51 protein-coding genes and 1 pseudogene (2 of these 52 running past the window's edge) are annotated in these 57,100 nt (G+C 68.0%); 37 read left to right on the top strand and 15 right to left on the bottom strand.

The window, feature by feature from the left end; genetic code table 11:
* Together KOR34_RS27605 and KOR34_RS22965 are read left to right on the top strand one after the other, a co-directional pair.
* Positions 1-99, top strand: partial view of a Yip1 family protein gene (locus KOR34_RS27605; protein WP_390620803.1) — the final stretch only. 720 nt of this gene lie to the left of the window's left edge; 99 of the gene's 819 nt are visible here — the last part of the coding sequence; the start codon falls outside the window, past its left edge; the stop codon is at positions 97-99.
* A 79-nt stretch (positions 100-178) separates the two neighbouring features.
* Entirely contained in the window at positions 179-2,392 is a 2,214-nt protein-coding gene (locus tag KOR34_RS22965) for a pentapeptide repeat-containing protein (RefSeq protein WP_146568462.1), read from the top strand.
* Positions 2,393-2,428: 36 nt separating this feature from the next.
* On the opposite strand, the gene KOR34_RS22960 is transcribed toward KOR34_RS22965, so the two are convergent.
* A complete protein-coding gene (locus KOR34_RS22960; RefSeq protein ID WP_197531681.1) occupies positions 2,429-3,796 on the bottom strand; it encodes an Nramp family divalent metal transporter in 1,368 nt (455 codons plus the stop codon).
* Between the two features lie 145 nt (positions 3,797-3,941).
* On the bottom strand, positions 3,942-4,715 hold the full coding sequence (locus KOR34_RS22955) for a type VI secretion system tube protein Hcp (protein WP_197531680.1): 774 nt from the start codon (positions 4,713-4,715) through the stop codon (positions 3,942-3,944).
* Between the two features lie 196 nt (positions 4,716-4,911).
* Between KOR34_RS22955 and acnA the strand changes: the two genes are divergently transcribed.
* From acnA to KOR34_RS22915, 8 genes are all read left to right on the top strand, one after another.
* Positions 4,912-7,674, top strand: a complete 2,763-nt coding sequence (gene acnA / locus KOR34_RS22950; RefSeq protein ID WP_146568460.1) for an aconitate hydratase AcnA — start codon at positions 4,912-4,914, stop codon at positions 7,672-7,674.
* Positions 7,675-7,775: 101 nt separating this feature from the next.
* Entirely contained in the window at positions 7,776-8,729 is a 954-nt protein-coding gene (locus KOR34_RS22945) for a TIGR01777 family oxidoreductase (RefSeq protein WP_146568459.1), read from the top strand.
* 152 nt (positions 8,730-8,881) lie between these two features.
* On the top strand, positions 8,882-9,619 hold the full coding sequence (locus KOR34_RS22940; RefSeq protein WP_146568458.1) for a hypothetical protein: 738 nt from the start codon (positions 8,882-8,884) through the stop codon (positions 9,617-9,619).
* 58 nt (positions 9,620-9,677) lie between these two features.
* Complete coding sequence (locus tag KOR34_RS22935) at positions 9,678-10,538, top strand: hypothetical protein (protein ID WP_146568457.1); 861 nt, start codon at positions 9,678-9,680, stop codon at positions 10,536-10,538.
* A 26-nt stretch (positions 10,539-10,564) separates the two neighbouring features.
* A complete protein-coding gene (locus KOR34_RS22930) occupies positions 10,565-11,947 on the top strand; it encodes a hypothetical protein (protein WP_146568456.1) in 1,383 nt (460 codons plus the stop codon).
* 44 nt (positions 11,948-11,991) lie between these two features.
* Positions 11,992-13,161: a sulfotransferase family protein gene (locus tag KOR34_RS22925; RefSeq protein WP_146568455.1), complete on the top strand. Its 1,170-nt coding sequence runs from the start codon at positions 11,992-11,994 to the stop codon at positions 13,159-13,161.
* A gap of 139 nt (positions 13,162-13,300) precedes the next feature.
* On the top strand, positions 13,301-14,554 hold the full coding sequence (locus tag KOR34_RS22920) for a hypothetical protein (protein ID WP_146568454.1): 1,254 nt from the start codon (positions 13,301-13,303) through the stop codon (positions 14,552-14,554).
* Between the two features lie 2 nt (positions 14,555-14,556).
* Entirely contained in the window at positions 14,557-15,582 is a 1,026-nt protein-coding gene (locus KOR34_RS22915; RefSeq protein WP_146568453.1) for a DUF1559 domain-containing protein, read from the top strand.
* 4 nt (positions 15,583-15,586) lie between these two features.
* Here the strand turns inward: KOR34_RS22915 and KOR34_RS22910 are convergent, their stop codons facing one another.
* Positions 15,587-16,195 (bottom strand): nitroreductase family protein, encoded by a 609-nt coding sequence (locus KOR34_RS22910; RefSeq protein WP_146568452.1) that lies wholly within the window; start codon positions 16,193-16,195, stop codon positions 15,587-15,589.
* A gap of 213 nt (positions 16,196-16,408) precedes the next feature.
* Between KOR34_RS22910 and KOR34_RS22905 the strand changes: the two genes are divergently transcribed.
* The 3 genes from KOR34_RS22905 to KOR34_RS22895 all read left to right on the top strand — a co-directional run bounded on the left by KOR34_RS22905 (position 16,409) and on the right by KOR34_RS22895 (position 20,049).
* On the top strand, positions 16,409-18,250 hold the full coding sequence (locus KOR34_RS22905; protein WP_146568451.1) for an outer membrane protein assembly factor BamB family protein: 1,842 nt from the start codon (positions 16,409-16,411) through the stop codon (positions 18,248-18,250).
* 134 nt (positions 18,251-18,384) lie between these two features.
* Positions 18,385-19,131, top strand: coding sequence for a dioxygenase family protein (locus tag KOR34_RS22900; RefSeq protein ID WP_146568450.1), 747 nt, complete (start codon positions 18,385-18,387; stop codon positions 19,129-19,131).
* 126 nt (positions 19,132-19,257) lie between these two features.
* A complete protein-coding gene (locus KOR34_RS22895; RefSeq protein ID WP_197531679.1) occupies positions 19,258-20,049 on the top strand; it encodes a carboxypeptidase-like regulatory domain-containing protein in 792 nt (263 codons plus the stop codon).
* A 315-nt stretch (positions 20,050-20,364) separates the two neighbouring features.
* Here KOR34_RS22895 and KOR34_RS22890 read toward each other — a convergent pair whose 3' ends face one another.
* The 7 genes from KOR34_RS22890 to flhA all read right to left on the bottom strand — a co-directional run bounded on the left by KOR34_RS22890 (position 20,365) and on the right by flhA (position 27,508).
* Complete coding sequence (locus tag KOR34_RS22890) at positions 20,365-20,772, bottom strand: PilZ domain-containing protein (protein ID WP_146568448.1); 408 nt, start codon at positions 20,770-20,772, stop codon at positions 20,365-20,367.
* Positions 20,742-21,722, bottom strand: coding sequence for an HD-GYP domain-containing protein (locus tag KOR34_RS22885; RefSeq protein WP_146568447.1), 981 nt, complete (start codon positions 21,720-21,722; stop codon positions 20,742-20,744). The genes KOR34_RS22890 and KOR34_RS22885 overlap by 31 nt, the downstream gene beginning before the upstream one ends.
* Before the next feature lie 253 nt (positions 21,723-21,975).
* Entirely contained in the window at positions 21,976-22,737 is a 762-nt protein-coding gene (locus KOR34_RS22880; RefSeq protein WP_146568526.1) for a FliA/WhiG family RNA polymerase sigma factor, read from the bottom strand.
* A gap of 202 nt (positions 22,738-22,939) precedes the next feature.
* Entirely contained in the window at positions 22,940-23,176 is a 237-nt protein-coding gene (locus KOR34_RS22875) for a hypothetical protein (protein WP_146568446.1), read from the bottom strand.
* Positions 23,177-23,342: 166 nt separating this feature from the next.
* Positions 23,343-24,191, bottom strand: a complete 849-nt coding sequence (locus KOR34_RS22870) for a MinD/ParA family ATP-binding protein (RefSeq protein ID WP_146568445.1) — start codon at positions 24,189-24,191, stop codon at positions 23,343-23,345.
* The gene (gene flhF, locus KOR34_RS22865) at positions 24,191-25,363 is read right to left on the bottom strand and encodes a flagellar biosynthesis protein FlhF (protein ID WP_146568444.1); all 1,173 of its coding nucleotides are present in this window, start codon (positions 25,361-25,363) and stop codon (positions 24,191-24,193) included. Before flhF ends, KOR34_RS22870 begins: the two co-directional genes overlap by 1 nt.
* Positions 25,364-25,423: 60 nt before the next feature.
* Positions 25,424-27,508 carry a flagellar biosynthesis protein FlhA gene (gene flhA / locus KOR34_RS22860; protein ID WP_146568443.1) on the bottom strand — a complete coding sequence of 695 codons (2,085 nt, stop codon included), beginning with the start codon at positions 27,506-27,508 and terminating at the stop codon, positions 25,424-25,426.
* Positions 27,509-27,827: 319 nt separating this feature from the next.
* Between flhA and mdh the strand changes: the two genes are divergently transcribed.
* The 11 genes and pseudogenes from mdh to KOR34_RS22805 all read left to right on the top strand — a co-directional run bounded on the left by mdh (position 27,828) and on the right by KOR34_RS22805 (position 39,299).
* A complete protein-coding gene (gene mdh, locus KOR34_RS22855; RefSeq protein WP_146568442.1) occupies positions 27,828-28,772 on the top strand; it encodes a malate dehydrogenase in 945 nt (314 codons plus the stop codon).
* 276 nt (positions 28,773-29,048) lie between these two features.
* On the top strand, positions 29,049-29,801 hold the full coding sequence (locus tag KOR34_RS22850; RefSeq protein ID WP_146568441.1) for an alpha/beta hydrolase: 753 nt from the start codon (positions 29,049-29,051) through the stop codon (positions 29,799-29,801).
* 118 nt (positions 29,802-29,919) lie between these two features.
* Positions 29,920-31,260 (top strand): dihydroorotase, encoded by a 1,341-nt coding sequence (locus KOR34_RS22845; protein WP_146568440.1) that lies wholly within the window; start codon positions 29,920-29,922, stop codon positions 31,258-31,260.
* A gap of 44 nt (positions 31,261-31,304) precedes the next feature.
* Positions 31,305-31,994, top strand: a pseudogene (locus KOR34_RS27245) (SDR family NAD(P)-dependent oxidoreductase); the annotation flags it as partial.
* A 52-nt stretch (positions 31,995-32,046) separates the two neighbouring features.
* Positions 32,047-32,922 carry a Sir2 family NAD+-dependent deacetylase gene (gene cobB / locus KOR34_RS22835; RefSeq protein ID WP_146568438.1) on the top strand — a complete coding sequence of 292 codons (876 nt, stop codon included), beginning with the start codon at positions 32,047-32,049 and terminating at the stop codon, positions 32,920-32,922.
* 2 nt (positions 32,923-32,924) lie between these two features.
* A complete protein-coding gene (gene miaE, locus KOR34_RS22830) occupies positions 32,925-33,500 on the top strand; it encodes a tRNA-(ms[2]io[6]A)-hydroxylase (RefSeq protein WP_146568437.1) in 576 nt (191 codons plus the stop codon).
* Between the two features lie 285 nt (positions 33,501-33,785).
* Complete coding sequence (locus KOR34_RS22825; protein WP_146568436.1) at positions 33,786-34,664, top strand: UDP-2,3-diacylglucosamine diphosphatase; 879 nt, start codon at positions 33,786-33,788, stop codon at positions 34,662-34,664.
* A gap of 164 nt (positions 34,665-34,828) precedes the next feature.
* Positions 34,829-36,133: a DUF3419 family protein gene (locus KOR34_RS22820; RefSeq protein ID WP_146568435.1), complete on the top strand. Its 1,305-nt coding sequence runs from the start codon at positions 34,829-34,831 to the stop codon at positions 36,131-36,133.
* The gene (locus KOR34_RS22815) at positions 36,072-36,806 is read left to right on the top strand and encodes a class I SAM-dependent methyltransferase (protein WP_146568434.1); all 735 of its coding nucleotides are present in this window, start codon (positions 36,072-36,074) and stop codon (positions 36,804-36,806) included. The genes KOR34_RS22820 and KOR34_RS22815 overlap by 62 nt, the downstream gene beginning before the upstream one ends.
* A 27-nt stretch (positions 36,807-36,833) precedes the next feature.
* Positions 36,834-37,922, top strand: a complete 1,089-nt coding sequence (locus tag KOR34_RS22810; protein WP_146568433.1) for a glycosyltransferase family protein — start codon at positions 36,834-36,836, stop codon at positions 37,920-37,922.
* 825 nt (positions 37,923-38,747) lie between these two features.
* A complete protein-coding gene (locus KOR34_RS22805) occupies positions 38,748-39,299 on the top strand; it encodes a hypothetical protein (protein WP_146568432.1) in 552 nt (183 codons plus the stop codon).
* Positions 39,300-39,534: 235 nt separating this feature from the next.
* On the opposite strand, the gene KOR34_RS22800 is transcribed toward KOR34_RS22805, so the two are convergent.
* A complete protein-coding gene (locus tag KOR34_RS22800; RefSeq protein ID WP_146568431.1) occupies positions 39,535-40,104 on the bottom strand; it encodes a GNAT family N-acetyltransferase in 570 nt (189 codons plus the stop codon).
* 196 nt (positions 40,105-40,300) lie between these two features.
* Here KOR34_RS22800 and KOR34_RS22795 point away from each other — a divergent pair, with 196 nt between their 5' ends.
* On the top strand, positions 40,301-40,894 hold the full coding sequence (locus tag KOR34_RS22795; protein ID WP_146568430.1) for an ECF-type sigma factor: 594 nt from the start codon (positions 40,301-40,303) through the stop codon (positions 40,892-40,894).
* On the opposite strand, the gene KOR34_RS22790 is transcribed toward KOR34_RS22795, so the two are convergent.
* The gene (locus tag KOR34_RS22790; protein ID WP_197531678.1) at positions 40,869-41,807 is read right to left on the bottom strand and encodes a DNA-3-methyladenine glycosylase family protein; all 939 of its coding nucleotides are present in this window, start codon (positions 41,805-41,807) and stop codon (positions 40,869-40,871) included. The genes KOR34_RS22795 and KOR34_RS22790 overlap by 26 nt on opposite strands.
* Positions 41,808-41,933: 126 nt before the next feature.
* Between KOR34_RS22790 and mtnB the strand changes: the two genes are divergently transcribed.
* The 9 genes from mtnB (at position 41,934) to KOR34_RS22745 (ending at position 50,562) form a co-directional block, all read left to right on the top strand.
* A complete protein-coding gene (gene mtnB / locus KOR34_RS22785) occupies positions 41,934-42,593 on the top strand; it encodes a methylthioribulose 1-phosphate dehydratase (RefSeq protein ID WP_146568428.1) in 660 nt (219 codons plus the stop codon).
* A gap of 227 nt (positions 42,594-42,820) precedes the next feature.
* On the top strand, positions 42,821-43,420 hold the full coding sequence (locus KOR34_RS22780; RefSeq protein WP_146568427.1) for a 1,2-dihydroxy-3-keto-5-methylthiopentene dioxygenase: 600 nt from the start codon (positions 42,821-42,823) through the stop codon (positions 43,418-43,420).
* Positions 43,420-44,163, top strand: coding sequence for an acireductone synthase (mtnC, locus tag KOR34_RS22775; protein WP_146568426.1), 744 nt, complete (start codon positions 43,420-43,422; stop codon positions 44,161-44,163). The genes KOR34_RS22780 and mtnC overlap by 1 nt, the downstream gene beginning before the upstream one ends.
* Before the next feature lie 5 nt (positions 44,164-44,168).
* The gene (locus KOR34_RS22770; RefSeq protein WP_146568425.1) at positions 44,169-44,612 is read left to right on the top strand and encodes a hypothetical protein; all 444 of its coding nucleotides are present in this window, start codon (positions 44,169-44,171) and stop codon (positions 44,610-44,612) included.
* 239 nt (positions 44,613-44,851) lie between these two features.
* Positions 44,852-45,613, top strand: a complete 762-nt coding sequence (locus KOR34_RS22765) for a hypothetical protein (protein WP_146568424.1) — start codon at positions 44,852-44,854, stop codon at positions 45,611-45,613.
* Between the two features lie 112 nt (positions 45,614-45,725).
* Entirely contained in the window at positions 45,726-46,403 is a 678-nt protein-coding gene (locus KOR34_RS22760; protein WP_146568423.1) for a class I SAM-dependent methyltransferase, read from the top strand.
* A gap of 147 nt (positions 46,404-46,550) precedes the next feature.
* Positions 46,551-47,510, top strand: coding sequence for a hypothetical protein (locus tag KOR34_RS22755; protein WP_146568422.1), 960 nt, complete (start codon positions 46,551-46,553; stop codon positions 47,508-47,510).
* A gap of 112 nt (positions 47,511-47,622) precedes the next feature.
* The gene (locus tag KOR34_RS22750) at positions 47,623-49,419 is read left to right on the top strand and encodes a sodium:solute symporter family protein (protein ID WP_146568421.1); all 1,797 of its coding nucleotides are present in this window, start codon (positions 47,623-47,625) and stop codon (positions 49,417-49,419) included.
* A 96-nt stretch (positions 49,420-49,515) separates the two neighbouring features.
* Positions 49,516-50,562 (top strand): DUF1559 family PulG-like putative transporter, encoded by a 1,047-nt coding sequence (locus KOR34_RS22745; protein WP_146568420.1) that lies wholly within the window; start codon positions 49,516-49,518, stop codon positions 50,560-50,562.
* A gap of 295 nt (positions 50,563-50,857) precedes the next feature.
* On the opposite strand, the gene KOR34_RS22740 is transcribed toward KOR34_RS22745, so the two are convergent.
* Positions 50,858-51,727, bottom strand: a complete 870-nt coding sequence (locus tag KOR34_RS22740) for a hypothetical protein (protein WP_146568419.1) — start codon at positions 51,725-51,727, stop codon at positions 50,858-50,860.
* Between the two features lie 142 nt (positions 51,728-51,869).
* Here KOR34_RS22740 and KOR34_RS22735 point away from each other — a divergent pair, with 142 nt between their 5' ends.
* The 3 genes from KOR34_RS22735 (at position 51,870) to KOR34_RS22725 (ending at position 54,224) form a co-directional block, all read left to right on the top strand.
* Positions 51,870-52,658, top strand: coding sequence for a biotin--[acetyl-CoA-carboxylase] ligase (locus tag KOR34_RS22735; RefSeq protein WP_146568418.1), 789 nt, complete (start codon positions 51,870-51,872; stop codon positions 52,656-52,658).
* Positions 52,659-52,780: 122 nt separating this feature from the next.
* Positions 52,781-53,092 (top strand): OadG family protein, encoded by a 312-nt coding sequence (locus KOR34_RS22730; protein ID WP_146568417.1) that lies wholly within the window; start codon positions 52,781-52,783, stop codon positions 53,090-53,092.
* Position 53,093: 1 nt separating this feature from the next.
* Positions 53,094-54,224, top strand: a complete 1,131-nt coding sequence (locus KOR34_RS22725; protein WP_228714744.1) for a sodium ion-translocating decarboxylase subunit beta — start codon at positions 53,094-53,096, stop codon at positions 54,222-54,224.
* 6 nt (positions 54,225-54,230) lie between these two features.
* Here the strand turns inward: KOR34_RS22725 and KOR34_RS22720 are convergent, their stop codons facing one another.
* A complete protein-coding gene (locus tag KOR34_RS22720; protein WP_228714743.1) occupies positions 54,231-55,613 on the bottom strand; it encodes a sigma-54-dependent transcriptional regulator in 1,383 nt (460 codons plus the stop codon).
* A 55-nt stretch (positions 55,614-55,668) separates the two neighbouring features.
* Positions 55,669-57,100, bottom strand: partial view of a sensor histidine kinase gene (locus KOR34_RS22715; protein ID WP_146568416.1) — the 3' portion only. It continues 254 nt past the right edge of the window; the window shows 1,432 of its 1,686 coding nt (coding positions 255-1,686); the start codon falls outside the window, past its right edge; the stop codon is at positions 55,669-55,671.

The raw sequence follows: 57,100 nt of genomic DNA, 5'->3' as shown, positions 1-57,100 counted from the left end.
CAAGCACTCGGCATCCTATCTGGGGCACTGTTGGCAATGATGTTGCTATCTGGGGCGGTCGCCCTAGCGTGGCACATCGTTGTCACCTTTCTGATCTAGCCCCTACCAACCGCTCTGGCCCCGCCACGGCCGCGTTGCTACTATCGGCCGCCCGAACCCCGAGCCGCCGGTCGCTAGCATGTTCCGCTTCGCCCCACCGCCGCAGCCCCCGCTTGCGCCGATCGCGCTGCGCGGGACCGACGCGCTGGCCGAGCACCGTCGCAACTTCCCCGATGATCCGCTCGACCTCCGCCGCGCCGACCTGACCGGGGCGTTGCTGGTGGGGGCCGACCTCCGCGGCGCCGACCTCCGCGGCGCGACCCTGGACGACGCCCGGCTGGATGGCGCCCAGTTGCACGGCGTTAAACTGAGGGACGCGTCGCTGCGGAACGCGTCGCTGGCCGGCGCGCACGGGCTGATCCCCGCCCAGCTGGCCGGGACCGACCTCACCGGCGCCGAGCTCCCCGCCGGGATCGCCACCGAACGGATGGAAGAAGCGGCCCGCTGCGGCGACGCCGCCGACTTCGCCCGCAGCATCTTCATGTGGATGGTGGGCGGCTGCGCGTTCGTGTGGCTGATGCTGATCTCCACCACCCAGCTGCAGCTGCTGACCAACGACGGCGTGGTAAACCTGCCGGTGTTCGAGGTCGACGCGCCGAGCGAGCTGTTCTTTGTGCTCGGGCCGTTCCTGGTGATCGGCGTCTACTGCTACCTGCACGTCTACCTGCAACGCATCTGGGAGACGCTCGGCGGCCTGCCGGCCGTGTTCCCCGACGGCGAGCCGATCGACCGCAAGACGCACGGCTGGATGGTCCTGGGCCTGGTCCGCTGGCAGTGGCGGCGGCTCCGCGAGCGGCCGCGGATGTTTTACTCGCAGACCCTGCTCAGCGTGCTGCTGGCCTGGGGCCTGGCGCCGATAACGGTCTACAGCGTGTGGCGGCGGTGCGCCATCCGCCACGAGTGGAACCAGTCGATCATCCAGGTCATCGCCTGCGCGGCGGTGGCGCACGTCGCGATCGGCAGCCTGCTGGCCGCCCGCGGAGCATTTACCCTCCGCACCAGTCGCCTTGCCCACGCCGCGCAGTGGGTGGTGTCGCTGGGCGTGCTCTACGGCCTGCACGCGGCGATGCAGGACACCTTCCACGGCCGGGCGGAGCTGGGCTGGTTCAACGCCAAGGTGGTGCACTACCACCCCACCGACCGCACGCCCAAGTGGGGCCGCACCAAACGCGAGCTGATGAACGAGTACCACGATCGCGCCCTCTTCCTGTCGCACGACTACCACGGCGAGCGCGACCCGGGCTTCACCCCAGAGGCCGATTCCGCGCTGGTCGACCTTACCCGGCGGTGGCGCGAAGCGTACGCCGAGTTCAGCGGACCCCTGCTCCGCGGCGCCCACCTGGAGGGCTGCTACATCGACCAGTCGGACCTCAGCTCGGCGGACCTGACCGGCAGCCGTTGGACCCGCGCGACGCTGCTCTACGCCGACCTCACGCAGGCCAACCTGCAGGGCGCAAGGTTCCATGGCGCCAACTTCAACGAGGTTTCGCTTGTCGGCGCGTCCGCCCAAAGGGCGGAGTTCACCGACGCGTCCGCCTCGGGCTTCTACGCGCTCGGCGCCGACCTCAGCGAGGCCAAGCTGCAGCGGTTCCACGCGTACGGCCCTCCGGCCGACCTCCGCAAGGCGGTGCTGGATGACGCCGACATGCACGAGTGCCAGCTCTCCAAGGCCCGGTTGCAGGGCGCCTCGCTCAAGGGCGTCGATTTGCACAGCGCTATCCTCACGCACGCCGACCTGTCCGACGCCAACCTCACAGACGCCAACCTGGCGGGCGCCGACCTCCGCGGCGCGCGTCTCAAGGGCGCCGACCTGACCGGCGCCGACCTGTCCGGGGCCCGGTTCGGCGAGCAGACCCTCCACTACAACGGCCACCGCGCGTCGCACGTCACGCTGCTGGACGACGCCAACCTGTCGGGCGCCAAGGGTCTGACCAACTCCATGCTGGCCGCCGCCACCTACAACGACGCCACCCGCTGGGACAACCGCCCCCCGGCGCTGCAGGTCGCCGACGCCGCCGCCAAGCCGGACGGCTGGGAGCCCGAGCAGCAGCAACTCCGCATGGCGAACCTCCCTCAGGCAACCTCGTCCGCCGAGCAGCACCTGCTGTTCGACCCTCCGGGCAAAGACCCCGACGAGGGCAAGCCTCTGGAGCTGTCACCGAAGCTAGACCTGCCCCAAACTCCGGTTGGCATCGCGCCCCGGGCGGACTCCTCCGACGCGGCGTCCACTGAAGTTGACTACTCGCCGGCCACCCCCGGCACGGAGTGGCCCAGCGAGGCTTGGCCCGAGTAGGGGCCGGTGTCTAGTGAAACCTGGCCGCTACGGGGATCAGCCGAGGCCGCGAACCAGGTCGACCAGCCCGTACACCACGAAGCTCACGATCGCGATGATGCTGCACCACAACGCGGCGTCGTACAGCGGCGAGGGCCGCATCGCGGGGTCCGCGTCGCGGTAGCGGAACACGATGGCGGCGTACACCACCAGCAGCAGGATGGCCGCGGTGGCGATGCCGCCCAGCACGACCATCTTGACCGGCGCCTCGTTGATCACGTAGATGCCGGCCCACAGCAGGGCGAACGCCCACGCCAGCCAGAACACCGTGCGGCGCCGCGACCGCTGGTCGCGGAAGTTGACCAGCCCGACCTGGGCGAACGCGTCGGCGTACATCCGCGTCCAGGCCGCCATGGCGCTGAACAGCGTCGAGAACAGCACCACGAACGCCCCCAGCAGGAACACCCAGTGCGCCCACGGGCCGAGGGTGTCGGTGTACATGTGGGCCAGGCTCTCGATCAGCGCGTTGCCCTGCGGGATCTTCTCTTGCGCGTTCAGCACCGCGGCGCCCAGCAGGAAGAACGCCACCGTGACCACCGTGTACGCGATCATCGAGGCGATCGCGTCGAGCGTCATCACGCGGATCCAACCCCGTGCGCGGCGGCGCCAGGCGTCAGTTTCCTCGCGAGGCCCGGCGTACGCCGCGTAGCCCTTCTCCAGCAGCCAGTAGCCGTACTGGATGATCTCGTCGCCGCCTACGCCGGTCAGGCCAAACGCGGCGAACACCACCATCGTGGCCGCCGCCGGCAGACGGAAGGAGAGCCCGCTGGCGAGATCGTCGAGCGAGATCGCGTAGTCGGTCCACTGCAGCGCCGCGACCGAGGTCAGCGTGAGCAGTGTGAACAGCACCAGCAACGCCAGCGAGCTGCGCTCGATCATCCGGTACCTCTCCAGGGACACCAGCAGCCCCACCAGCCCGGCGCTGGCCCAGCACCAAACAGCCACTTCGACCTGCGGCAGGAACAGGTTGAGCACCAGCGCCACCGCCCCCACAATGCCGGCCATCTGGGCGATCTTCAGCGGCTGCAGCAGGAACCAGCCCCAGATGGTCCAGTGAGCGCCGGCCGGCTTGGGGCCGGGCAGACGGTTGATCGACTCCAGCGGCGTGCGGCCCGATAGGATCGTGTGCCGCCCGAACTCCAGCTGCAGCGCGACCTTCACCAAACAGCTCAAGATGATCACCCACAGCACGATGAAACCCGCCGTGGCGCCGAGCGTCGTGGTGGCGATCAGCTCGCCCGACCCGACAATCGACGCCGACAGCACAAACCCCGGCCCGCAATAGGCCAGCTGCCCCAGCAGCGACTCGGGCGGCTCGCGGACCTTGTCGGGCGTCAGGGCGTACGGGTCACCATCTATGGGCATAGGGCGCGGGCTTCCAGAACAGGAACTGGACGAACGAGGCCCCTAGCTTGGCTGATCGCAACGCGAAAAGCTAGCTCGCATCGGCATTCCTACGGCAGTGGGTCGCGCCCACTCCCCAACGTGCGCCTTGCTTGCCCTCCGGACGCTACCGATGACGGCGAATGATCTCGTGGATCCCAAGCAGCGCGACCACGCAGAGCGCCGCAGCGGCCGGCTCGGGCGCCGCCGTGGGACTGAACAGGTTGCTGCCGGTGTAGTTGTCACGCCAGATGGTGAAGTCGGCCGCGTCGACGCGGCCGTCGGCGTTGCCGTCGGCGCCTCCGCCGAGGTTGAGCATCTGAGCGCCGTAGGTGTCGCGCCACTTGGCGTAGTCGTCGGCGTCGACGTCTGAGTCACCATCGTAATCGCCAGCCAGCGGGGCGAGCGCACTAGCGCTGTTGGTGCTGAAGTCCCAGATCATCTCATTCCCGGTGGGGACCTGCAGGATACGGACCTCGGGGGCCAGGATCTCGCCGACCACACGCCCGACGCCGGAGGCGTCGTGCGTGACCGCGAGGTCGGCCAGCCGGGCGTCGGTCAGCTCGTACTGGTAGATCTCGGCGCCGTCTGGCGAGGTCGTTTCGACTTCGACCATCGAGAAATCTGTGCCCCGCACCAGCGCGTCCAGCAGGACCGGCAACGACTGGTCCGCCAGCATGGAGAACCGGTTGGACATCGTCGCGGCGGTTCGCGTGCCGCCCGCGACCACGTGGAGCGAGAAGCCTGTAAGGTCTGACCAGCCCCGGCGGCCGGTATCCTTGCTCTCGCCATCGACCCCGTCGAACTTGATGTAGGCGGCCGCCTGGCAACGCTCCGCGTCCAGGGCGGCGGAAACCACCAATACCAACGCCGCCAACACAATCGTCTGGTTGCGTCTCATCGCGCTCCTCCTGCTGCTTTCGGGTGGGTTTTCGGGGGGCGAGGCGTCGGCCGCCGCGGCGTCGACGCTCCGGCAGTCTACCGGATTGCGGCGGCCCTCGCCGGCAGGCGCCACTCCACGGTCCGCCTGCATTCCTGTATTATCACAATCCCGGCGGCTAGCCCGACAAGAAAACCTCCCACCCCCCTACCCCGCTATGGCCACCAACGACCCCTTCGGCGCTCTCGACACGTTTGAAACCGGCAACGGCCCGGCCCAGTTCTACCGGCTTGGCAAGCTGGAGGAGGCCGGCCTGACCAAGGTCGCCAAGCTGCCGTACTCGATCCGCGTGCTGCTGGAGAGCGTGCTGCGGAACTGCGACGACTACGTCGTCACGCAGGACGACGTGAAGAGCCTGGCCGCCTGGTGCGACAGCAAGGGGGCCAAGGCCGTGGAGGTCCCCTTCAAGCCGGCCCGCGTGGTGCTGCAGGACTTCACCGGCGTGCCGTGCGTGGTCGACCTGGCCGCGATGCGGAGCGGCATGCAGCGTCTGGGCGGCGACCCCAACAAGATCAACCCGCTGGTGCCGGTGGACCTGGTGATCGACCACTCGGTGCAGGTCGACCACTTCCTGGGCGACGGCGCTCTGGACCTCAACATCGAGCTGGAGTTTGAACGCAACCGCGAGCGGTACGAGTTCCTCCGCTGGGGGCAGAAGGCCTTCGACAACTTCCGCGTGGTGCCGCCCGGCACCGGCATCGTGCACCAGGTGAACCTCGAGTACCTGGCCAAGTGCGTGTTCGTCAAGGACGGCGTGGCGTACCCCGACTCGCTGGTCGGCACCGACAGCCACACCACCATGATCGACGGCCTCGGCGTGGTGGGCTGGGGCGTGGGCGGCATCGAGGCCGAGGGCGTGATGCTCGGGCAGCCGATCTACATGCTGATGCCCGAGGTGGTCGGCATGAAGCTGACCGGCAAGCTGCCGGCCGGCGCCACCGCCACCGACCTGGTGCTGACCGTCACCGAGATCCTCCGCAAGGAGAAGGTGGTCGGCAAGTTTGTCGAGTTCTTCGGCGAGGGCGTCAGCAGCATGTCGCTTGCCGACCGCGCGACCATCGCCAACATGTCGCCCGAGTACGGCGCCACGATGGGCTTCTTCCCAGTCGACGACGTCACGCTCGGCTACCTCCGCCAGACCGGCCGCACCGACGATGAGATCGCCCTGGCCGAGGCCTACTGCAAGGCGAACGACCTGTTCCGCACCGACGACGCGCCCGCGCCCGAGTTCACCAAGACGGTCGAGCTGGACCTCTCGACCGTCGAGCCGAGCCTGGCCGGCCCCAAGCGCCCGCAGGACCGCATCGCGCTGTCGGACATGAAGCCGCAGTGGGAGAAGGACCTGGCGGAGGTGTACGAGAAGTCGCCCAACGGAGCGCCAGCCAGCCGCTGGGAGGGCGAGGGGGGCGGCACGCCCGACCCCGCCGGCGCCGCGCAGGCCGAGGTGGCGATCGCCGACCCCGGCTTCGACGGCGTGAACGTCGAATTCGAGGGCTGCACGTTCCCGCTGAAGCACGGCAGCGTCGCGATCGCGGCGATCACCAGCTGCACCAACACGTCCAACCCCAGCGTCATGGTGGCGGCCGGACTGGTCGCCAAGAAGGCCGCCGCGCTCGGCCTGCAGGCCAAGCCGTGGGTCAAGACCTCCATCGCCCCGGGCAGCCGCGTGGTGACCGACTACTACGCCAAGAGCGGCCTGGACAAGGAGCTCGGCAAGATCGGCTTCTACACGGTCGGCTACGGCTGCACCACCTGCATCGGCAACAGCGGGCCGCTGCCCGCGCCCATCAGCGAAGCGGTCCGCCAGCACGACCTGGTGGTCAGCGGCGTGCTGTCCGGCAACCGCAACTTCGAGGGCCGCATCAACCCGGACGTGAAAGCCAACTACCTGGCCAGCCCACCGCTGGTGGTGGCCTACGCCCTGGCCGGCAACACGGGCATAGACCTGACCAGCGAGCCGCTGGGCGAGGGCGAAAACGGCCAGCCGGTCTACCTGAAGGATGTCTGGCCCACGCACGAGGAGGTGCAGGAGGTCGTCAAGAGCTGCGTGCTGCCCGAGATGTTCCAGGACCAGTACGGCGATGTCTGGAACAAGAACCCGAAGTGGAACGCCATCGCCACCAGCGAGGGCGACCTCTACGAGTGGGACGACGCCAGCACCTACATCCAGGAGCCGCCGTTCCTGTCGAGCATCACGCCGGAGGTCAAGCCGATCGAGCCGATCGCCGGCGCCCGCTGCCTGGCGCTGATGGGCGACTCGGTCACCACCGACCACATCTCGCCCGCGGGCGCGATCGCCAAGGACTCGCCGGCCGGCAGGTTCCTGGTTGGATCGGGCGTGGACCCCAAGGACTTCAACAGCTACGGAAGCCGCCGTGGCAACGACCGCGTCATGACCCGCGGCACGTTCGCCAACATCCGCATCCGCAACCAGCTGGCCCCGGGCACCGAGGGCGGCGTCACCCGCTACCTGGGCGACGGCTCCGGCGAGGTGATGTCCATCTACGACGCCAGCATGAAGTACCAGGAGTCGGGCACGCCACTGGTGGTGCTGGCGGGCGCCGAATACGGCACCGGCAGCTCCCGCGACTGGGCCGCCAAGGGCACCTACCTGCTGGGCGTTCGGGCCGTGCTGGCCGCCAGCTTCGAGCGGATCCACCGCAGCAACCTGGTGATGATGGGCGTGCTGCCGCTGGAGTTCAAGAACGGCGAGACCTGGCAGTCGCTCGGCCTGACCGGCGAGGAGACCTTCGACATCGCCGGCCTGGACGACAACCTCAAGCCGCTGCAGGACGTTACGGTCAAGGCGGGCGACAAGTCGTTCACCATGAAGCTCCGCATCGACACCCCGGTCGAGATGGACTACTACCGCCACGGCGGCATCCTGGCCTACGTGCTGCGGAAGCTGCTGAAGGACTAGTTGGCGGCTGGAAGGCGCCAGTCTTTCAGTTCACCGGTATTGCACAGCGCCACCCGCGGCTTACGCCGCGGGTGGCGCTTGCATTTGATTACTCCCGCCCCATGAAGCTCATCCTCCCAGGCGGTAGCGGACAGGTAGGCACGGTGCTCGCCCGAGCGCTCACCGCGGGCGGGCATGAGGTGGTGGTGCTGAGCCGCCGCCCCACGCCGGCGGATTGGCGGGTGGCGCCGTGGGACGGGCAGACCGTGGGCGATTGGGCCGCCGAGCTCGACGGCGCTGGCGCAGTGATCAACCTGGCGGGGCGCAGCGTCAACTGCCGGTACAACGCCGAGCACCGACGGGAGATACTGCACTCGCGGCTCGACTCGACCCGCACGATAGGTCAGGCGATTGGGCAGAGCAGTAGCCCGCCGCGGGTCTGGCTGCAGGCCAGCACCGCGACCATCTACGCTCACCGCTACGACGCCCCGAACGACGAGGCAATCGGCATCCTAGGCGGCGACGAGCCCGGCGCGCCGGACACCTGGCGGTTCAGCATCGACGTGGCCAAGCGGTGGGAAGCGGCGGCCGAGTCGTTCGAGCTGCCCTCTACGCGGCTGGTGCTGATGCGGTCGGCCATCACGATGAGCCCCGACCGCGGGGGCGCGTTCGACGTGCTGCTCGGCCTCGTCCGCAGGGGCCTGGGCGGAACCAACGGCGACGGGCGGCAGTACGTCTCGTGGGTGCACGAGGACGACTTCGTCCGCGCGATCAACTGGCTGATGGAGCACGACGAGCTGTCTGGCGCCGTGAACATCGCGTCGCCCCACCCGCTCCCCAACGCCGAGTTCATGCGCGACCTGCGGCGGGCGTGGGGCGCGCGGGTTGGTCTGCCGAGCACCAACTGGATGCTCGAGGTCGGGGCCGTCTTCCTCCGGACCGAAACCGAGCTGGTGCTCAAGAGCCGCCGCGTCACGCCCGGGCGGCTGCTCGAATCGGGCTTTACATTCCGCTTCCCGGATTGGTCCCAAGCGGCCAACGACCTGTGCCGGCGGTGGCGGGCAGGCAACCAGTGACCCAATGCCCACGGCGCCCGCCGAGGTTCGGCTCCCCCCTTTCCTGATACGAAACGCTACGCGGAAACCGCATGCGTTGCGGTTCCCTGGCCGGCGTGGAGGCCGCCGAGTACGATGGAGGCTCGCACCGCCCTCAACTGTGAGCCTCCCCCATGCCGCGTTTGCGTCGTTGTCTGTTGTCGCTCGTGCTGCTGCTTAGCCCTGCTCTCGCGACCGCCGAGAACCCGGCTGTATGGACAATCGATGCGTCCGTGCCGCAGGGGACCACCTCGTACTCATGGACCTCGCCAACAGCTGTCGACCTCGACTTCACGAACTACTTCTTCGAGTACGAGATCACCAAGGCGAACGCGGTGACCATCATCCTGCCGATCAACATCCTTCCGCAGATCGGCGAACTCACAACCGACTCGGGAGTCGCGCCGGTGCCCTACGTGCTGATGGATGAGCACATCAACGAGACCTTCAACAACGGCCTGTTCACCTTTATGGCGGACATGCGGATCGAGATCGACGCCAGCGGCTTCGGCCATGCAAACATGACCAACATCTCGATGCCCGGCATCCTAACCAGCTTCGACTTCGCCGCAACGGTGACGGTCGAGGGGCTGCCCAATGGCGACTTCGATCTCGACTTCGACGTCGACGCCGACGACTACACCCGCTGGCGCAACGAGTACGGCAACACCGGCGAGCCGGGCGTGGGCGAATGGCACGCCGACGGCAACCTGGACGGCGTCGTGGACGCGGCCGACTACACCCTGTGGCGTGACAACCTGGGGACCGACTTCCGCCCCGATCCCGCAGTGACCGCCGCGCCCGAGCCGGCGGCGATCGCCGCGTTGGCGCTGATCGCGGCCGCGGCCGCTGGGCGGCGAACCCGCGGGTAGCCCGGCGCGGACAGCTGGGCTTCGCCGCCGGGACGCGATTCAGTACCCTGCAGGCGAAATGCTCCGATTCGACTCCTCCCAACAGCCGCGTCCCCGCAACTACCTCGCCCGCCGCGAGCAGGTGCGGCTGCTGACCATGGTCACCGCGCTGGCCCTGGTCGGGTTGATGGCGTGGCAGGTGCGGTCCGAGCGGTCCCGGGCGATCCTGGCCCATCTGTTTGGGGGCCCACCGCCGCACGCCGCTCTCCCGGCCGCCACGCAGGCCAAGGAACGGGCGGCCGAGTCCGACATCCCACCGGAAGAGTCGCGGCAGTGGCTCAACGTGGTGCAGCTCGACAGCATCCTCGACAACGCCGTGTTCCGCGACGCGGAAACCGACGCCTGGTTCGCCGTGCTCGGGCAACTGAAGGCCCACGAAGCGCCGCTCGCCGACGGCCCGGCCACCACGGTTACCTACACGCAGCTCGCCAAGCAGCCACAGGCGTACCGCGGCCGCACGGTCCGAGTGCGGGGCACGATCCAGCGGGTCGAGCCACAAACGCCCGCGGAGAACGAGCTCGGCATCGACCGCTTGTACCGCGTGATCTTCCGCCCCGAAGGTGACGAGGTGTGGCCGATCGCCGCCTATACGCTGACGCCGCCCGACGGGATTGAGCTTGGCGCCGATGTCCGTCGACCAGGGTCGGTTGTAGGCGTGTTCTTCAAGAATCTCTCGTACCAGTCTCAGGCCGGAGCGGGGACCATGCCGATCGTGCTGGCCCAGACCGTGCAGCCGGCGCCCAAACCGGTCGCGGTAGAGTCCCGACCGCCGGCGCCGATCGGTCAGCGGGACCTAATGTCGATGGCGGCCATCGCCGCCGGTATTGCGGCCCTGATCGTCATGGTGGTGCTGCGTCAGGCGAAGAAACCGGCCGCGTAGCCCGCCGACTGCGGTAGAATAAAGGCGTGCCCCGACCGCTGCTCACCCTGCTGATCCTCGCCGCCTGGCCGGCGTCTGCTGCGCGGGCGACTGACGATCCGATGTCCGCGGTGCTGGACGCGGTGGGCTGGACCAGTGAACGGCGTGCGGGGCTAGCGTCCGACCAGCCCCTGACCGCGACCGATACACGCGACCTGCTGCTGCTGGCCGATCGGCTCCAGCGCTTCGCGCCACAGATCCGAGCAGACACTGCTGCGGCGGGCAAGCAACCGCTCGACCCGGTCGAAATGCAGGTCCAGGTGATCAGCACCGAGCAGCTGCAGTCGGGCGATGGCGCCACGGCCACTCCCTACCTCCGCGTCACCGCCAACGAAGGCGATCGACCGCTAACGCTGCTCGCCAACGACGTGCCCGACGCCTGGCTGGCGCCCGGCGTTCTACCACAGCAGGCGGAGGTTGTCGGGCTGCGGATCCGTGACGGCGCCGTCGTGGCGATCGCCTGGCGCTGGCTGCCCGAAGTCGCCAGATACCCGCACGTCAATTTCGGCGAGTCGGTGCTCGCGTCGCTCGGGGTCGACGTCGGCTCGCTTGATCGGTTCGTCGACGGCGGGCGGCTGCAGGCGGTTGAGTCGGCGCCGTTCTACGCAACACTGGCCGCTATGCGCCAGATCGGCCCCCATCAGCTGGTGCGCTTCGCCCGCGGTAACCTGCCGACCTTCGCCGCGCAGTGGACCGACGACCCCGCGGCCCCGCCGCGCGAGCGGGCCCTGGCCCGCGAGGTCATGACTATTGCCGAAGAAGGCCGCTACCCGATCGCCCCCTTGTTCAACGACGCCCTCAACCAGCGTGGCGAGCTGTACCTGCTGGAAGGCGTCGCGCGGCGGGCGGTGGCGATCGAAACGGCCGCCGGCGCCGGCGCACGGAGCGTTTCCGCCGAGCATGGCGTGGACCGCTACTACGAGATCGAGCTTTTTACAGACGACTCACGCAACCTGCCGGTTGTGTTCTGCGCGCTGGAGTTGCCGCCGGGCTTTCCGCTGGGCGACAAGATCGAGGTGCCCGTGCGGGCGGCCGGGTTCTCGCTCAAGCGGTGGGGCTACCACACCCGGCGACAGAGCCCCGACGGCGGGGACAAACCGCAGCTGGCGCCGCTGCTGATCGGCCGGGCGCCGATCGTGCTGTCGGCGCCCGCCGACGCGGGGGCTGCGTGGGGCGTGATTGTCGGCTTGTCGTTCGCGGCGGCGGTTGCGGCTGTGTGGGTGGTGGTGTGGCGCGTCAACCGCAGCGACGCGGCGTTCGAGCGCGCCGTGCGGGAGCGGGCCGCGGTTCCGGCCGATCAGCTCTCAAGGCTCGGTGAATTGGACGGGCTATCAACCGACGCAGCCGACCGTCAGAATGAGGGGCCCTAGCCACGCCGACGCTACCGGCAGGCCGAGTGAGACCCCATCGACTCATGCCCGACCCCCAGCCAAGCACCAAGCCCGCCGAAGAAAAGCTGACCAGCGAGAAGCTGAACAGCTACCCCTGGTGGGCGCTGCGCATCTGGAGCGGGATGCGGGTGAGCGACTTCTGGTCGATGCTCAAATCGCACGGCTTCCGCGTTGACGCGCAGCGGATCGGCATGGCGCTGGCCATCGGACAGATGACGCCGTGGAACTCGGCGATGTATGGGCTGCAGCAGCTGATCTACAAGCGACGGATCCGCGAGACCACCATCGACCAGCCGCCCGTGTTCATCATCGGCCACTGGCGGAGCGGCACCACGCACCTGCACGAGCTGTTGTTCCGCGACACTCAGTTCGGTTCCGCGTCCACCTACCAGTGCTTCGCCCCGTGGCACTTCCTGATCAGCGAGGCGGTGCTCGGACGGCTGCTGGGCGTGCTGCTGCCCTCCAAGCGGCCGATGGACAACATGGCGACCGGCATGGCCCGGCCGCAGGAGGACGAGTTCGGTCTGGCGGTGATGGGCGCCCCGTCCACTTACTTCCGCATGGGGTTTCCAAACGACCCGGTCGAACACCTCGACACGCTCACCATGCGTGACGTTTCGCACGAGGACCGGCGGAAGTTCATCGAGGCGATCACCTTCTTCTACCGCGCGCTGACCCTCAAGCACGGCAAGCGGCTGCTGCTGAAGTCGCCCACGCACACCGGACGCATCGAGTTCCTCTCGACCATGTTCCCAGGCGCGAAGTTTGTGCACATCAGCCGGCACCCCTACGCGCTCTTCCCATCGATGCAGCGCACCTGGCGAGCGTTGTACGACGCCCAGGGCTTTCAGGTCCGCAAGGAGTACGGCCCCGAGTTCGACGAACTGGTGCACCGCACCTACGAGGCCCTGTACGACCACTACGACGAGCAGGCCGACGCGCTGCCGGCCGACCAGTACTGTGAGGTGCGCTACGAAGAGCTGGCCGCCGACCCGCTGGGGGTGGTGCAGTCGATCTACGAATCGCTTAACCTGGAGGGCTACGAAGCGATGCGGCCCGCCCTGGAAGAGTACGTTTCGTCGCTGAAGGACTACCAGCCCAACCGGCTAAAGACCCCCGAACACGCCCAGGACGAGATCGATCGCCGCTGGTCGTGGTACTTCCAGCGGTTCGGCTACGAGCCCACCTGCTAAGCCCCCTCGGCGGGCGCCCTTGCCCGCTCCCGTGTAGAATTACCGGCGCCCCGCAACCGCCAGCGTGTTTAACCCCGGGGTGGCTGCGCGCCGTCCCCGCCTGAAGAGTCTGCACCCTAGATTTCCCGTGAGGCTGATTGTGCGAACCGCTGTACGCTGCTGCTGCATTGCCCTGCTGGCTTTTCCTCTGGTGTCGACCCGCGCGACAGCCGACGTGCTCGTCACCCGCACCTTCGAGGGCCGGGTCGTCCGCATGGACGAGCTGACCGGTGAGGTGACGCCCGGCTGGGAGATCGACGCCACGATGCTGGGCGGCCTGCTGTCGGGCGTCGCGGTGAGCGACGCCGGGGTGGTGTACATCACCAGCGGCTTCACGGGGTCAATCCTGCAGTTCGACCTGGCGACCGGAGCGCCGATCAACGGGGGCTACTTCGCCCAGCTGCCGGACAACCCGCCGGCCGAAGAAGGGGGCGAACCGATCGCCGCGTCACCGGGAACGATCAAGATCGGCCCCGATGGGATGCTCTACGTTGGCGACAACGCCGGCACGCGCGTGCACCGCTACAACCCGGCCGATGGCTCGCTGGTCGACACCCCGGTCGATGGGCTGATCGGCGTCGGCGGCCTCGGCTTCCGAGCCGACGGCACGCTGCTGTCCACCAGCTTCTTCCCCGAACAGGATCAGGTCCCCGATCAGAACGCGGTGTACGTCGGCGCGGGTACGCCCCCGACAAAGCTTGTCGATGAGTCGGCGAGCACGCTGTTCGGTCCCAACGGCATGCTGGTCAACGATGACGACAGCTTCATGATCGCCGACCTCTTTAGCAACCGTATTGTGAGCTTTACGGCCGACGGGACCTACGCGGGCGACTTTGCCGCGATCCCGTTCCCCGACAGCGTCGACCTGAACAACCTCCCCACCGGCTCGTTCGGTCCGGTGAACTTTGGGTCCGACCTGGTGCGCACCCCGGAAGGCGATGTGTTGGCCGTCACGCTCGGCATCTCCAGCGTGTTCCAAGGCGCCGATCAGAACTACGGTGAGCTGCTCCGCTACGACGCCGCCGGAGATCTGGTCGAGCGAATGGCGATCGGCCAGTCGCCGCTTGGCGCGATGACGCTGGTCCCCGGACTGGTGGACGTCGCAGGCGACTACAACCGTGACGGCCTCGTGGACGAGGCCGACTACGCCGCCTGGCGCGCCGCCTACGGCCGCCGGGTCACTCCGTTCAGCAACGCCGACGGCAACGGCGACGGCCTCATCGACGCGGCCGACTACACCCTGTGGCGGGACAACGCCGCGGCGGGCGTCGCCTTGAGTGCAGCGCCCGAGCCCGCCGCGTTCGTCCTGCTGGCCGCCGCCGTGGCCGGCGCCGCCCTCCCCCGCCGCCGGTAGCCATGCCGACCACCGCCGCCCGATCGACGAAGCTGCGCTGCCACACCGGCGACCGGTCTGGCTTCACGCTGGTCGAGCTGCTGGTGGTGATCGCGATTGTAGGCGTGCTAATCGCGTTGCTGCTGCCGGCGGTACAGATTGCCCGCGAAGCGGCCCGCCGTGGCTCGTGCGCCAACAACCTCCGTCAGACCTGCCTGGCCGCCCAGAACCACCTGCAAGCCAATGGCGGCCTGCCGGCGGGCTCGGTCGCCAAGCCCCCGCCCGAAGACCTGGCGATCCGCGAGTGGACGTTCTTCCGCTGGTCGGCGCTGGCGCAGCTGCTGCCGCACATGGAGGGCGACTCGCTCTATCGGTCGCTCGACCTCACGCGCCCGCTGTACAAGAACCTGGGCGGCGAGGTAACGGACGAGAACGTGGCCGCCGTGCGGCAGGTAGTGCCCGAGTTCCTCTGCCCGTCCGACAGCCGGCTGCGGCTGCACCCCGACTTCGGGCCCACTAATTACGCGGCCAACACCGGCACGGGCGGCGCAAGCGGCTCGCCCCGCGTGACCGACGGCCCCTTCGCGGTCAACTCGAGCACCCGCCCCGCCGAGATTACCGACGGCCTCAGCAAGACCGTGCTGTTCGCCGAGAGCGTGCTGGGGGTCCCCGACTCGACTTCCCGAGACCCGCGGACCGACTACAAGTTCGTGTTCCGCGCGCCGCTGACCGAATCGATGTGCGCCGCCAGCGGGCAGTGGAACTTCAGCGACCCGCGCGGCTTCTCTTGGGCGAACGGCGAGTTCCGCTGCGGCCTGTACAACCACCACGACACGCCCAACTCGCCAACGCACGACTGCGTGTCGGTGCTGCTGGGGGGGTCGCACTCGCAGCGTTACACGCCCTACGGCTGGCGGGCCGCGCGCAGCCTGCACCCCAGCGGCGTCAACGCCGCCATGGCCGACGGCAGCGTCCGCTACGTGAACGACGCTATCGACTTGGCGGTATGGCAGGCGATGGCGACCATCCAGGGCGGCGAGGTCGAGTAGTCGCTCAGGCGAACCGGTCGGTTACCACGACCTCTTCCTTCGGAAGCTGCCCGCCGCGGGGCCGGGCGGGCTGCGCCGCCTTGCCGATCACCAGCATCATGCCGATCACGTGACCCTCGGGCAGGTTGATCAGCTCGGCCACCTTCTCCGGGTCGAACCCGATCATAGGGCAGCTGTCGTACCCCATGCTCTTGGCCGCCAGCATCAGCGTCTGGGCCGCGATGCCACAGCTGCGCATGACCTCGTCACGCTGCGTCTGCTCGCCGCGCGACTGGTAGAACTCGCGGATCATCGGCACGATCTGCTGCTGAGCCGACTCCGGCGCATTCCGCCAGTACCGCCCCGGGTCTTCGTCCCAACTGCGGAGGTCACCACAAAGCAGAAGGGTCAGCTGCGCCTCTTCGACCTGGGCCTGGTCCCAGGCGGCGGCGCGAACCTTCTTTTTCAGCTCGGGGTCCCGCACCACAACAAACCGCCAGTTCTGGATATTGAACGAGGTGGGTGACAGCAGCGCCAGGTCCAGCAGACGCTGCACGTCCGCTGCGGGCATCTCGAAACCGGCGTCGTAGTGCTTGACCGAGCGGCGTTGTTCGATCGCGGACAGGGTGTCCATTGGGGGTGTTCCTTGCTGGGAGAAACGGCGGGGGTTGGGGTGGCGCCGCAGATTATAGACGCGTCCCCCCCGCTGGAAACCGCCTCCACCAGGGGAGGCGGCGCCGGATAGTGCGGAACCTGGCGTCTGGCCGTACAATGAACTGCCTCGTCGGCGTTGGACGCCACGGCCCCCACCCGCCCGATTCCCCCACGACTCAAGGACGCGTCGCGTATGTCGTCAGCGAACGAGAACCCCCTGCGTCTGCGCGTGCCGGTGTTGCTGGTGCTAGTGATGTGGGCCAGCGCCATCTTGCCGACGCGGTTGACGCAGTTCAGCATGACCACCGTGTGGTTTTTGATGGTTGGTCTGGGCGGCGCAATGCTCGCGTACGCCGGATGGTGGCTCGCGTTCAGCCGGGTCACGGTGGCGGACCGCGTCAGCGGCGTGCTCCTGATGATCGGGGCGCTGGTGGCGGGAGTGCAGTTCACGTTCCACCACACGGCCGGCCAGTTCATGCCGATGCTGGTGCTGCTGTTGCCGGGGGTGTTCACCGCAGTCACGTTCGGGATGCTGCTGTCCAAGTCGCTCCCTTGGGGTATGGCGAGGTGGGTCGTGGCCGCGTGGATGCTGATGGCGGTGGTGGTTTGGTCCGGCGTCCGCGTCGACGGCAGCGACGGGAGGATGGCCCTCCAACTGTCCTGGCGGGGCCTGCCCACCGCCGAAGAGGTTTTCCTGGCGCAGCGAGGCCAGCAAGAAGGCGTTAGCGGCGTCAGCCTGGAGGAGTCGCAAGGAACGGTCACGCTCGCCGAGGGCGACTGGCCGTGCTTCCGCGGCCCGCAGCAGGACGCCGTGTACCACGGCCCCCCCTTCCCCACCGACTGGAACCTGCACGCCCCCAAGCAGCTGTGGCGGCGGCGGGTCGGACCCGGCTGGTCGTCATTCGCCGTGATCGGAGACCGGCTCTACACCCAAGAGCAACGCGGCGAGCAGGAGGCGACCGTCTGCTACAACGGCAACACGGGCGACGAGGCGTGGGCCGCCACGACAGACGCGCGTTTCTACAAGGTGGAGTCGGGCGTCGGCCCGCTAGCGACCCCCAGCTTCTACGAAGGCGCCATCTTCTCGTGCGGCGCGGCGGGCGCGGTGATGCGTCTGGACGCCGCGACCGGCGCCGTGGGCTGGCGCCGACAGCTGACCACGGACCTTCCCCGCGACACACCGCCCGAATGGGGCTTCGCAAGCAGCCTGCTGCTGGTCCCACACGACGGGGCCGCGTTGGCGATCGTCTACGTCGGCAACCCCGACCCAACCGGCGAGTCGTCAGACGCCGCCAGCCAGGCCGTCATCGCCTACCACAGCGACACCGGCGAGCCAGCCTGGACGGCGGGCGTCGGCAATCACGCGTACTGCACGCCGGTATTGGCAAGTCTGGGCGGCGTCGACCAGGTGCTGTGCGCGTCGAACGCCGGCCTCGAGTCGCTCGCCCCCGCCACGGGCGAGCGGCTGTGGTTCTACGAGTGGCCTACCGGCGAGTTCCCGCGCATCGCCCAGCCGATCATCGTCGACGACGAAACGGTCGTGCTGGCTTCGGGCTACGGGTTCGGCGCCCACGGCATCCAGGTCAGCCAGGATACCGGCGAATGGAAGACCGACACCCTGTGGCAGAGCCGCAACCTGCGCCCGTACTTCAATGACTGCGTGCATCACGACGGTTATGTCTACGGCTTCGACGACAAGTTCTTCACCTGCCTGGACGTCCGCACCGGCAAGCTTGCTTGGCCGAAGCGGACCCGCCGGCAAACACAGTTTGGATGCGGCCAGGTCGTGCTCGCGGAGCGGTCCGGCGCGCTGCTGGTGATGACCGAACACACGGGCGAGTTGGTGCTGCTTGCGCCGAGACCCGACGGGCCCCAGGAGCTGAGCCGCATGAAGGTCCTCGAGGGCAAGACCTGGAACCATCCGGTGCTCGCCCACGGACGGCTGTACGTGCGCAACGGGGTGGAGGCCGCCTGCTACCAGCTGCCGGCGCTCGACATCGCGACGCGTTCGACCGGCGATGGTGTATCGCGGTAGAATCCAGGGGCTGCGATGCGTTTCGCAACTGGAACCCGTACCGCCCAGCCCCGCGGCCGCGGCGCCTGCCGTGTCGGGCGGGGTTTAGTCACCGCACGCGTCGCCCCCACTACCCTCACGAACAGGATTCGATGATGGACCGAAGCTGCCTTGGGCCCTCACGGCGAACGTTTCTTCAGAACACGGCCCGGCTGGCGGCCGCTTCGGCGGGCCTGTCGGCGCTATCTAGCGAGGCGCTGGCCGACCTTGTCGCGACGCCACGGATGACCGAGGGCCCGTTCTACCCGGACCGCCTGCCGCTAGACACCGACAACGACCTGTTGATCGTAAACGACGCGATCGACCACGCGGTCGGTCAGATCACCCACCTGTCCGGCCGGGCGCTGAGCGCCGCGGGCGAGCCGCTCCGCAATGCGGTGATCGAGATCTGGCAGGTCGATAACCACGGCGTCTACCTGCACTCCGGTTCCGACGGCGCGGGCAATCGCGACAAGAGCTTCCAGGGCTACGGCCGGTTCCTGACCGACGCCAAGGGGCGGTACTACTTCCGCACCATCAAGCCGGTCCCCTACCCCGGACGCACGCCGCACATCCACGTAGCGGTCAGCCAGAATGGCCGCCGCGTGCTGACCTCGCAATTCTTCGTCAAGGGCGAGGCGCAGAACCAGCGGGACGGCATCCTCCGCGGACTAACCGAGGCGCAACGCGACCGCGTAGTCGTCGACTTCCGGCCGATCGAGGGCTCGAAGCTCGGCGAGTTGTCAGCCGAGTGTGACCTGGTGCTCGGGCACACGCCGGCCGAGAACGAGGAGGGCAAGTTCCCCGGCGTTGTGGCCCGGCCAGAATACGGCAGTGGGCGGGGCTCACGACGCCAACCCTGACGCACGCCGCTGCCGCTAGCGTCGCTCGGGTCGCTGCTCTCTGTCCAGCAGGGTATGGCGGTTACAATCGCCGGGACCGGGCCTCTCGCCCGCATCCCCCCGCGCACCGAAGGAGCGACGATTGTCATGGCGCACGCACACCCCTTCCGAGTCCTGGCGGCGGTCGCCGTTTCACTCATTGTCGCCCGGGCCGCGTTAGGTGTGGATGTCCACGGCCGGGTCGTTGACGATCACGACCATCCGGTCGCCGGCATGCAGGTGCTTCTTTGGTCGGTCCCCGATCGGGCCAACTTTGAGAGCAGTACGGACTGGCATTCTGCGTACTGCCAACACCGCAAAGAGTCGAAAGACTCCGTCCTATCGGCGACCAAGACCGACGACGCCGGCAGGTACCGCTTCGATGGCGTGCCCGCGCAGACTTACCTGATTCAGGCGAACCCCTGGGGCGACGCCTTCGAGTCGTCCGCGGCCAAGCCGGACACAGCGCCCAAGCTGCTCGCGACCATGGCCACCTGGGTCGACGCCACGGACGTTCGGCAGGAGCACCAAGCTAACGTCAGGGTGAGCGCCGGTCGGCGATTCCGTATCCAACTTGTCGACTCGGATTCAGGGAAACCTCTGGACTTCGACCAGCCATTCGCTGTTGAGTATGTTCCGCAGTACGGCGAAGAGCGGGTCGCCATGAGGCGCCAGTCGGCGCAGGTCAGTCAACAAGGTTGCGTAGAGTTACGCGCCCCCGCGGATGCGGTGAGGCTACGCTTGTCGCCGCCGCAGCCGATCGACCCCCACCGGACGTGGGGAGGTATTCTTGCGCCCGTCGATATTCCCTTAGAGTCGTCTGCAGAGTCGCAGCCGACCCCCGTGCGGGTAGCGGACGCGGTGGGCTGGCGACACCAGATCGGCTCGCCGCGCCAGTGATACATGCGCCACTAATTGCCACGGCTACCAACCGAGCAGCTCCCACCGCTGGCGCATCCGTCCAACGGGTACGGCGTCGGCGGCCGCAGGCAGTCGGGGCACAGGTGGCAGCCGCTGGCGGCTAGGCAACCGCCCGCAACCAGCAAGATCGCGGCGAGTTGCTTAAGCGGGTTCTTCATCCCGGATCCCCCTCCCTGGAGCTTCGACCGGCGCAAACGACCTCTTCCGTCCTGCAAATGGCTATCGGCAGTCGTACGGGCCCGCCTGTGTGGGCAAGACCCACATTGCAGCGATTGCCGCCCCTCGGTGCGCCGCCTAACCCAACCCCTCGGGCGGGGTGAACTCGCTGTCCACGAACGCGGCGCCGCAGCGGTAGCTGCTCTCGCCGACCCGCCGGCAGCGGCGGATGTCGACCTGCGCCTTCTTGGGCCCGGGCAGGACCAGCCAGTACTTGTGGCCTGGGAACAGCTGGACCGGCGAGAAGAAGCCAATGCCGTTCCGCGACACATCGTTCACGTACACGCCGTGGGTCTTGCCGTCCAGGAGCAGGATCGATCGGCGGCCGTAGGTGTAGCGTCCGTACGTCCGCCGCGAGTCAAAACGCGTCGGCGTGGTCGCGTTGTTCTGCCAGGACCGCCGGTCCTGCGCGGGGACCTCGGCGTAGAGTTCGGCCGCGGTCCACAGCGTGTCGATCACGCTCTGCTCATCACCTGCGTCCAGCATCGGACCATCTCCGTGTCAAACGCGCCGCCCGACTCGTCACGCAGCTTGCGGAACGCCTCCTCGGCGGTCAGCCTGCCGCCGCCGGGGGCGTCGGAAGTTAGTTCGTCGAACGTGTCCACTACCTTCACCAGCATGGCCCACGGGCAGATCTCGCTCTGGTCGATTCCGACCGGGAACCCGCTGCCGTCCAGGGACTCGTGGTGCTGGTACACCACGAGCAGCTGGCGCTGGTCGAGGTCGCTGTCGTCGAGCAGCTCCTCGAATCCGCGCTGCGGGTGCGAGAAGTGCTGTTCTTGCCGTTCTTCCTTGCTGAGCTTCACCTGCTCCTTGCCGCCGTCGCACCTCTGACCAAGGTCGTGCAGCATGGCCGCCACGGCCAGCCGGCGCAGGTCGTCTTGGTCGTCGAATCCCCGGGCGATGCCTAACAGCACGCTGTAGCAACAGACATTCGCCGCGTGCACCAGCCAGCGTGAACCGAACCGCGGGGCGTGGAACATCTCAACCGGGCAGACCTTCCCCGCGTGCAGCAGGTCGTAGACGTCCTCGGCGATCCGCTTGCACACCTCGATCAGCCGCACGGGCTTCAGCAGCCGCTGAACGGTCTCGACCTCGTTGGTGCGGGCGGCCAGCAGCAACGAGAACCGTTCGGCCTGCGACAGCCTCGTGTCGGACAGCACCGCCGAGGTCTTGCCGAGCAGCCGCTCGCCAAGCGTGACGAACTCGCGTTCGGGCACCAGCACCCGGCCCGCGCCGCCGTCGACAAGCCGAGCAAGCGCATCGTCGGACAGCTTGTGCCCGCGGTTGCAGAGCAGCTCGGGCGTGCGGGCGCCGTCCGCCAAGCAGTAGTACGACGCCAGCGCCTTGTCCGACATGCGCAGCAGCCCCGACGACAGCGCGAGGTAGCCGTCGGGTGTGCTGGTTGGGGTTGGCGTGGGGGCGAGCGTGGCCATGCTGCGTGCTCCTGGCGTCAGGATTATCTACCTGGAGCATAGAACACAGCGGGTAACCGAAGCATCTGAAGCGACCGGATTGTGGGCTTCGCTGCCACCAGCAGTTCGGCTGTTGCGGGTGGCGCTAGCTGGCGTCATTCGGCCGCCGTCGCGGCCGGCGCATCTGCTCCAACCCCAACAAGAACACGCCCCCTGCCGCAAAGCAGGGGGCGTGTGGTTGTCCGAATAGGTTGATCGCTTGGCGGGGCTGCCGCTAGCCCGCGGCGCCGAACTCGGGGCGGCGGCGGCCCAGCTGGCCCTGCAGCCGCTGCACGATGGCCGAGTGCATCTGGCTGACGCGGCTCTCGGAGAGGTCGAGCGTGGCGCCGATCTCCTTCATCGTGAGCTCCTCGTAGTAGTAGAGGATGATGATCAGCCGCTCGTTGCGGTTGAGGCCCTTGGTGACCAGCCGCATCAGGTCCGACTTCTGCACGCGGCGGGTGGGGTCCTCGCCCTTCTTGTCCTCGAGGATGTCGATCTCGCGGACGTCCTTGTAGCTGTCGGTCTCGTACCACTTCTTGTTGAGGCTGATCAGGTTGACCGCGTTGGCCTCCTGGATCATCTTCTCGAGCTCCTGGACCGACAGGCCCATGTGCTCGGCGAGCTCGATCTCGGTTGGGGATCGGCCGTGCTTGGCCTCGAGCTTCTTGACCGCCTCGTTGAGCTTGCTGGCCTTGCTGCGGACCAAGCGGGGCACCCAGTCCATGCTGCGGAGCTCGTCCAGCATGGCGCCGCGGATGCGGGGGACGCAGTAGGTCTCGAACTTGACGCCGCGGTCCAGGTCGAACGCGTTGATAGCGTCCATCAGGCCGAACACGCCGGCGGAGATCAGGTCGTCCAGCTCAACGCCGTCCGGCAGGCGGCTCCAGATCCGCTCGCCGTTGTACTTGACCAGCGGCAGGTACTCCTCGACGAGCTGGTTGCGGAGCGGTTTGCTGTCGGGGTTGGCCTTGTATTCTTTCCAGACCACGAGCATCTCGGCTCGGCGGGCCTCCTTGGCGGCCTGGCGTGCGTCGATGGCGTCTTGGTCTTGTGCGTTGGCGAACGTGGTTGCCATGCAATCCTCCATGATGAGCTATCCGCGCCGCGCTCCGTGCGGCCGCGGGCGTCGGCGGCAAGCCGACGCGTCTGGTTGTATCACCGCCGGCCGCGGCCGTAGGTGCTAGAGTCGATGCCTGTCACGCGGCCTCGGCGGGGTCCGCCTCGGCCAGTTGCTTCTCGAGTTGAGTCTTGACCGACTCGTCCACGACCGTCTCTGCGATCGCGCCGATCACGGCGCCCACCGCAGCAAATGCCGCCAGGCTCGCCACTCCCTGGAGGATCGTCCCATCGATCCCGGCCCCGTGCACGGCGCCACGCAGCAGCGCGACAATCATGCCAAGGCACCCCAGGTATCCGGCGTAGTCCCGCGCCATGAATCCGATCTCTGGTGGCGTCAAACTCGATCCAGTCGAGCCAGATTAACGCGCCCGGGCGCGGTAATGGCTCTTCAAGCTCTATCGGCTCGAGGACTGTCGTGGCTTGAGGCTTCATGGCAATTCGCTGCGGAAACTGTTTGAATCGTTTGCTTCTGCGTGGCGCCTACGCGGCGCGGGCCGCGGCGGGCCGGGCCGCCAGCTGCTGGGTCCACGCCTGGGCGTGCCGCAGCGACGCGCCACGAGCGTCGGCCGCCAGCCGCGGGTCGTCCGGCGACCACCCAACCAGCGGCATCTCACCGCCCAGGAACCGCCGGCAGGTTTCGTCCACGCGACGGTGCACAGACTGTGCGGTCGCCAGGTCGCCGGCCCGCGTCACGAGCAGGCCGATCGGAGTATCAATGCCCTCGCCACGGGCCAGCTTCGTGACGGCGTACGCGTCCAGCACCGCCAGCTTGTCGGGCGTGGAGACCAGCACCGCTTGCGTCGCGCGGCGCCACAGCGGCTCGGTCCACGGCTTGACCCCCACGCCAACATCCAGCACCACGTGCTCGCCCGCGGCGGTGAGTCCGTCCAGGTCCTCCAGCCAGCGGCGGACCGCCTCGGCGTTGGCGTCGGGCTGGGCGGCGGGCGCCCAGGCGCCGGGCACCAGCGACAGCCCCGCCTCAAGGTGGATCCGAGCGTCGGAAGTGCGGCATCCGCCCGACAGCACGTCGGCCAGGTCGCGTCGGCCGTCGATCGGGGCCTGCGCGACGTGCGCCAGGTCGGCCTGGCGGAGGTTGGCGTCAATCAGCAGCGTCGGTTCTCCCCGCGCGGCGAGCGCGCGTGCCAGCAGCAGCGAGGCCGTTGTCACGCCAACGCCGCCCTTGGCGCCCGCCACCACCACCAGCCGCCCGCGGCGGCCGCCTGTTGCGGCCGGGCCGTCCACCGGCTGCCCGGCGGCGACGCGGGCCGCGCGCACCAACTGGCGCAACGCGACCGCCTGATCCTGGGAGAGCCTGTTCTGGCTGTTCATCAAGCGGCGACCTCGAACAGGCGGTGGGCGAGGCTGCTCGAATCGGCGACCTGGATGTCGTCGGGCACGTTCTGACCGTCGGTCAGGTAGCTGATCGGCAGGCCGTGCGACTGTGTCACGGGCAGCAGGTGCCCCAGGCTGGTGGCCTCGTCGAGCTTGGTGTAGATCATCGAGGTCACGCCGGCCGGCGCGAACCGCTCGGCGGTGACCGCCAGGTTCCGCTCGCCCGACGTGCAGCTGAGCACCAGGCAGACCTCATCCGGCTGGGCCTCGCCGAGCATCGACTTGAGCTCTTGAATCTTTACATCGTCGCGCGGGCTGCGGCCGGCGGTGTCGACCAGCACCAGGTCGAGGTCCGCCAGGCGGGCGATCGCCTCGCGCATCTCGCGCGGCGTACTGACTACCTCCATCGGCAGGTCGATGATATCGGCGTAGGTGCGCAGCTGCTCGACCGCCGCTACCCGGTAGGTGTCGACCGTCACGAGCCCAACGCGGCGGTGCTCGCGGAGGCGGAAGTTGGCGGCCAGCTTGGCGATGGTGGTAGTCTTACCGACGCCCGTGGGCCCGACTAACGCCACGACCCTCCGCGCGTCCTCGGCGAGCCGGATGCCGCCGGTGACGGGCAGGCTCTCGGCGATAAGCCGCTCCAGGCGCCCCCGCAGTTCTTGGTAGTCGTGCGCGTGGGAATCGGGGGCGCCGCGGCGGGCCTGCTCCAGCAGCTTCCGGCAGGTGGCCTCGTCGATCCCGGCCTCGATCATGTCGGTGAACGCGTGGAAGCACGCGTCCGGCATCCCGCCGCCGTCGGGCGAACCCGGTTCCGCGTAGAGTTGCTTGACCCGCGCGCCGAGGTCGTCTAACTCGGTCGACGACTGCAACCGCACCGCCTCGCGGTACCGCGCCCGGTAGTCGGTTCCTAGCAGCGACGGCGCAGGTTCGGCCGCCGGTTCAGATAACTGGTCCGGCTCGCGGTCAGAGGTTTGCTCGGCAAACCGGCTCGGCACGTGGACCGTGGCGGAAGCGGCGACCTCGACCATCTTGCTCTGCAAAAAACGCCCCAGCAGCCCGCGGCGGACGTCACGCGTGTGCAGCACCGCCGCATCGGGCCCCAGGTCCGCCCGGATCAGGTCGAGCGCGTCCCGCATGTTCTTGGCGCGGTAGGTCTTGATGGACATGTCTGTGTGCAGGTGAAGTAGGGGGCGTGCAGCGATCGGTCGTGGTGGCGGGGTCTGTCGCTACGCGCTGGAAACCAGCCCGTGGGTGACGATGTTCGTGTCGCGTGTGACCTCGTTGAAACTCAGCACCACCAGCTGCGGCAGGTGCGACTCGGTCATCTGCTTCAGCGCGGCGCGGATCTGCGGGCTCACCAGCACGATGGGCGAGTGGCCCTGCACGGTTAGCTTCTGCAGCTCGCCGCGGAGGCTCTCCACCAGCCCCTCGATCTGCTGCGGCGCCATGCGGATGAACAACCCGCGTTCGTTGTGCTCGAAGCCGCCGCGGATCGCGTCCTCCAGTGTCGGGTCGACGGCGACCACGTGCAGCTGGTTCTCTCGGTCGCGGTACCGGGTGCAGATGTGCCGCGCCAATCGGTGCCGGACAAACTCGGTCAGCAGCACCGGGTCCTTGGTCTTGGCGCCGTTGTCGCCGAGCGCCTCGAGGATGGTCGAGAGCTGCCTGATTGAAACCTGCTCCCTCAGCAGGTGCTGCAGCACGGTCTGCACTTCCGCCAGGGTCATCACCCCGGGGATCAGCTCGTCAACAACGGTGGGCGAGGTTGCTTTGAGCTCGTCGATAAGGTGTTTGGTGGCGTCGCGGGTCAGGATCTCGTCGGCGTGCCGTCGGCAGATCTCGGTGAGGTGCGTAGCGAGCACCGCGCCGGGCTCGACCACGGTCCAGCCGAGCATCTCGGCCTCGTCCTGGCGGCCGGGCGAGATCCACTTGGCGTCGGTGCCGAAGGCCGGGTCCTTCGTGTCGACGCCCTCGACCTGGCCGGTGGTGAGGCCCGAGTCGATGGCCAGCAGGCTGCCGGGCTCGACCTCGTCGGTGGCGATCGGCATGTCGGCGATCTTGATGCGGTACTGGTTCTGCTCCAGCCGCATGTTGTCGCGGATGCGGACCTTCGGCATGATCACGCCGATGTCGGCGGCCACGTTCTGCCGCACCCGCTGCACGCGGTCCAGCAGGTCGCCGCCGCGGTTGGGGTCGGCCAGTCGGATGAGCCCCACGCCCAGCTCGAGCTCCATCGGGTCGACCGCCAGGTAGTCCTCGACGCGCTCTTCCTTGGGCGCGGCGGCCTCCTTAGCTTCGGCCTGCTCCTTGGCCTTGTCGACCTCGACCGTCTTGCGGCTGAGAACGTGCGCGAGCCCCAGGCACGACAGGCCGAGGGCCGCCACCGGGATGCGGGGCATCGGCGTAAAGATCAGCACGCCGAGGAACGCGCCGGTGACCATCAACGCCTGCGGCCGCGAGAACAGCTGCCCCAGGAACTCCTGCGGAAGGTTAGATTTTTGCGAGCTGCGGGTGACCAGCAGCGCGGCCGCCAGCGAGATCAGGAACGCCGGCACCTGGCTCACCAGGCCGTCGCCGATGGTCAGACGCGTGAAGAGCGAGCCGGCCTCGGCCAGCGACATGCCCTCCTGCGCGACGCCGATGATTAGGCCGCCCAGCACGTTGACCACGGTGATGATGATGCCGGCCACGGCGTCGCCGCGGACGAACTTGCTGGCGCCGTCCATGGCGCCGAAGAAGTCGGCCTGCTCGGTGATCTCCTCTCGGCGGGCCTTGGCCTGCCGCTCGTCGATGATGCCGGCGTTCAGGTCGGCGTCGATCGCCATCTGCTTGCCGGGCATGCCGTCGAGCGCGAACCGCGCCGCCACTTCACTGATGCGGGTGGCGCCTTTGGTGATCACCACGAACTGGATGATGATGATGATCGAGAAGATGATCAGGCCCACCACAATCCGGTCGCCGCCGGCGACGAAGTCGCTGAACGCCATGATCACGTCGCCGGCCGCGTGCTCCTTAAGGCGCGGCGCGCCCGTCAGTATGAGCCGCGTTGTCGCGACGTTGAGCACCAGCCGGGCGAGCGTGGTCGCGAGCAGCAGCGACGGGAAGATGCTGAATTCCAGCGGCGTGCGGACGTAGATGGTCGTCAGCAGCACGATGACCGACACCGTGATGTTGGCCGCCAGGAGGACGTCCATCAACGCGGGCGGGAGCGGCGCCATGATCACCAGCACGCTGGCGATAATGGCTACCGGCAGGATCAGGTCTTGGGCACGGCGGAGCCATCCTTGGTCCGCTGCGGCGCCACTGGCCATAGTTCAAAACTCCAAGCTCTCCGCGTCGCCATCCGTGGCGGCGCCTATCCAGTGGAAGAGGGCGGGACGTTACCCAACCGCGTCGGGGGTGTCCAGAGCAGGCCTTAACAATGGGTCCGGCGCGGCCCGGCGTCGGGACGCGCCGCTAGCACGGCCGGCGATAGCGGACCGCCCTAGCCAGAATGCCCGTGCAGGAGCGGATCCGCTCCGGATGTCAAGCACTTGAAGCCGCCGGCGCCTCGCGGGATACTCGACTGCTGAAACCAATGACAGCGTCGTCGACAGGCGCGTCTTCACCTTGCAATAACGAGGCCCCCCGATGAAACGAGCGAAGATCACCATTGTTGGCGCTGGCAATGTAGGCGCCACCTGTGCCCACTGGTGCGCCGCCGCCGAGTTGGGGGACATCGTGCTGTTGGACATCCCTGGCGACTTCGCCGACATGCCCCGTGGAAAGGCGTTGGACCTGATGCAGGCGTCGCCGATCTTCGGCTTCGACTCCAACGTGGTGGGCACCAACGACTACGCCGACACCGCCGGCAGCGACGTCGTGGTCATCACGGCCGGCATCCCCCGCAAGCCCGGCATGAGCCGCGACGACCTGCTGGCCACCAACGCCAAGATCATGACCAGCGTGTGCGAGCAGGTGAAAGCCACCAGCCCCGACGCCGTGGTAATCGTGGTCAGCAACCCTCTGGACGCCATGGTCCAGCAGGCGCAGAAGGTCACCGGCTTCCCCCACCAGCGGGTCATCGGTCAGGCGGGCGTGCTCGACACGGCCCGCTACCGCACGTTCCTCGCCATGGAGCTGGGCGTCAGCGTGGAGGACATCTCGGCCCTTTTGATGGGCGGCCACGGCGACACCATGGTGCCGATGCCCAGCTGCACCTCGGTCGGCGGCATCCCGGTCACGCAGCTGATCGACCCGAAGCGGCTAGACGAGATCGTCGACCGCGCCCGCAAGGGCGGCGCCGAGATCGTTGGACTCTTGAAGACCGGCAGCGCCTACTACGCCCCGGCCGGCGCCACCGCCCAGATGGTCGAGGCCATCATCCGCGACAAGAAGCGGCTCATCCCCTGCGCCGCCTACTGCGACAAGGAGTACGGTGTCGGCGGCTTCTACGTCGGGGTGCCGGTAGTCTTGGGCACTGGCGGGGTTGAGAAGATTGTCGAGCTCGAACTCACCGACACCGAGAAGGCCGCTTTCCAGAAGAGCGTCGACGCGGTCAAAGAGCTCGTCGAAACGATGGCCACCCTCGTGTAGGCAGCTAGCGGCGCCAGCACGGCTGGCGCCGCCTGGTGTGCTTGCGTATCCCGCGGCCCGCGTTTCCGTTGACACCCTCAGCGGACTGATTTATTGTCGCCCTTCGCGGTTGCTGAAACCGGTCGACGACGCCCTCGTGGCTGTCGTCGGCCGCACCGAGCGTACCCCACCGAGGTGACCATGACCCCGCCACAATAGCCGGCGCCGCGTCCTCCCCGCCCGCCGACCCTCCGCGGCCGGCCCCTCCCCCGCAACGCGACGACAGACCCACAACGCATGAACCGACTCACCACCATGCCTTCTCTGCCCGCCATCAAGCTTGCGTTCACCGCCACGACGCAGCGTCCCGCCGAGGACCGGGTCCAGCTGTACGAGCCGGTTGGCGAGGAATCGCCGATCGCGACCTTCGTCCCCCAGAACTACGAACGCAACTACGCCTACCCGCTGGTCGTGTGGCTGCACGGCCAGGACCAGAACGAGTGCGACCTGCCGCACGTGATGCGGCACGTCAGCACCCGCAACTACCTGGCGGTCGCCCCCCGGGGCGCCGAGCCGAGCGACGAGGTGGAGGGCGGCTACGCCTGGTCCGACACGCCGGACGGCGTCGAGGCCGCCACCGAGCGTGCGTTCGACGCGATCGAGCAAGTTACCTCGCGCTTCAAGGTCCACGACGGCCGCGTCTTCCTGGCGGGCGTCGGCGCCGGCGGCACGCTAGCCGCGCGGCTCGCGCTGCGTCACCCCGGCTCGTTCGCAGGGGTCGCGACCTTCGACGGCGCCCTGCCGACCGGCAACGCCCCGCTGGGCCGCGTCAACGAGCTGCGCACGCTCCCCATCCTGCTGGCCGGCAGCCGCGAGAGCGAGTCGTACCCCGAGGAGCAGCTCTGCTCCGACCTGCGGCTCTTACACTCCGCCGGCGCGACCGTGAGCGTCCGCCAGTACCCCGGCGGCGACGACCTCACCACCGCCATGCTGGCCGACTTCGACCGCTGGATGATGGAGATCGTTTGCGGGGCTGCGGCCAACGTGTAGCCGCGGAGCCGCTCCGCAGGCGGCTGTCGCTGCTTCCGTCCGGCGAGCACCGCGCACTGCCGCGGGTAGCACGTCCGGGCATCGGGCCTTATCGTGAGGGCTTTCCCGCCCTCTAGCTATGGACGCCCGCAACGTGAAGACCCTCATCAAGAACGCCCAGGTCGTCCTGCCCGACGAGGTCGCGCAGGTGGATGTCGTGATTGAGGGCGCGCGGATCGCCGACATCGCGCCCGCCGCGCAGCTGGCGGTCGACGAGACCATCGACGCCGCCGGCCTGCATCTGTTGCCGGGCGTGATCGACGACCAGGTGCACTTCCGCGAGCCGGGGCTGACCCACAAGGAGGACCTGGAGCACGCCAGCCGGGCGTGCGCCAAAGGCGGCGTCACCACGTTCCTGGAGATGCCGAACACCAACCCGAACACCATCACGGTCGACCGGCTGCACGAGAAGCTCGAGCTCGCCAGCGGCAAGTGCCGCGTCAACTACGGCTTCTACATCGGCGCCACGCCGGACAATGTCGCGGAGTTGCAGGCCGCCGAGCGGACGCCGGGGATCAAGATCTTTATCGGTTCCAGCACCGGCAACCTGCTGGTCGACGAGCAGGCGGCGCTCGAGCGGATCTTCGCCGAGACCACCCTGCCGGCCACCGCGCACTGCGAGGACGAGACCACCGTCCGCGCCAATGCCGAGAAGTACGCCGGCACGTCCGACGTCGCGGACCACTCACGGATCCGCGACCACCGCGCCGCGCTGATCGCAACCAAGCGGGCGATTGACCTCGCCAAGCGTCACAACCACCGCTTCCACGTGCTGCACGTGTCCACCGGCGACGAGACCGACCTGCTGGCCGACCACGGCGGCCTGATCACCGGCGAGGCCTGCCCCCACCACCTGTTCTTCAACACCGGCGACTACGAGCGGCTCGGCACGCTGGTGCAGATGAACCCCTCGCTCAAGACCGCCGAGGACAACGAGCGGATCTGGCAGGCGCTCCTCGACGGCCGGCTGCAGATGATCGCCACCGACCACGCCCCGCACCAACTCAAAGAAAAACAACAGCCCTACCCGCAGTCGCCGTCGGGCCTGCCGGCGGTCGAGAACTCGCTGGCGCTGTTGCTCAACCAGGTCAACCAGGGCCGGTGCAGCCTGCAGCAGGTCGCCCACTGGATGTGCGACGCGCCGGCCCGCGTGTGGGACATCGTCGGCAAGGGCCGGATCGCCACCGGCTACGACGCCGACCTGGTGCTGGTCGACCTCAACAAGACCGCAGTCATCCTTAACGAGGACCAGCTCACCAAGTGCGGCTGGAGCCCCTGGGACGGCGAGTCGCTGACCGGCTGGCCGGTCCGCACCTGGGTAATGGGGCAACAGGTGTTCTGCGACGGGAAAGTAGATGACTCGGTCCGCGGCCGCGAGGCGACCTACGACCACTCGCGGGGCGGCTACTGGGCCGGGTAAGATAGGGCGTTTGTTCACCGGCCGCCCAGTCCCCTCCGCACAACATGCCCCGCTCCGATTCCCAGTCCGACGGCCCAGCCCCCACTGGCTACGCCGTGGTGACTGGCGCCTCGTCCGGCATCGGGCGGGCGATCTCCGAGCACCTGCAGAGCGCTGGGTGGCAGGTCGCACGCGTCGACTGCAACCCGGGCAGCGGTCCCGCGGCGGACTCGACGCGGTTGCTTGACGTGTCGCAGCAGGAGGCGTGGCTCTCTCTCGAGTCGGATCTCCGCGAGCGCTGGCCGCGGATCGACCTGCTGGTCAACTGCGCCGGCGTGCTGGTTGGCGGCGATCTGGTGGACTGCCCGCTGGAAGCGGTCACCCGGGTGGCGGATGTCAACGTGAAGGGAGTCCTGATCGGCTGCCGGGTGCTGGGGACCTGGCTGATCGAGAGCGGCCCGCAGCGGCCCGCCGGGCTGCGGCCGCGGGCGGGGATTATCAACGTGTCGTCGATCTTCGCCGCCGTGTGCCCGCCCGGCTTCGCCGCCTACAACGCGTCCAAGGCCGCGGTGCTGGCGTTGTCGGAGTCGTTGCGGGGAGAGCTGGCGCCGCACGGGCTCAACGTCACGGTAGCGGCGCCCGGCGTGGTCCGCACGCCGCTGTTCCGCACCTGCTGGTTCGCCACCGACGCGTACCGCTCGGCGGCCGGTCGGTTCTACGAGCTGGCTCAGCTCGAACCCGGCCAGGTGGCGGCCGCCGCCCTGGCCGCGGCTGAGCGGGGCAAGCTGCTGTGCGTTGTAGGAGGCCGTGCACGCAGGCTGTGGCTGCTCAAGCGTCTGTTCCCCTGCGCCGTCCAGCGCTACGCGGCGCGTCGGTCGCGGCGGGAGCTCGGTTCGCCTTCACCGCCCGCGGAATTCGCGGCGTCGACGCCGCCACCAACCGAGCGGGACACGACCCAAGTGGGCTAGGATGCCGATCAACCCTCACGAGTTTCAATCGATTGTCGTGCTGACCGGCGCAGGCGTGTCGGCCGAGTCCGGCATCGCTACGTTCCGCGACAGCGGCGGCTTGTGGGAGCAGCACCGAGTCGAGGAGGTGGCGTCGCCAGCCGGATTCCGCCGTGACCCCGAGTTGGTGCACCGCTTCTACAACCTGCGGCGTCGGCAGTTGATTGCTGAGGCGCGACCCAACCCGGCGCACGCCGCACTGGCTCGGTTCCAGCGCGACTTCCCCGGCGAGCTGCTGCTCGTCACGCAGAACGTCGATCACCTGCACGAGGAGGCCGGCGCGACGCGTGTCGTGCACATGCACGGCGAGCTGCTCAAGCAACGCTGCACGCGGTCGGGCCAGGTGAGCGACTGCCGCGAGGATCTCTCCACCGGGTCGCTCTGCCGATGCTGCCAGACACCGGCCCCGCTGCGTCCGCACATCGTGTGGTTCGGTGAGACGCCGCTCGAGATGGAGCTCATCGACCGCGCGCTGGCAAGCTGCGACTTGTTTGTAGCAATCGGGACCTCCGGCCACGTCTACCCGGCGGCAGGCTTTGTCGACGCCGCCCGAGCAGCGGGCGCCAAGACCGTGGCGCTCAATCTCGAGCCCTCCGCCAACAGCCATTGCTTTGACCTCCAAGAACTAGGCCCCGCGTCCGAAGTCGTGCCGGCCTTCTTCACCCCCAACGCCTGACCATGCTGCACCTCAAATCCGAGACCGACGAACGCTGGCTCCGCCAGGTGGACGAGTCGCTCGAGCTGATCCTGATCGACCACGCGCACTGCGAGAAGAAGGCGGCCGGCACGGCGCTCAACCTGATCTTCGCCTACGTGGAGAACCAGAACCTCTGCCGCGAGATGACCGAGATCGTCAACGAGGAGCTCGAGCACTTCCACATGGTGGTCGAGCTGCTGGAGAAACGCGGCACGCCGCTGCGGCGGCTCAAGCCGAGCGCGTACGGACGCAAGCTGAACGACCTGGTCCGCAAGCAGGAGCCCCAGCGGGCGGTCGACCGCCTGCTGGTGGCGGGGCTGATCGAGGCCCGCAGCTGCGAGCGGTTCCAGGCCCTCGCCAAGCGGGTGCGGGAGCCTGAACTGGCGGAGTTCTACCAGAGCCTGTTCGAGTCGGAGGCCCGGCACCACACGACCTACACCCGCCTGGCCAAAGACTTTGCGCCCGATGCGGAAGTGATGGCCCGACTGGACGAATTGGCCGGGATCGAGGCCCAAATCTTGGCCGAGGGGGAATCGGCCCCAAGAATGCACAGCTGACGCACGAAGAGGTTTTTTGTAGAGTGGACTGCCGGCGGGCGGCTCCGCCTTCACCGAATCTGAACCAGATTTTAACCCCCACCGCACTCAGACCTCGCCCAACCCTCATATTTTTCGACGATACTGCCCGACAGGCAGATCCCCGAGTGGGTCGGCCTGGGCCCGGCCGTCAGGGAACGCCGCGGGCCCTGGGACTACCGTCGGAAGCGCGCCCAGCGGGCGCCGACTCGTGTGAGGAGATGGCGTCGTTTGTCTAGCCTGAAGAACCTTTCCGAGGAGAGACACATGTCCGATTGCCAGGGATGGAACGGGCGGGTGGTGCGGACGCTCTTTGTGAGCGATGTTCACCTGGGCTGCCGGCACTCGCAGGCCGAGCCCTTCTTGGAGATGCTCGAGCAGTTCGAGCCCCGCGAGCTGTACATCGTCGGCGACTTCATCGACGGCTGGAAACTCAAGCGCCGGTGGCGGTGGCTGCCGGTCTACGACCGGATCCTGCAGCGGCTGATGGACCTCCGCCGCCGCGGCGCCCAGATCTACTACACGCCCGGCAACCACGACGAGTTCCTCCGCGGCTTCCTCGCCAATTTCGGCGTTGTGGAGATCAAGGACCGTTTTGTCCACCGCACGGCGGACGGGCGGCGGTTCCTGGTGATGCACGGCGACCAGTTCGACACCATCGAGCAGAACGCTCAGTGGCTGTCGTGGACCGCCTCGTTCGCGTACGACGTGCTGCTCTCGACCAACTGGCTGGTCAACCGTCTCCGGGGCAAGAAGGCCGACCCCTACGCCTTCTGCGGCATGGTTAAACGCCGCGTCAAGCGGCTGGTGCGGCACGTCAGCGAGTTCGAGGACCAGCTGGTCGAGTCGGCCCGCGACGCCGACTGCGACGGCATCATCTGCGGGCACATCCACGCCCCGCGGATCGTCGACGTCGATGGCCTGGCGTACTGCAACACGGGCGACTGGGTCGAGAACTGCTCGGCGCTAGTCGAGTACGAGGACGGCGGCTTCCACCTGCTCCGCCGCGACGGCAGCGTCATCGACGAGCTGCCCGCGGTCGGCGCCGCCCGCAGCAACCCGCAGGCCGCGCAACCCGCGGCGGGCGCCGGTTGTGAGGACGACGAGGCCCAGCCGGCCACGGCCGCGCTGCTCGCGGGAAAATAGGAGGGCTGGGCGGGCTGACGCGCCGCCGGGCTCTTGATTCGCACGCGCGACTCCGGTCCAATCGACGGATTACAAGGACGGCCCCCGGCTTTCCTTCTGGACCCCCGCCCGGCGGCAGCGGACTGAGCCTGCTGGGCGCGCCTATCCGACGATAGAGAGCCCCTATGCTCGCGACTCACGTCAGCCGCGCAATCTTCAAGCTCTGCCACGGCAACCAACTGGTCTACAACACCTGCTGGGAAGACCCCCGGCTGGACCGCGTCGCGTTGGAGCTCGGCCCCGGCGACCGGCTGATGGTGATCACCTCGGCGGGCTGCAACGCACTGGACTACGCCCTCGACGAGCCGGAGCGGATCGACACGGTCGACATCAACCCGCGTCAGAACGCCCTGTTGGAGCTCAAGAAGGCCGGGATCAAGAACCTGGAGCACGGCGAGTTCTTCGAGCTGTTCGGCCGCGGCAAGGCGGCGGACTGGGACCGCCTGTACAACCGCCTGCGGCAGGACCTGCCGGCCGAGGCGGCGAAGTACTGGGACAAGAATGGCAAGTTCTTCCTCGGCGCCGGGCGGCGTGACAGCTTCTACTTCCGCGGCTCCGCCGGCATGTTCGCGTGGGGCATCAACGACCTTTACATCGACCGCTGGGTGAAGATCCGCCCGGCGATCGAGCGGATGCTGGCCGCCGACACCATCGAGGAGCAGCGGGAGGTCTACACCAAGGAGGTCAAGCCGGCATTCTGGGGGCCCTGGATCAAATGGTTCCTGCGACGCGACACCACGCTCTCGCTGCTGGGCGTGCCCCGCGCGCAGCGGACGCAGCTGGAGCGTCACTACCCCGGCGGCATCGTCAAGTTTATCGAGGACCAGCTGGACCACGTGTTCGGCGAGCTGCCGCTCAAGGACAACTACTTCTGGCGCGTGTACCTAACCGGCGAGTACACGCCCGAGTGCTGCCCCAACTACCTCAAGGAGGAGCACTTCGCCCGCCTGAAGGACGGCCTGGCCGACCGCGTGCACACGCACGACAACTCGATCATGGACCACCTGCTGGAGGTCGGCCGCAAGTACTCGCACTTCGTGCTGCTGGACCACATGGACTGGATGGCCGAGCACCTGCAGGACGTGCTGCAGAAGCAGTGGCAGACCATGGTGGACTGCGCCGACGACGGCGCCCGCTTCCTGTGGCGCGGGGCGGCGGTGATCTGCGACTTCGTCGACCCGATCGAGGTCCAGGTGAACGGCCAGACGCGTCGGCTGGGGGAGCTGCTGCAGTACAACCGCGAGCTGGCCGACGAGCTGCACGTCAAAGACCGCGTCAACACCTACGCCAGCTTCTCCATCGCCACGCTGCACAAGGGCGGCGCGCCCTCGTCCTCAACCCCGAACTCCAACGACCACTCCGCGGACGATGACAGCCCTCAGCCAGCTCAAGACCCTGTATCACCTGACTCTCTCGCCCATACGCGGTGAGACCCATCAGGAGCGGCTCGACAGCTTCTACGCCGGCCAGGCCGAGGACTACGACGAGTTCCGCAAGCGGATGCTGCACGGCCGCGACGAGCTCTTCGCCGAGCTCCCCACCGAGCCGGGGGCTTCGTGGGTGGACATGGGGTCGGGCACCGGCATGAACGCCGAGCGTTTCGGCGACCGCCTGCAGAACTTCGGCCAGGTGACCCTGGCCGACCTCTCCGAGTCGCTGCTGGAGGTGGCCGACAATCGGATCGCCTCGCGCGGGTGGCGTAACGTGCGGACCCTGCACGCCGACATCACCCGGCTGGACGTGCCCGACGACTCGACCGACCTGGTCACCTTCACCTACTCGCTGACCATGGTGCCCGACTGGTTCGCCGCCGTCCGCGAGGCCTACCGGATCCTCAAGCCGGGCGGCGTGATCGGCGTGGCCGACTTCTACACGGGCCGCAAATTCCCGGCGGAGGGGCTCAAGCGGCACTCGTGGTTCACGCGTTCGCTGTGGCCGGTCTGGTTCGCCCTGGACAACGTGCACCCCAGCCCCGACCATGTGCCGTACCTGATGTCGCTGTTCGAAACGGTCAGCATCGACGAGGATTACGGCAAGCTCCCGTGGGTGCCCATCATCAAGCCCCCGTACTACCGATTCGTCGGCCGCAAGGCGGCCGGCTAGCCCCCGCCCCGGACCCCTCCGCCTGACGTGGCCACCATCTTCTACAGCGTGATGGGCGAAGGCCGCGGGCACGCGGCCCGCGCGCGGTCGATGGTCGAACGCCTCCGCTCGCGCCACCGGCTGGTGCTGTACAGCTCATTCGACGCGCTGGAGTTCCTCCGCGGCGCCTACCAGCACGACCCCGACGTCGAGGTCCGCGAGACCGAGGGCATCAAGTTCCACTACTCGGAGGGCAAGCTCGACCTGCTGAAGACCATCTCCAGCGGGCTGACCACATGGTGGAACATGCGGTCCACGGTCAACCGACTGGTCAAGGACTTCCACCGCGACACTCCCGACCTGGTGGTCTGCGACTTCGAGCCGACGCTGGCCCGCGCGGCGCACAAGTGCAAGGTCCCTGTGCTGAGCCTCGACCACCAGCACTTCATGATCGCCTACGACCTGAGCTCATTGCCGCTGGAGCTGCAGCGCTGGGCCTGGGCGATGGGCTGGTCGGTCTGGGCGTTCGGCATCGAGCAGCAGCGGACGGTCATCTCCGCGTTCTACAAGCCGCCACTCCTGCCCGCCTGGTCGGACGCCACGCAGGTCGGGCCGCTGCTGCGTCCGGCGGTCGCCCAACGCGAGCCTGAACAGGGCCAGCACGTGCTGTCCTACCTGCGTCGCGCAACGCCGCCTCGCGTGCTGGAGGACCTGAAGGCCGTGCCGACCGAGGTCCGCGTGTACGGCCTGGGCGAACGCCCGCCCGACGGCAACCTCCGCTTCCTGCCGGTCAGCGAGACCAGCTTCCTCGACAACCTGGCGGGCTGCGACTGCGTGATCGCCGCGGCCGGCAACCAGCTGCTGGGCGAGGCGCTCCACTTCGGCAAGCCGGTGCTCGCGCTGCCCGAGCGCAAGCACCACGAGCAGCGGATCAACGCCTGCTTCCTCAAGCAGCTCGGCGGCGGCGACTGGCGGCTGCTCGAAGAAGTCAACCGCGAGGACCTGCTCGCCTTCTGGGCCGAGCGCGACGCCTACCGGCAGAACCTCGCCCAGGCCGACGCCAACTACGACGGCACCGCCGACGCCGCCCAGGCGATCGAGAACATGCTGGCGGAGTATCGGGTGGATGAGGGCTAGCGATTTCGTCTCAAATCGAGGCGGTGGAGCGTTCGACGATAGGCGCCCGGAGATTGGCGTCTCAGGGAACGCGCAGGACGATGTTGCCGGTGCAGGCTATGGATGCATCGATAATGAGCATCAAAGCTGGTGGAACTCCTTTCCACATAGCCGGGGATGGAGAGCAGAGGAATCAGGTTCCGTAGTTGGCTCCAGGCAATAGGAGCACCAGGCAAACGGTGTCAAGAATCTTCATGTGCATAGCAGCCAGTGTCATATTCCCTAATGGCACTGTCCTTTTTCGCTAGAATTGCTGGCGGAGACTTCGAAGATCAAGCGAGCATAGTCGAAGCCTTAATACTCCATGGAGGAATCTCGGCAGGGACCTTGGTATGGGTGTGGACAGGGAAGCGTTAGCTGCGCCGTGTGCCACTGCCAGCTCGCCTGGCAGTGCGAAGTGGGTACCTGGTTCGCACTGCCGGACAAGCCGGACAGCGGCACGCGTCTATCGTCGCTAGCAATCGGAACCTCCTTTGCCGAATTCTACACCGGCGTGATACTCATGCGCACCGCGTAACACCGACAGTCGTTCGCACCGCGGCTGGCCAGCAGTTAGGCTCATTTGAACGATTGTCGGCGGGCGAAGCCCATGACGCATTGCGGCGTCGACGTACGCTTGCGGCTCAAACGCCTCTTGTCGCAAGCGACACCGACAACCGCCCGGTTGATATCTGTCAGCAGGCAAGCGCTCGCGCGGGCTGCTGTCGCTGCCACCCGGTGAGGCTACGATGCCTCGTGAATTTCAGCCACTCCGAAACTTCAGACCACCAAGATGCCGAGTAATGCATGCTCCAAGAAACCAGTGAACAAGAAGATTCGCAGCCAACGCCCATGTCATTCCAGTTCCGGGTCCGGACGCTGTTCGTCGTGACGCTTCTTGTGGCGATCCCACTGGTCGGCTTCGTGATCTGGGACCGCGCCATGGATCGCCTCTTCGACGGACTCATCAAGGGAGAACCCGGCTACGTCACAACACAGGAGGACTGGCCCAGGCCACTAAGTCAGTTGCTTGAGTCTGCCCAAGCCAGCGACGTTGAGTTGGGGGAAATACGGGTATACTGCGTCGCCAACGGCCTTTCGAGTGAGTACGCCTGGCGAATGGAGGAAACCGAGGGCCTCCTAGAATTGCTGGTCAAGGACCTCAGCCTGTCTGACCACACGCCCAAAGCTGAAGAAAGGTTTCGGGCGCAGGATCACTTGCCTGATTGGTGGGACCCCGAGGAGCGCGCCAACACGCGGTACTACGCCGCCAATGTCGGGGGCGTAGGAGAGCAATTCCTGGTCTTCCATGACCCTCGGAACGAGTCAATCTACGTCCACTACTACGACAACTGGTAGCCGGGGCCATTGCCACGCTCGCGTGGCAATGCCTTGAACGCACACGCATGCCCACGCAAGCGTGGAGCATGGCACCGTGTAGCCGATGGAGCACCGAAAGTCGGTCGGCCTGCGGGTAGGCACAATCGAGCGATTGTCGGTGGGCGAAGCCCATGAGGCATTGCGGTGTCGACGTACGCTTGCGGCTCATTCGCCGCTTGTCGCAAGCGCCCCCCAGAAGCCAAACGGGGTGGCTTCAATACGCCGGCCCGCGGAGGTCGATCGGGCCCTTGGGCCATCCCTCCTTCGATGGGTAGCGCATCACAACCGAGTCGGCAAAGGGGTTGGCGTTGGGGTCGTCGCCCAGGGAGTTGACCACCCGGTTGGCAATAGTCACCGCGCCCAGACGCTCGTAGAACAGGCGGACCGCCTCGCTGGTCTGGAACAGCGCGAAGGGGAACACGCCCCGGTCGACCAGTCCCAGGGCGGCCTTCACAACACGCCCGCCAAGGCCCTCGCCGCGCCGGTCGGGGCAGCTACAGACCTTGCCGAGGCCTAGGATCGTCAGCTCGCCCCCCGCGGCGCCAACGGTGCGGGGCTCGATCACCGCGTTGGCGATTATCTGTTCGCCGTCCCGCACCACGAACGCGCGCGGCGCTTGCTCGGCCGGGCCGCGGTAGCCTGCGGACAGCTGCTGGAGCTGCCGCTCACGGTAAGCGGCGTCCTTGTCGGGCTTCGGCCAGGTGCGGGCGATCAGCTCGGCGATCGCCTGCCTGTCGGGCGCAGTGAGGCTCGCGAGCGGGATGCTGTGGTCGGTCAGCGGCATTGGAGCGGTTTTACGGGCGGGAACGGGGGCCTCTCGGTCAAGCCTACCGCGCGGTTCCGAGCAGGCAAACGACGCTTTTTGCAGGCCGGGTGGCGGGTTTTCCCCGCTCCTGGTGATCTGCAGTAACACCAAGGACCGCGCCGCGTATCAGTAGTGACGCCTCAGATACGCCCCAAGCCCCGGAGACCCCCCCGACATGTACGCCCTGCCCTGCTCCGACAACCTGACCGACGTGCCCGAAATCAATCACGCCGACCGGGTTGCGTCCCGCAACCGCGGCGGGCGGATGGCCCCCTCGCGGTCGATGCTCCGCGCCAGCTACGCCGAGCTCCACCGCCTGGCCGCCGACCTGGTGCGCCAGCGGCGTTCGGGGCGGGCGATCGACCCGCGGACCTTGGTCAACGAGGCGGCCCGGCACACGCTCGGCGCCAGCGGGCTGCAGGACCTGGCGGACCCGGACGGCTACCTCGCGTTCCTGGCCAACGCTTTGCACGGCATGCTGGACGAGCTGGTCGAGGAGTGCATCGCCCAACACTGCGAGGCACCGCTCGTGTGGCTCAACCTGCCAGGAGTAGCGGGCGGCGCCGACCTGGTCGGTCTGCTGGCGGCGTTGCGCCGGCTGGAGCAACGCAGCGGCCGCCACGCCCAGATCGCCGTGCTGCGGATGTTTGGAGGGCTGAGCGACGCAGAGATCGCCGCCGAGCTGGCCATCAGCGAGACGCGGGCCCGCGTCGGCTGGTCGCGCGTCCGCGACTGGATGATCATCACTTGTTCAGCACCGCGGCGGTAAAGTTTGCGCCGGTCGTGGCGGGGTCCCAGGTCCAGGCGTCGCCGTAGCGGCGTTCGTAGTCGCGCCAGATCTCGAACCAGTAGGCCAGGAACTGATACGGCGCGAGCGGGTCGTACCGCTCGTGGATCAGCGGGTCCAGCAGCTTGTCGTTCTTGGGCCGCTCGACGCCGGTCACGTGGCAGTAGTGCCGGTAGGTCTCGGTGTCGATCGGCAGGTGGTCGTAGTGGCCCAGCAGCTGCAGCATGTTGGCGGCGGCGTACGGGCCGAAACCTTCGAGTCTGAGAAGCGCCTCGCGCAGCTCGGCCGTCTCGCGGGCGGGCGACTCAAACCAGTCGGGGTCGACCGCCCCCCGCTCAAACGCCCGGGCCAGGTTGATGATCCGCGCCGCGCGGTAGCCGACGCGGCAGCTCTGCTTGAGCCGCGACGGCGTCAGACGCGCCAGTTGGGCCGGCGTGGGGAACGCGCCGCGGCCCACCTTCGCCGTCAGGTGGCGGTTCATGCTCATCGTGTTCCGCCACGTGACGTTGCAGCCGGTGATGGTCTTTACCAGGTCCTCGAACAGCGTCGGCGAGCGGAACATTCGGCCGAACCCCCGCCGCCGCGCCGCCGGGTTCAGCCGGTTCCAGGCTGCGAGGTCCTCGTCCGGACGCAGCATCCGCACCAGCGCGGCCCGCACGGCGGCCTGATCGGCGCGGGGCAGCTTCGTGTCACAGGCGACCCGCAGCGGCGCGCCGCGGCCCCCGGGCTGCGTCACCCCGACGCCGACGATCCGCCCGCCCAGCGTCAGCGGGCGGAGCAGCTTCTGCTGGTCGGGCAGCCACAGGTTGGGGGCTAGCAGGAAGTAGCCGTACGAGCAGACCGCCCGCTTTAGCTCGAAGTCGGCCGGCACGCGGATGGTCAGGTTCGAGGGCATGGCGGGAGCGTGGTGCGGGTGGGGAGCGGTTGGTTCTACCAGATGCACGCCGCTCGCACACAGGCAACGGCCCTGCTCCATGGTGCAACCCTTTTCGGGCTTTCGGGGCAGGGATAAACTAGCGGGATGCTCAGCTCAGCCTCCTCGCCCACGCTTACCGGCGCCGCGCTCGACGCGGCCCTCGACGACCTCTCGGCTACCGGCGCCGACTTCCACCGCCGCGGGTGGTCGCTGGGGACCAGCAGTAACTACAGCGTGCTGGTCGGCCGCGACCCGCTGGAGTTGATGGTCACCGTCAGCGGCAAGGACAAGGGCCGCCTGGGCCGCGGCGACTACGTCCGCGTCGGCGCCGACGGCAGGCCGGTCGAAGCCGGCGCGCCGCCCTCGTCGGCGGAAACCATGCTGCACGTCGTGCTGGCCCGGCAGCCGGGCGTGGGAGCGGTGCTGCACACGCACTCGCCCGCCGCGACGCTGCTGTCGGACCACTACGCGGGGCAGAGCGTGCTGCGGCTGGAAGGCTACGAGATGCTCAAGGGCCTGTCGGGGCACAGCACCCACCAGGCGACCGAGCTGACCCCCATCTTCGAGAACACGCAGGACATCCCGTCGCTCGCGTTGAAGGTCGAGGAACGGCTGAACGACGCCGACCACCCGCTGCAGCACGGCTTCCTGATCCGCAAGCACGGCCTGTACGCCTGGGGCGCCGACATCGCCGAGGCCCGCCGCCACATCGAGGTGTTCGAGTTCCTCATGGAGTGCGAGCTCCGCAAGCTGAGCCTGGCCTAGCCGCTTGCAAGCGGAGCACTAACCCGTAGCCCCCGGCTCCGCCGGGGGATCGCGCAACAGCAAGTCAACCAGCACGTTCATCCCCCGGCAGAGCCGGGGACTACGATCAACCAGCAAGGCGCCCGTGAAATTGGGGACTGGCTCGCAACCGGGAAAGCCCGACCCTCTCATCGGACCGATCCCAGCGTGCCTGTCCCCCTATTTCACCAACCGGAAGGCTCACTAACATGGCGACCGTAACCGTCTCGGACGACAACCGCCGCATTGAGGACCCCGACGCCATCCGCGAGTTCCTCGCGCCGTTCGGCATCTGGTACGAGAAGTGGGACGTCGAGGGCCGCCTGGGCGACTCGCCGACCGACGAAGAGATCCTGGCCGAGTACCAGCCGGAGATCGACCGGCTGAGCGAGCGGGGCGGCTTCGTCACGGCCGACGTGATCAACGTGAAGCCCGACACGCCGAACCTGGACGCCATGCTCGCCAAGTTCGACAAGGAGCACACCCACAGCGAGGACGAGGTGCGGTTCACGGTGGCCGGCCGCGGCGTGTTCTGGATCAGCCCGGACGCCGCAATCAACGGCGTCGACGGCCCGGTGTTCTCGGTGGAGGTCACCACCGGCGACCTGATCAACGTGCCGGCCGGCACCAAGCACTGGTTCCACCTGTGCGACAACCGCCAGATCCGCTGCATCCGCCTGTTCCAGGACCCCAGCGGCTGGACGCCCGAGTACATCGCCGACGGCGTGCACACCAAGCACCAGCCGGTCTGCTGGGGCGGCAGCTACCTGCCCAAGGCCGAGGGCCTCAAAGGTGCGGTGGAGCTGTGATGCAGGTCGAAGCGCAGGGCGTGCTGCTGGACGTCGAGGGGACCACCTCGTCCGTCAAGTTCGTGTACGACGTGATGTTCCCCTTCGCGCGGCGCGAGCTGGCCGCCTACCTCCAGCAGTCGTGGGACGACCCCTCTTGCCAGGCCGCCTGCGAGCAAGTCGCCGGCGACGCAGGCCAGCCGTCGCTGGCCGCATGGGCCGACGCCGAGGACCGCGCCCCGCGCGACCTGGTTGAGGAGGAAGCCACCCGCCTGATGGACGCCGACCAAAAGGCGACCGGCCTCAAGCAGCTGCAGGGCCTGATCTGGAAGAGCGGCTTCGAGTCCGGCGAGATGGTCGCTCACGTGTACCCCGACGTGCCGCCCGCGCTCGATCGGTGGCGGGCCGCCGGCGCCGACCTGCGGATCTACTCCTCCGGCAGCATCCAGGCGCAGCAGCTGTTCTTCGGCCACACCCAGCAGGGCGACCTGCTGCCGCTGTTCTCCGGCCACTACGACACCACCACCGGCCCCAAACGCGAGGCCGCCAGCTACGCGGCCATCGCCGCCGACTGGCGCCTGCCGCCCGCGTCGATCCTGTTCCTGAGCGACATCACCGCCGAACTCGACGCCGCCCGCGAAGCGGGCATGCAGACGGGCCTGTTGATTCGTCCCGACAACGCGCCCGTCGAGCCGGGGCACGGGCACACGGAGGTGGCTAGCTTTGCTGAGATCCTGATCGACTTTAAGAACCCTAGCAGCTAGCCCTGGTGAATCACCGTCAGCAGGTCGGCAAGTCCTTCTCTCGCGCCAACAGTCTGCGTCCGCTGCACGCCACCTTGCGGAGCTACTACGCCGCCAGCACCGCGTTGGGACTTTCGATTGGCGGATCGATCCTACTCGCCACGGCCGGATCATTGTTCGATGGGCAGTGGAACATGGATGAGATCGGCGCCACGGCCCTGGGGATCGGCTTCCTTCTGCTCGGAGTCATGTCGCTGACGCTCCTGCTGGCGGACTGCTTACGCAGGTGGTCGCTGTCGTCGATCTCGCGCTCAAGATTGAGAGGCCGACTGCGATCGCAACCGCGTGCTCACCGCTACCAAGCCGATCCGCGGCAGCTAAAAGGTACGGTAATAGGCGCCCTTTTTTTCTGCGCCTGTTTCCTGTTTGCTCTGGTAGTGCGGCTGGCGGGAATCGCCCCTGGCTGGTGAATAACGTTGGGTTCTTACGGGGCGTTTATCGTTATTCAGCCCATTAAACTCACCAGGCCGCCTCCGGCGTGGACAAGACCCGAAGTGGCTAGCTTTGCTGAGATCGAAGTCACCTCCGCCAAACGGCGCCCGAACGTACCCCCAGCTCTCCGAGCCGGGAGAACCAACGTGACGATGGGGAGAACCCTCGGTACATTGGAGCGTGTCCACCTCGCTGGGGCAGAGAATCTGCGACGCCGATGCCAGACCTCAGCAAGAGCAACCCCGCCGAAGAGCCGACGCTCCTATCGAGCAAGCTCGCCGGGTGGCCATTCTGGCGGCAGCTCGCGCGGCAGTACCACGCGTGCTACTTCACATCGCTCGGCACGACGCTCTCCAACGCCTCGCTCCCGCTGTTGATTGCCGTTGTCGGAGCTTGGCTGTCGGTTGGCTTGATCTTCTTTGAAGAGCAGTTTCCCGCCTGGGCGTCCAACTATGCTTCCGGGTTTTGGAGGCGGTTCGCGCCGTTTGGTTGGGGCTCACTCGGTTACCTCCTGTACATCCCCCTCGCCGCGCCGCTCGCGCCGCCGCGGCAGACGTGTGGTCGCTACACCCTTCGCACCCTGCTAGCGACCACAACGGTGCTGTGCGTCGTCGTCGGGGGCTCCGCGTTTGCGTACCGTCAGTCACAATGGGTAGAAGGCCGGCGAGCAATGGTTCAGAGCATGCTGCAGCCCTACGGGAAGGTGTTTGCCGTGGAATATTGGCCACTCGTCGGCGACATGAAAGAGCTCCGCATCTCGAACCTCGACGACGCAGGGGCGAGCTACCTCGCCGAGTGTGCCGAGGCCCAGAAGCTGCTTGTGCTTGACCTCGATTCGCCCAACATTTCGGATCAGGGGCTCGATCAACTAGCGGGTCTTCCTCACATACAAGAACTCATTGTGATCGGTGCGGACCTCTCGCAAGAGTCGCTGTCTCGTTTCAAGAGCGCGCACCCTGACTGCCGAATAGTCCACTGAAACGTGGCAGACCGAAGCTCTCCCCGCCTAGTAGTGGCGTATCCGAGAGCGATCGCCGCACCGGCGTAACCGACTTCCCCCAGTATTCATCTCACTAGCCTAGCGGGTGATAATGGCCGCGTTCGACAAGACCCACGCCGCCGACTACGACAACCGCTTCGCCGCGCTGCGGCCGTTGGTGGACGCGTTGCACCTCTTGATCAGCGCGGAGCTGGCCGACCTGCCGGCCGGCGCCCGCGTGCTGTGCGTCGGCGCGGGGACCGGGGCGGACCTGCTGGCGCTCGCCGCGCGGTTCCCCGGCTGGCGATTCACGGCGGTCGACCCGTCGGGGCCGATGCTGGAGGTCTGCCGCCGCAAGGCGGAAGAGAGCGGCGTGGCGGACCGCTGCGAATTCCACACCGGCTACCTCGACTCGCTGCCGCCCGGCGAACCCTTCGACGCGGCCACGTCGATCCTGGTGTCGCAGTTCATGCTCGACCCGCAGCAGCGGACCGGCTTCTTCAGCGCAATCGCCGCGCGGCTCCGCCCCGGCGCACGGCTCGCGACGGCGGACCTGGCGGCCGAAGAGTCTGCCGCCGGCGAGCAGCTGCTGGCCCACTGGATGCAGGCGATGCGGTGGGCGGGCATGAACGAGGAGCAGCTCGCCGGCCTGCGGGACGCGTACAACAACGCGGTCGCCGTGCTGCCGCCCACCGGAGTCGCCGGTCTGATCGAGGCCGGCGGGTTCGACTCGCCCTGCCAGTTCTTCCAGGCGGGCATGATCCACGGCTGGCTGGCGGCACGCCGTTGAGCCTGGCCCGCCGTTGGGTCTCAACCGGCGGCCTGCTCGCACGCCACGACGCGGAGGGTCGTCCCACGATTGGGAACCTTTTCGTAGCGTACCGCGTCGAAACCAGAACCGTCTGCAGTTCCCCCAATTCATCCCAATCGGTGGTCTATGAAGGCCTTCTCACTCGTGACCGCGGTATTCTTCGCGATCGGCGCTCTGGCGGCCCACGCTGAGGACACCGCCACGCAGGCTGACAGCTTGTTGCAGCGGGTTGAAGAGGACTTCCGCGCCGCGTTCCCGGACCTGGCGGACGAGCTCCGGTTTGAGTACCCGCAGCACTACCCCAGCACGCTGGTGGTGGACTACCGAACTCGGAAGTTCACGGTCTACGGGCGATCAATGACGGGTGAAGTCTCAGAGCAGCCGCACGAAGCGGTGGGGCCAACGCACGTCGGATTCAGGCTTCAGATAAGTGTGCAGGATGACAGCGTCGTCAACCAAGCGATGATGCCACAGTCGCTGCGCGAGCCCTACTGGGTCACCGACCTGTCCGAACGCCACCCCGCCGGGACCGGCAAGCAGCTCTTCTGCCGATTGTCCCGTGGCGGCCGGTTGGACCAAGACGTGCTTGGGCGGCTCACTACCTTTCAGATCAACCTCGGCGAGGGCGAGCACGATCGGCTTCAACCGGCGCCCAGCGAACCCGCCGGGGCCGGCCCCCGCAGGTCGGCGCCACGCGGTCAGCTAGGGGCGCCGCTCGGCTACCCGCTGACGATCGAAGGCGTCCTGGTCACCGGCGGCAAGGTCGAGTCGAACACGCTGCTGGTCGACAACGTCAACGGCCAACGCCTGGCGGAGCCGGTGTCGGTTGTGGTGAGCTGCTCCTACGTGGAGGACCACAACCTGCGTCGCGGGCGGATCGCGCTGCCCGCCAAGACGCGGTGCGTGCTCCGCGGTTACGAGGAGTTCACGATGATCGGCGTCCCGCCGGCCGTGCACCAACTCGCCGATCAGCTCGGCTGGGAAGAACGGCCGCTGAGCCCTACGCCGTGGCAGTGGCGGACTACCTTCGTGGCGCTCGACGTGGTTGCGCCGGCGGGGCTGGAGATCGAGCGCCCGACGGACTGAGTCGCTGCGTGCTGGGCCGCCACGCGGTTCCCGCCGTGCAACCCGGCCGCCGGCGCCCTACAATGCCCGCGGCGCCGCAGGCGTCATCGCCCGACGCCCCGCAGGAACCGCCATGCAGCTGGAGTTCATCGACCTCGCCATCATCGCCGCGGTGATCGCGGTCAGCGTGCTGGTCGGCCTGTGGTCCAGCCGCCGCGCCGGGGACAACCCGGCCGAGTACTTCCTGTCGGGCCGCGGCATGTCGGGGTGGCTGCTCGGGGTGTCGCTGGTCGCCACCACGTTCGCCGCCGACACGCCCGGCCTGGTCACCGAGCTGGTCCGCACCCACGGCGTGGCGGGCAACTGGGTCTGGTGGGCGTTCCTGCTGACCGGGATGCTCACGGTGTTCCTGTTCGCGCGGATGTGGCGCCGCACCGGCGTCACGACCGACCTGGAGTTCTACGAGCTCCGCTACCACGGCGAGCCGGCCCGCCTGCTGCGGATGTTCCGCGCGGCGTACCTGGGCGTGGTGTTCAACGTGATCGTGATGGCGGTGGTGTCGGTCGCGGCGATCAAGATCGGGCACGTGATGCTCGGGCTGTCGCCCGCCGCCGTGCTGCTGTGCGGCGGGCTGACGGCGCTGGTGCTGAGCACGCTGGGCGGGCTGCGGGCGGTGGTGTGGACCGACTGCCTGCTGTTCGGCGTGGCGATGGCCGGCTCGGTCGCGGCCGCGTACTTCGCGGTCCAGCGTCCGGAGGTCGGCGGGCTGGCGGGCCTGCTCGACCACCCGGCGGTGGCCGCCAAGCAGGCGATGCTGCCCGGCTGGGACTGGAGCACCACCGAGTCGCGAAACTTCCTGATGACGGTGCTGCTGATGCCGCTGCTGGTGCAGTGGTGGAGCGTGTGGTACCCGAGCGCCGAGCCGGGCGGCGGCGGCTACCTGGCCCAGCGGATGCTGGCCGCCAAGGACGAGGACAACGCGCTGGGCGCGGTGATGCTGTTCAACGTGGCCCACTACGCTCTGCGGCCCTGGCCGTGGATCCTGGTGGCGCTGGCGTCGCTGGTGGTGTACCCGGAGCTGGCGGACCTGGAGCGGGCGTTCCCGCAGCTCGGCGAGTCGAAGCTGGGGCACGACCTGGCCTACCCCGCCATGCTGACCAGCGCGCCCGCCGGCTGGCGGGGTCTGATCCTGGCGTCGCTGCTGTCGGCCTACGTGTCGACCATCTCGACGCAATTGAACTGGGGGTCGTCGTACATCACGAACGACTTCTACAAGCCGCTGCTGGGCAATCGGGCGACCGACGCCCAGTTGGTGCTGGTGGGCCGCGTCGCGACGGTGGCGATCATGCTGCTCTCCAGCGGGCTGGCGCTCTACCTGCAGACCGCCAAGCAGGGGTTCGACCTGCTGCTGAGCGTCGGCGCGGGCACGGGCCTGGTGTTTGTGCTGCGGTGGTACTGGTGGCGGATCAACGCGGTGAGCGAGATCGTGGCGATGATCGCGTCGGTGGCGGTGGCGGCGTTGTTCCAGTTTGTTGACTTCGGGCTGGAAGACTGGCAGGTGCTGGGGCTGAGCGTCGGCGCTACGACGCTCATCTGGCTGGCGGCCACGCTCCTCACGCGTCCAGAGCCCGAGGCCACGCTGCTTTCGTTCTGCCGGCTGGTCCACCCCCGCGGCCCCGGCTGGCGGTCGGTCTACACACGGGCCGAGCAGCAGGGCAGCCCGATCACGACGTACCCGCAAGACTCCATCCCGCTCGGGCTGCTGCGGATGGCGCTAGGGACCGCGGCGATCTACGCCGCGTTGTTCGCCGTTGGCGCTGGGTTGTACGGGCAGTCGGGCCCGGCGGTTGTGATGGCAGCTGTCGCAACTTTGACGGGGCTCGCCTTGTCGGCCACGTTTCGAAGGAAACAGCCCACAGCCAATCGGTAGCCTCCGCGTTGGACGCTGGCCAATCTTGCCGACTTCAGAGAACCTCCGCGTGATCCGTTAACTGCGCGCGTCTAAGGAGCAAACGGACCGTGGCCGATGCACCAACCCAACGCACCCCACCGCCGCTTGACCGCCCCGCCCGCCAGCGGTCCGGAGGGCGTTACGCTGCTCGAGCTGCTGGTGGTGCTCGGGCTGATCGCGATGCTCGCGGCGCTGCTGCTGCCGGCGATCCAGGCCAGCCGCGAGTCGGTGCGGCAGACGCAGTGCAAGAACAACCTCCGCCAGACCATCCAGGCAGTGCAGGCCGTGCACGCCGCCGAGGGGGCCCTGCCCTCGCTGTACGTCGGGACCAGCCTGCCCTACCCGCTGCGGGAGTGGGACCTGTTCCACCTGCACTCGTGGCGGACGCCGCTGCTGCCGCACCTGGACGAGGCGCCGCTGCACGACAAGATCGACTGGCAGTCGCTGGCCACGTCGGCCGCCAACGCCGAGGTGGCCCAGTCGGCCGTGCCCAGCTTTGTCTGCCCCTCCGGCGGCTCGCCTGCCCGGCTGGGCTGGGGACGCAAGCACGATCGGCTCGGCGTCGCGTGGGAGGACCTTTCCGACGACGACCGTTACCACGTCGTTCGGGCGGACTACGACGCGATGGCCGGCATCCAGGTGCTGCCCGACCCGCTGCCAGAGGATGCCGACGCCGAGTCCACACAGTTCGTGCGGTGGGGCGTGTGGGGCTGGCCCGCGTTCGAGACCCCCACCACCTCCGGCACGAGGCTGCTGCGGTACCGCCGCGGCCGCTTCCGCGATGTCACCGACGGGCTGTCGCACACGCTGGCCGTGGTCGAGCGGGGCGGCAAGCCGGTGGAGTTCCTGCACGGCAAGCCTCACATCACCAAAGACAACCCCAACGCCGACTACCCCGGCCAGGTTGGCTGGTCGGCCAGCAACTCGTTCGCGTGGTCCATCAACGGCCACGGCGTGGGTGTGAATCACTCGAACGCGACCGGCGTGTACGCGCTGCACCCCGGCGGCGCCAACGTGGCGTTGGCCGATGGCTCGGTGCGGCTGCTGGCCGACTCGACCGACTTCCAGTCGCTTGTCGCCCTGTTCGGCCGCTCTGACGGCGGCCTACCCGCCAGCGAGTGAGAAGCCGTTAGGCCGGGCACAGAGTCCCTAATGCCGAGGCTTTTCGCTAGAAACCGGCCACCCTGCGCGGTCCAATGGGACTGCTTGGTGAGCTTTCAGGCCGCCCACGGGTCGGCGACTTTTGTCCCTATCGGCGCATAGCAGAGGACAAAATTCGGTTGAGTTGCAACCGGCCAGTATCTCCAAGCCCTGTTACAACAAGGGGTTGTAGAATCGCGGGCATGAGATCCGGGGCGACTTTTGTCCCTAAGAATCGTGTTCGTATTTGGGGACAAAAGTCGCGGCTGGTTCTACGCTACTCGTCCTTCAGAACCGAGCGCTCGCCACCGGTGCGGGGGCCGGTTTCTAGCAGCGACGGCGCGTCGAACCCGTCGGACGAGGACCCGCCGGCCGAAGGCCGCGGCTCGGGCGGGGGGCCGCTGTCGCCGGTCGAGCGGGGCACGGGGATCGCCTCGACCTGCTCGGGCTCGGTTGTCGGCGGGGGTCCGAGCGAGGGCCGCCGCGGGGCGCTCGCTTCGGCGGTGGCCGCCTGCATCACGGCGTGCAGTTGACGGAACTCCTCGAGGTCAGCGACCGCCGCGAACTGCGGGTCGGCGGCGACCGAATCCATCCGGCGGAGCACCTTGCCGGTCTTGGCCGGGTCGGCGAGCTCGGCGGGCGTGAGGGCGAAGTACTTCTGCCAGCCGGCGCCGCCGTCAAACTCGTCGAGCTTGTTGATCAGCGCGTCGTAGGCGGTGTTGAGCTGGCTGCCGGCGTCGGGGCGGGCCACGGTGGGCTCGTACACCGGCGCCAGGTTGTAGCTCTCGGTGGGCGTGGGCGCGTACTGATCGTCGCGCGGCGCGGGGTCGTACTCGCCGGCGGGAGTGGGAGTCGCCGGCCCCTGCACGCGCGGGGACGTCGTGCCCTGCACGCGGACCGAGAACCCGGGCCAGCCGTAGCGGCCGTAGAACGAGCCGGGGTAGTAGCCCGGGCGCCGCTCGAAGGAATAGTACGGCGTGCGGACCGACACACCGCCGCTCGGGCTCACGCCAACCCCGTACGCGGGTGCGGCCATCATCCGGGCGCGGCGGCGGTAGAAGCGCTGGGCGTCGGCCTCCGACGCGAACGCAAAGAGAACAGCGCCCAGCAGCAGCAGGCGGGGGAGCGGGGAGCGGGTAAACAGCATGATTGGCCTCGTTTTACGGGCAATTCCGGCGGTGGGTGCGTCCCGTATTGTAGGTCGCCTTTGCCGGTTAGGGCAAATCGCCCCCCACCGCGGGGAGTCGCGGGCGTAGGCGCCCGCTGGCCGGTGGGCTACCATCCGCGGCATGCCGGACGCCGCGCAGAACACGCTCGACCTGCCTCAGGTGCTGGATCGGACCACCGTTGGGCACGTCCATTACCTGCCGGAAACCGATTCTACTAACGAAGTTGCGCTCGCCCGGGCGGCTCAGATCCCGGACGACACCTCGGAACTGGTGCTCACCAGCCGCCAGCTCCGCGGCAAGGGACGCGGGGAAAACCGTTGGTGGGCCGGCGAAGGGGCGCTGACATTCTCGCTGATCACGCCGCGGCTGCCGCTGCCGACCGAGCACACGCCGCGGCTGTCGCTGGCCGCCGGGCTGGCGATCTGTCAGGCGGTGGAGCAGTCGGTCCCGACGGGCGAGACGCGGCTCAAGTGGCCCAACGATGTCTACCTCAACGGGCGGAAGGCGGCCGGGATCCTGATCGAGTCGCCCGGCGTGGCGGTTGGCCGGTTCGTGGTGGGCGTGGGGATCAACGTGAATAACCGCTTTGCCGACGCCCCGCCGGAGGTCCAGCAGCGGGCGGTCAGCCTGGCGGACGCCGCCGGCGGGCCGCTGGACCTGACAGGCGTGCTGATCGACTGCCTGCGGCAGTTCGACGCGTGCCTGGCAATGCTGCTGGCGGGCGACCCACAGCTGGCCGGCCTGTGGCGGGCGTGGTCGCTGCTGGACGGACGCCGGGTGCGGCTGGCCCTGCCGGCCGAGGTGGTCGAGGGGGTCTGCCGGGGCATCGCCGAGGACGGCGCGCTCTTGATCGAGCAGCCCGGGGGCGACCGGGCCTGCTACGGCGGCGTGGTGGAGTGGTTCGAGTGACCGCAGCCGCGGGCCCCGGGGCGGATTCAAAGAAGCAGGCGCTCCCACTATCCTAGGGGCTCCGGGGACCCAGGCCCGACCGGCCGACGCCCCCGCTCACCCCTTCTGCACAGGCTGACTGAATGACTCTGCTGCTTCCGATACTGGCTCAGTCGAGCGGCTGGCAAGGCGTTGCCGACGGCAACGGGCTGGCGATCTCGATCACAGGCATGCTGATCGTGTTTGTCGCGCTAACGGCGATCACGCTGTTTATCGCGGCTCTGCCCAAGGTGCTGGCGGCAATCGAGCCGTGGTTCCCCGAGTCGGCGGGGCACCACCACGGCGCTGCGCCGTCGGCGCCCGCCTCCGCCCCCGCGTCGGCCGCGGACGACGGCGCCGTCATCGCGGCGATCGGCTTCGCCGTCCACTCCCGCTCGCAGGGAGGGAAGCCGTAACGTGGAGATCCTCTACAAGTTCCTCGAGACCACCGCGTTCGCCCAGCTTACGTTCGGCAACGCGGTGATGATCCTGATCGGCCTGGTGTTCATCGCGCTGGCGATCATCAAGGACTACGAACCGCTGCTGCTATTGCCGATCGGCTTCGGCGCGATCGTCGGCAACGTGCCGTCGGACCCGAGCATGGGCCTGAGCGTGTACGACGAGGGCAGCGTGCTGAGCTACATCTACTTTGGCGTGAGCCAGGGCATCTTCCCGCCGCTGATCTTCCTGGGCATCGGCGCGATGACCGACTTCTCCACCATGCTGTCCAACCCCAAGCTGGTGCTGCTGGGCGCGGCGGCGCAGATGGGCATCTTCCTGACGCTGCTGGGCGCCATGTGGCTGGGGTTCTCCCCGGAGCAGTCCGGCGCGATCGGCATCATCGGCGGCGCCGACGGCCCGACCGCCATCTTCCTGGCGGCCAAGCTCGCGCCCGAGCTGCTGGGCGCGATCGCGATCGCCGCGTACAGCTACATGGCGCTGGTGCCGGTGATCCAGCCGCCGATCATGAAGCTGCTGACCACCCGCCAGGAGCGGCTGATCCGGATGAAGGCGCCGCGGCACGTGTCGAAGCGGGAGCGGATCATCTTCCCGATCGCGGCGTTCCTGATCTGCACGTTCATCGCGCCGGGCGCGCTGGTGCTGATCGGCATGCTGTTCCTCGGCAACCTGCTGAAGGAGAGCACGGTCACCGAGCGGCTGGCCAACACGGCCCGCACCGCAATGATCGACATCGTCACAATCCTGCTGGGCTTCTCGGTCGGCGCTAGCACCAAGGCGCAGAACTTCCTGACCGAGCAGTCGCTGCAGATCTTCGGGCTGGGGGCGTTGTCGTTCGCGATCGCCACGGCCAGCGGCGTGCTGTTCGCCAAGTTCATGAACCTGTTCCTGACCCACAAGATCAACCCGCTGGTCGGCGCCGCCGGCGTGTCGGCGGTGCCGGACTCGGCCCGGGTGGTGCAGATGGTCGGCCAGAAAGAGGACCCGCACAACTTCCTGCTGATGCACGCCATGGCGCCCAACGTGGCGGGCGTGATCGGCTCGGCCGTGGCGGCCGGCGTGCTGTGGTCGGTGCTGACGGGCGGCTAGAGCGGATTAAGCCACGTTCTTCGCGGCGCCCTCGCTGTTGAGCTTGTTGTACAGCGTCTTGAGGCTGATGCCGAGCTCGTCGGCGGCCTTGGGCTTGCTTCCGTCGTGCCGCTCGAGCGACTCGTGGATGGCCTCCATCTCCATGTCGCGGAGGGTCATCGGCCCGCGGCTCTTGGCCGCCGAGGTGAGCTGCCGCTTGCCGAAGTGCCGCGGCAGGTGCTCGGCGTAGATCGGGCCCTCGTCGCACAGGATCGTGGCGTGCTCGATCACGTTGGCCAGCTCGCGGACGTTGCCCGGCCAGACGTGCGAGGTGAGGGCCTCGATGGCGTCGTCGCTGAGCTGCTGCTCGATCGGCTTGGCGCCGGGGCGGAACCGCTTGAGCAGGTGCACGGCCAGCTCGGGGATGTCGTCGGTCCGCTCGCGGAGCGGCGGCAGGTAGATCTCGAACGTGTTGATGCGGTACATCAGGTCTTCGCGGAACTCTCCGTCGGCGACCATCTCCTCGATGTTGCGGTGCGTTGCGCAGACCACCCGCACGTTGATCGACACGGACTTATTCTCGCCGACGCGGCGGATCTCGCGGCTCTCAAGCACGCGGAGCAGCTTGGCCTGCATCGCCTTGGGGAGCTCGCCGATCTCGTCGAGGAAGATCGTGCCGCCGTTGGCGACCTCGAACAGACCGACGCGGTGCTCGTCGGCGCCGGTGAACGCGCCCTTGGCGTGGCCGAACAGCTCACTCTCGATGAGGGTCTCCGGCAGGGCGCCGCAGTTGATCGCCACGAACGGCGCGGCGGCGCGGTCGCTCTGGTCGTGCACGGCGCGGGCCACCAGCTCCTTGCCGGCGCCGGTCTCGCCGCGGATCAGCACGGTCGACTCGGTCGGCGCGACCCGGCCGATCAGCCGCCGCACCTGCTCCATCGGCTTCGAGTCGCCAATTAGACGTGGCGCGCCCTCGATGCTCTCCAGCCGACGCTTGACCGCGTGGTACTGCTTGGTGAGCTTCCGCTTGTCGCTGACGCGGCGCAGCAGGGCCTCGATCTCGACCAGCTTACACGGCTTGGTCAGGTAGTCGAACGCGCCGTACCGCAGCGCGGCGATGGCGCTCTCGGTGGTGCTCTTGCCGGTCAGCACCACGGCCTCGGTGTCGGGCGACTGCTCCTTGAGCTTTGCGATCACGTCGATGCCGGTCAGGCCGGGCATGTCCAGGTCGACGATGATGCAGTCGTAGTTGTTCTTCTCGATCGCCGCGACCGCGGTCTCGCCGTCGGGGCAGACCGTGACCGTGTGGCCCATGCGGGGCAGCTCGAGCTTCATCAGCTCCTGGAGCGACCGCTCGTCGTCGGCGAACAGCAGGGACAGGCCTTCGGTACTCTGATTGGGGTCGGGCATTGTGCTGGCGTGTATCGTTTCGGTCGGTTGGTGACTCAGGTTTAGCGCGTCGGCCTTAAGCGGCCGCGGACATCGGTTCGCGGGGGAGCGTAACGGTGAACTTGCTGCCGGCGCCGGGGCCGTCGCTGGCGGCCTCGATCTTGCCGCCGTGCTCCTCGACGATGCGGTAGGTGATCGACAGCCCCAGGCCGGTCCCCTGCCCGCTCCGGCGGCGGGTGAAGAACGGCTCGAACAGGTGCTTGATGACCTCGTCGCTCATCCCGCAGCCGTCGTCGGTCACGACCACGCGCGCCCCGCCGGCGTGCGGCTCGACGCCCACCGTGACGCGGCCGCCGGGGTCGAGGCTGTCGAGCCCATTGGTCACGAGGTTGAGGATCACCTGCTTCATCTCCTGCGGGTTGACGTCCGCGACCACGGGCGGGCCCTCCTGCAGCAGCACGTGCTTGTTGTGGTACTTGCCCAGGTGCTGGACCATCTCGATGACGCCGGCAACCAGCTCGCGCATCTCGGTGGCGTGCCGCTGGGAGTCGCCGGTCTGCGAGAAGTCGAGCAGCTTCTCGGTGATCTGCTTGCAGCGGAACGCCTCGCGCCCGATCATCTCGAGGTAGCTGCGGACGACGTCCCACTCAGGCCCGCCGGTCTCGTCGGGGTTCAGGAACTCGGCCAGCCGCCCCTCGAGCGACTCGCTGCACATCGCGATCGACGCCAGCGGGTTGTTGATCTCGTGCGCGACGCCGGCCGCCAGGAAGCCGACGCTCGCCAGCTGCTCGCTGCGGACCACCTCGCGGGTGCGTTGCTGCACCTGGCGGTCGAGGTCGTCGCGGGTTTCCTTGAACTGCGCGGTCATGGCGTTCATGGCGTCGGCCAGCTCGCCCATCTCGTCGGTCGTGGCGAGCGACACCCGGTACTCCAGGTTGCCGGCTCCGACTTCACGGGCGCCCTCAACCAGCTGGTGCAGCGGCCGCGCCACCGTGTGGCGGAACACCTGGATCGACATCACCATCAGAACCGCCACGAAGATAGCGGTGACCCACGCCAGCGGGATCGCCACGTGGTACTGCGTGCGGACCTCGCCCGCCAGCTTGTGCAGCCGCTGGTGCAGGTGGCTGGGCAGCTCGGCCACAAGCGCACGGAGCGACTCGACCGACTCCTCGAGCTGGTCGAGCTGGGCGGAGTCGTCGCTCAGCTCGTCGAACATCAGCTGGTCGTCCTGCTGCTCGCTGCGGATCTTCGCCAGTATCGTGTTGACTCGGGTCAATGTCTCCCGTTCAAGGCGGTCGTCGCTGATGCCGGTGCTCTCGTGTCGACGGTTCTCGTCGAGCTGCTCGCTGTACTCGGCCAGCTTGTCCTGGATCTGTTCGAACTTGCTGCGGTACTCCTCGCGCAGCATCTTCAGGTCCCACGGGTCGTCGCCCGCCTGGGACAGCAGGTAGATGTCCTCGGCCGGGTTGAAGATCTCATCCGTCTCGTTGGCGGCCAGCAGGTTC

Source organism: Posidoniimonas corsicana, assembly GCF_007859765.1.
GTDB classification, from domain to species: domain Bacteria; phylum Planctomycetota; class Planctomycetia; order Pirellulales; family Lacipirellulaceae; genus Posidoniimonas; species Posidoniimonas corsicana.
Note: the sequence above shows the minus strand (reverse complement) of the source record. Positions and strands in the feature narration are given on the sequence as shown.

Excerpts from the sequence above, each read along its gene's own strand:
- KOR34_RS22960 (WP_197531681.1), bottom strand. The coding sequence starts at position 3,796 with ATGCCCATAGATGGTGACCCGTACGCCCTGACGCCCGACAAGGTCCGC.
- KOR34_RS22890 (WP_146568448.1), bottom strand. The coding sequence starts at position 20,772 with ATGCTGGACGCAGGTGATGAGCAGAGCGTGATCGACACGCTGTGGACC.
- KOR34_RS22755 (WP_146568422.1), top strand. The coding sequence starts at position 46,551 with ATGAAGGCCTTCTCACTCGTGACCGCGGTATTCTTCGCGATCGGCGCT.
- KOR34_RS22880 (WP_146568526.1), bottom strand. The coding sequence starts at position 22,737 with ATGCTCGTGGTCTGGAAAGAATACAAGGCCAACCCCGACAGCAAACCG.
- KOR34_RS22870 (WP_146568445.1), bottom strand. The coding sequence starts at position 24,191 with ATGAACAGCCAGAACAGGCTCTCCCAGGATCAGGCGGTCGCGTTGCGC.
- KOR34_RS22900 (WP_146568450.1), top strand. The coding sequence starts at position 18,385 with ATGGACCGAAGCTGCCTTGGGCCCTCACGGCGAACGTTTCTTCAGAAC.
- KOR34_RS22815 (WP_146568434.1), top strand. The coding sequence starts at position 36,072 with ATGACAGCCCTCAGCCAGCTCAAGACCCTGTATCACCTGACTCTCTCG.
- KOR34_RS22760 (WP_146568423.1), top strand. The coding sequence starts at position 45,726 with ATGGCCGCGTTCGACAAGACCCACGCCGCCGACTACGACAACCGCTTC.
- KOR34_RS22885 (WP_146568447.1), bottom strand. The coding sequence starts at position 21,722 with ATGGCCACGCTCGCCCCCACGCCAACCCCAACCAGCACACCCGACGGC.
- KOR34_RS22965 (WP_146568462.1), top strand. The coding sequence starts at position 179 with ATGTTCCGCTTCGCCCCACCGCCGCAGCCCCCGCTTGCGCCGATCGCG.
- KOR34_RS22750 (WP_146568421.1), top strand. The coding sequence starts at position 47,623 with ATGCAGCTGGAGTTCATCGACCTCGCCATCATCGCCGCGGTGATCGCG.
- KOR34_RS22940 (WP_146568458.1), top strand. The coding sequence starts at position 8,882 with ATGCCGCGTTTGCGTCGTTGTCTGTTGTCGCTCGTGCTGCTGCTTAGC.
- KOR34_RS22875 (WP_146568446.1), bottom strand. The coding sequence starts at position 23,176 with ATGGCGCGGGACTACGCCGGATACCTGGGGTGCCTTGGCATGATTGTC.
- KOR34_RS22730 (WP_146568417.1), top strand. The coding sequence starts at position 52,781 with ATGACTCTGCTGCTTCCGATACTGGCTCAGTCGAGCGGCTGGCAAGGC.
- KOR34_RS22935 (WP_146568457.1), top strand. The coding sequence starts at position 9,678 with ATGCTCCGATTCGACTCCTCCCAACAGCCGCGTCCCCGCAACTACCTC.
- KOR34_RS22745 (WP_146568420.1), top strand. The coding sequence starts at position 49,516 with ATGCACCAACCCAACGCACCCCACCGCCGCTTGACCGCCCCGCCCGCC.
- KOR34_RS22720 (WP_228714743.1), bottom strand. The coding sequence starts at position 55,613 with ATGCCCGACCCCAATCAGAGTACCGAAGGCCTGTCCCTGCTGTTCGCC.
- acnA (WP_146568460.1), top strand. The coding sequence starts at position 4,912 with ATGGCCACCAACGACCCCTTCGGCGCTCTCGACACGTTTGAAACCGGC.
- KOR34_RS22945 (WP_146568459.1), top strand. The coding sequence starts at position 7,776 with ATGAAGCTCATCCTCCCAGGCGGTAGCGGACAGGTAGGCACGGTGCTC.
- KOR34_RS22825 (WP_146568436.1), top strand. The coding sequence starts at position 33,786 with ATGTCCGATTGCCAGGGATGGAACGGGCGGGTGGTGCGGACGCTCTTT.
- flhF (WP_146568444.1), bottom strand. The coding sequence starts at position 25,363 with ATGTCCATCAAGACCTACCGCGCCAAGAACATGCGGGACGCGCTCGAC.
- KOR34_RS22735 (WP_146568418.1), top strand. The coding sequence starts at position 51,870 with ATGCCGGACGCCGCGCAGAACACGCTCGACCTGCCTCAGGTGCTGGAT.
- KOR34_RS22795 (WP_146568430.1), top strand. The coding sequence starts at position 40,301 with ATGTACGCCCTGCCCTGCTCCGACAACCTGACCGACGTGCCCGAAATC.
- KOR34_RS22800 (WP_146568431.1), bottom strand. The coding sequence starts at position 40,104 with ATGCCGCTGACCGACCACAGCATCCCGCTCGCGAGCCTCACTGCGCCC.
- KOR34_RS22925 (WP_146568455.1), top strand. The coding sequence starts at position 11,992 with ATGCCCGACCCCCAGCCAAGCACCAAGCCCGCCGAAGAAAAGCTGACC.
- KOR34_RS22805 (WP_146568432.1), top strand. The coding sequence starts at position 38,748 with ATGCTCCAAGAAACCAGTGAACAAGAAGATTCGCAGCCAACGCCCATG.
- mtnC (WP_146568426.1), top strand. The coding sequence starts at position 43,420 with ATGCAGGTCGAAGCGCAGGGCGTGCTGCTGGACGTCGAGGGGACCACC.
- KOR34_RS22915 (WP_146568453.1), top strand. The coding sequence starts at position 14,557 with ATGCCGACCACCGCCGCCCGATCGACGAAGCTGCGCTGCCACACCGGC.
- KOR34_RS22910 (WP_146568452.1), bottom strand. The coding sequence starts at position 16,195 with ATGGACACCCTGTCCGCGATCGAACAACGCCGCTCGGTCAAGCACTAC.
- KOR34_RS22850 (WP_146568441.1), top strand. The coding sequence starts at position 29,049 with ATGAACCGACTCACCACCATGCCTTCTCTGCCCGCCATCAAGCTTGCG.
- KOR34_RS22905 (WP_146568451.1), top strand. The coding sequence starts at position 16,409 with ATGTCGTCAGCGAACGAGAACCCCCTGCGTCTGCGCGTGCCGGTGTTG.
- KOR34_RS22790 (WP_197531678.1), bottom strand. The coding sequence starts at position 41,807 with ATGCCCTCGAACCTGACCATCCGCGTGCCGGCCGACTTCGAGCTAAAG.
- KOR34_RS22780 (WP_146568427.1), top strand. The coding sequence starts at position 42,821 with ATGGCGACCGTAACCGTCTCGGACGACAACCGCCGCATTGAGGACCCC.
- miaE (WP_146568437.1), top strand. The coding sequence starts at position 32,925 with ATGCTGCACCTCAAATCCGAGACCGACGAACGCTGGCTCCGCCAGGTG.
- KOR34_RS22895 (WP_197531679.1), top strand. The coding sequence starts at position 19,258 with ATGGCGCACGCACACCCCTTCCGAGTCCTGGCGGCGGTCGCCGTTTCA.
- KOR34_RS22765 (WP_146568424.1), top strand. The coding sequence starts at position 44,852 with ATGCCAGACCTCAGCAAGAGCAACCCCGCCGAAGAGCCGACGCTCCTA.
- KOR34_RS22740 (WP_146568419.1), bottom strand. The coding sequence starts at position 51,727 with ATGCTGTTTACCCGCTCCCCGCTCCCCCGCCTGCTGCTGCTGGGCGCT.
- flhA (WP_146568443.1), bottom strand. The coding sequence starts at position 27,508 with ATGGCCAGTGGCGCCGCAGCGGACCAAGGATGGCTCCGCCGTGCCCAA.
- KOR34_RS22955 (WP_197531680.1), bottom strand. The coding sequence starts at position 4,715 with ATGAGACGCAACCAGACGATTGTGTTGGCGGCGTTGGTATTGGTGGTT.
- mtnB (WP_146568428.1), top strand. The coding sequence starts at position 41,934 with ATGCTCAGCTCAGCCTCCTCGCCCACGCTTACCGGCGCCGCGCTCGAC.
- KOR34_RS22845 (WP_146568440.1), top strand. The coding sequence starts at position 29,920 with ATGGACGCCCGCAACGTGAAGACCCTCATCAAGAACGCCCAGGTCGTC.
- KOR34_RS22820 (WP_146568435.1), top strand. The coding sequence starts at position 34,829 with ATGCTCGCGACTCACGTCAGCCGCGCAATCTTCAAGCTCTGCCACGGC.
- mdh (WP_146568442.1), top strand. The coding sequence starts at position 27,828 with ATGAAACGAGCGAAGATCACCATTGTTGGCGCTGGCAATGTAGGCGCC.